This window comes from Desulfoconvexum algidum (genome assembly GCF_055382125.1).
The window spans coordinates 6,225,212-6,282,882 of record NZ_AP042394.1 but is presented as its reverse complement, the minus strand read 5'-3'; the positions used below and the strand labels follow the sequence as shown (position 1 = coordinate 6,282,882).

The following is a 57,671-nucleotide window of genomic DNA, read 5'->3' as shown; positions in this document are numbered from 1 at the left end:
CGTGTCGGTGGAGCAAAACCATGTCATTGTCACACCAGATGTTGACGATAAGAGGATTCAATGAAACTGTATATACTTCCCGTACTGCTTCAATTTCTGGGGATGCTGGTAATCCTGGCGGAAATATTTATTCCCTCCCTGGGCGTGTTAACGGCCATTGCACTGGGGCTGCTCGGCTATTCCCTGTACCTGGCCTTTACCACTATTTCCACATTCAGCGGTATGATCTTTGTCGGGTTTGATCTTCTGGCAATACCCCTTCTTTTGGTCCTGGGATTGAAACTTCTGGCGGCTTCTCCCCTGTCCTTGAAAAGCAAATTGGCCAGTAAGGACGGGGTGGTCTCCCAGGCACTGGGGTTTGAAGAATATGGGGGTAAACAGGGAATTTCAGTTACCGACCTTCGGCCTGCAGGGATTGCCCTTGTTGAGGAGAAACGCCTGGATGTTGTCACAGACGGTGACTATATTAATGCCAACACCCCCATCATTGTAACCGGGGTCACCGGCAATCAAATAATCGTTGAAAAACAAAGAATAGATCAGAATCAAGAAACCTAGGTAGATTAAAAATTAAGGAGAATCGTTTATGGATATCATGTATATTTTGTTGATCATTGCCGGTATCATCGGTCTGGTGCTATTTTATTTTATTTTTTCCTACGTTGGCCTTTGGCTCCAGGCCCTGGTGTCAGGTGCAAGCGTGGGCCTGCTCAATATTATTTTTATGCGGTTTCGAAAAGTTCCCGCCAAATTAATTGTTGAATCCAAGATTATGGCCATCAAGGCCGGGATTGACATTTCAACGGACAGCCTGGAGTCTCATTTCCTTGCTGGCGGAAATGTCTCCCGGGTGGTCCAGGCACTTATTGCAGCGGACAAGGCCAATATTGACCTCGGGTTTAACCGGGCGGTTGCCATTGACCTGGCAGGTCGGGATGTCCTGGAAGCCGTTCAGATGTCGGTGAACCCCAAGGTGATTGAAACCCCTTTGGTGGCAGCCATGGCAAAGGACGGGATCCAGCTCAAGGCCCTTTCCCGGGTTACGGTTCGGGCCAATATTGACCGGTTGGTGGGCGGGGCCGGAGAAGAGACCATCCTGGCCCGGGTGGGGGAAGGAATTGTCACCACCATCGGGTCTGCCGTTACCCACAAGGAAGTGCTTGAAAATCCAGATATGATATCCAAGACCGTTCTTGCCAAGGGGTTGGACTCCGGGACGGCCTATGAAATTTTATCCATTGATATTGCCGATGTAGACGTGGGCAAGAATATCGGTGCCGAGCTTGAAACCGACCGGGCCGAGGCGGACAAGAAAATCGCCCAGGCCAAGGCCGAGGAAAAACGGGCTATGGCATTTGCCCAGGAACAGGAAATGAGAGCCCGGGTCCAGGAAATGCGAGCCAAGGTCGTGGAGGCAGAGGCCCAGGTGCCCCTTGCCATGGCAGAGGCATTTAGAAGCGGGAACTTAGGCATCATGGATTATTATAAAATGAAGAATATTTCCGCAGACACCAAAATGAGAGACAAGATTGCCACTCCGGAACCGGATCAACAACCATAACCGGGCTAAATAGATCGATCCAGGGTCCCTGATCTTTTTCTATCAGGGATTCTGGATTACATCGGATCACATCGAATAACCTAAGGATCTGCCATGGATTTTGATTCAATCATATCATTTTTACTGATCATTTTATTTTTTATCACGCCGGCTGTTTTAAAGCGGCTCAAGAAAAAAACACCGGCATCAGCCCCGGCAGGAAAGGTCAAAAATTTGTCCTTGTTTGAGAAACTGGGGGAACAGATCCGGCAATATGCCGAAAACCTTGAGCAGGATGCCGCAAAGGGAAAGCAGCCCCGGGAAACCCAGGAAAATATCTGGGACCAATTGGCCGGGGAGGAGGACTTTCAGGACACTTATGAGGAGTCCCCTGAAGAAGCGTTTGCGCCGGTGGCTCAACCACGTGTATCTGCCGCAGATCGGGTAATGCCGGTAAAGGAGAAGGTGGGCCCTGCCCCAACGCCAAAAAAACATGTTTTTGTTCAACCGCCTTCTTTGACAAGCGTCTTTGGACAGCCAAAGTTCTCGGCGAATCAGCTTCAGCAGGCCGTTATCTGGTCGGAAATCCTTTCAAAACCCATTGCCCTGCGCAGGGATTAGAACCAAACTGCCTAGGGCAGGATCAGCAATCTTTCACTGCGCCAAACTCTGACAATTCGAATTCTGTCGATATCCCTGCGATAAACAATCCTGAAAGGAGGACGTATTAATTCTCTTAAATATGCCAAATCAAATTCCGGTACCCTTCTTCCCATATCAGGCTGTTCTGAGAGCAGTTCAATATCTGCAAAAACCTTTTTAACAAGTCTTTCTCCAGCATGGGGGATCTTCTGTTCATTGTAGTATTCAAGGATCTCTTCCAGATCAGAGAGTGCAGAATGTGCAAATGTAATCTTTAATTGAGAAAACATATTATTTAATATTCAGGTGTTTTTTTGCATCATCAAGACTTACTTCTCTTCCCTCTTCGAGATCAACCATTCCTTTAAGAACCCCTTTCATAAACCTACGTTCCTCAGCGTCCGATTCAAAGTCACTGAGTGCCTGAAGTACTGCAACTCCCCGGCCTCGATTTGTCAGAAGAACCGGTCTATGCGCTTCCTGGACTTGTCTGATTATTTTTCCAGGATTGATTTTTAGATCGCCTATGGGAACAATATCCTCTGAAAATTTTGTATTCATCATACCCCTCTATTTGAAATTAGTCTATTAACAGGTCTATTAATAGTACCTTTTAACAGTACTTTCAATATTATAAATTAAATATTGTATATCCCAAATCATCCTCAGATAAAATTTTGGAACTTGCATTTTATCGACACAGGCACAGGCAGTTCTCTGGGTTGAAACTTTTTCAAAACTGCTCTGCATAGGTATTTGAAAGATACGTTCACCTTTTTGATTTATGGAAAGGGGATTCCGGTGGTTACGTTAAACTTTTCCACCTCAGAAAAGCTGACCGCTTTAAGTTCTGGAAATATTTTTTCAGGGACACCGCAATCTCGAAAAACGTTTTCCCAGTTATCTTTTACAGTAGAAGCCATATCGTTTACAATATGTAAGGCATCCTCTGACTTTAATCCAAATGATCCTGGTCGAGTTAACGCATTCTCAATAGTTGCTCTATGCCCCTGGTCCCCGATATTTAAGTATAATTGTTTTTCCTTTATACCCTCGGGTTGGGTAACTATATCGTATGCCGGAGATAACCTCCAGCCGGAATCTTGATGTAAGAAACCATGATTCTTTAAATGATCATCAAAATTATTACACAAAACATTAAAGACCATTCTACGGTACAATTCCTCAAGGTCTTCAAACAAATGGGTGGGATTTCCATGGGTTCTATATTGTTCAGCAATATTCTGGTAGCTTTTACTTTGATCTTCTGTGGACCCGGAACCGACAGTTTCCCCTTGTATCCCTAAAAGAGTCCTTGCTGAAATAAAAGGGATCCTTAAATTTTCTTTCCTGTCGAATCGTTCAATTAAAAACAGATCTCGATTTAAGACCTGTATAACCTTGGTTTCCGGAACATTGATGCCGCACATACCTGCAAGCTTCATCGTCGCATTTTCAACACGACAGGTTGACCAGGAATCAAATTTCTTGCTGAACTTAACAATCCATTGTTTTCCTTCATAGGATGTGGAACATTTAGGTTGAGCACCACCTAAACTTGACCCTCTAACAAGGAACCTTTTCTGTTCAAGGGGAAGGTCTTCTTCGTTTTCAATTGAATCAGAAAAATGGATCATCTGCTCAAGGTTTAATGTTTCTCCATGGAGATCTTGCGGAGAAACATTAAAAGGGAAAACTCTTTTAGGGCCAGAGAGATCCGGGCCAAAGGCTAAGGCACCGACTCTATCATCATTGGAAGCTGTCAAATAATCATATTCGGTCAAACTTTTATCTTCTTTTAGGGAGTCTAAGATATGTCGGCCCCAGTCATCAGGGGACGCATCTCGGATTCCCCCAAACAGCATCTTCCATCCAACCCGAGTGAAAAACCGACCTTTTTGCAAAGGTAACAAAACTGGATCTATTGAAATAGCATTGGATCGTTGAAGATATTTACTGCCATATTCAAAAACGGCTGAACTTTCCCGGCCTTGTCCACGCATCCCTAAAAGTCCTGCCGGTACAAACTCTCCGTTCAATTGAATATATACGTAGGTTCCTTTGGGGTCAGCCATTTTTTAAAACTCCATATTTTTGTTATGTTCAGTCGGCCTTTTAATTTTTTTTGGAATCCTTTGTAAATCTTCTTGTAGCCCAGCAGAGTCCCTTTCAGGAGAAGCCAAATCTGATAATTGATCTTCTATACCTAAAACCCATAGAACTTGACATAAAATATTTAAGCTTACACCACCATCGCCTTTTTCAAGTCGGTTAATAGTGGCAATAGAACAAAAAACTCTGGTTGCCAATTCTTTTTGGGTCATTCTCCGCCGCTTCCGTGCTACTTGAATATTCGAACCGATCTTCTCAATCAATGCTATTAATTGAGAAGGTATCGCATTCTTTGAAAGGCTTTTCTTAGTCATATCGGCTCCCTTGTATATCATATATATTATATTAAGCTTGTATAAAACAATATATATGATAGATATATGTTTGGCAACCGTTTCTTTTCTGGTCTAAAGATCATCTTAACAGGGCTTTAAATATTAAATATAAATATTGTATATCTCAAATTGCCCTCAACATTAGAACCCATGTCTTCATCATCCAAATTTATCTGCGGTCCCAAAATAGTTTGCATTCTGTGCCCCTTTAATATACACGCTTGAGGTGAATATTCTGTAATAGGCGGATCAATATTGAACCGATAAAAATGACAATGGCCATGAACCAAACCACACTCAAATACTACCAAAAAAATGGAAAAAATATAGCACAGCGGTATGAATCTGCAGATGTATCGGATTTGCACAGGGTTTTAAACGCTTCTTTTAAATTGCCTGGTACTCTTCTGGAATTAGGATGCGGTTCAGGACGGGATGCTGCGTTTATGGCGAAACAAGGATTTAATGTCACAGCTGTTGACGGCTCGGCCGTGATGATTGAATCTGCAGTGTACTACCACCCTGAATTGTCCGGCTGCCTCCATACCCTTCAACTTCCTGAAGAACTATCCGGCAGATTTGGTAAATTTGACGGGGTGTTTTCCATTGCCGCGTTGATGCACTTTTCCCGACCCCAGATTGAAACGATCCTAAAACAAGTTAACGCCCTGCTGGTTTCAAAAGGGAATTTTTTCTTTTCTGTCCCCATTCAACGAGATGATATCCGGAACGATGAATTTGATGCAAAAGGCCGGCGGTTTACCACCATGACCGAGGCTCAATGGTTAGATATTTGCAGAAAATACGGGTTTGAACTCATCCGGTCCAACACCACAAAGGACGGGCTCGGAAGAAAGGGGATTGCCTGGCTGAACTGCCTGACGAAAAAATCCGAATAAATATATGACATTTCACCCACGAGTGTATCCCGGATTTGATAAAGACCTTCTCCGGTCGGTTGAAAGCAGACTCTTAAAACTCGGGTTCAGTCCGTTGGGCTCAAGCTTGAGGGGATGGCTTTTTGTTAACGAAAAAACCCATGCTGCTGTTCTTTTAGACCATGGGATATGTGATGGCCGTTACCCCTATAAATACACGGAATATACCAAAGAACAGAATTCACTGATGCATCAATACAGCAGACTCTTTCGTTTTACAGTGGATAACAGCCAGGAACTTGATGAGGCTGAAATTTTATTAGAAACTCTCCTTTTGGGTGAATTTAATGAAGACAAAATAAGCGTTAGCGGTGTCAACAGAGAACTGCAGGAGATTGATCCAACAATGCCTGAGGCCTATTTTGAACAGGCCTTTATTGATTGTTTCGGCCGTGAGAAACTCGATCGTGTCCAGCGGGAAATCCCTGTTATTGATATCAATGGGATGACAAGATGGGTCGATTACTATCTTCGCCGGGAGGATTTTGATATTGCGATCGAAAAAAACGGAGAAAGCTTTCATCACCCTCTGATTATTGGGCCAAGCCGATATAAAAAGCAATTGATCAAGCAAAATTCTCTGGTGGCATATGGGGCAAAAGTATTCCGCTGGTCCCTGCAGGCCATGAAATTCACAGACAATTTTTCCGATGAGATGCAATTGTTTTTTGGCCCTTCACATAATTTTCTGCTCTCCCAGAAAGTTTCAGTCTCAAGAAAATTCAAACTATTTGGCCACCAGGAAAATGTTCTTGAAGGGATACAAAAAGAAAGGAGTAACGGACTCACTTCTTTTTTGGTGGTTTTACCGACAGGGACCGGGAAAACAGAAGTTTTAATTGCAGATTATTCAAAAGAATTTAAAGCGGGGCGTGCAGAGAAAACATTGGTGATGGTGCCGTCCAGGCAATTGAGAATAGATCATATTGAAAAATTGAAGCTTCGATTAAAAGATTATAACCTTTCAGATCAAATATCCGTCGGCCAGGACCCTGTTTCAGATTCCGTCGTCATACAAACTTATTCCTGGCTGAGTCGGCACTATCAGAAAATACCCTTTGATGCCTTTGATTATATTGCGGTTGATGAGGCACACCATTCAGTGGCACCAACCGTTCAAAAAGTGATCCAGCACTTCATTCCGAACACCTTGATCGGTTTTACAGCAACAGACCAGCGCCTGGATGAAAAAAAATTAGAAATGGTTTTTGGAAAATATGAGACAAATTTAAGCCTTCAAAGTGCCATAGAAAAAGGAATGCTGGCACCAATCAAGGCCTTCCGGATTAAAAGTAATATCGACCTGAGCCAGGTCCGGTTCAATGGTAAGGATTACATAGCAAGCGACCTGCAAAAAAGGGTGATTGTACCGTCTCGAGACCAGCTGATTATAGATGTTCTCCTGAAATATTTTATAGGTTCAGGCCTGCGCGGAAAACAGGGCATTATTTTCTGTGTATCGGTAACTCACGCTGAGACCATGGCAAAGTTAATGAAAAGCCAAGGGATCTCCGCCATGGCCGTGAGCGGTAAAGAGACACGGTCTGCCGATTATATCAAAGAGTACCAGGATGGGAAAATTCAATTTCTTACAACCTGCTCCCTTTTAAATGAAGGCTGGGACTCCCCCCGAACAGCCGTAATTGTCATGGCCCGCCCAACCATGTCAAAGGTGCTTTACACCCAGCAACTGGGGCGGGGGACGAGGAAATATCCGGGAAAAGAGGCGCTTTACGTGATTGATGTTGTTGACAACTACGGCGGTGTCGGCGGGTTCAGCAACCGCCCATGGTCGGTAAATGCATTATTGGGAATTCAACGATATTTGCCCTGGGGAAACGTGTTGAATAAAAACCGGAAATCATTTTCAAAAGAAGAAGTTATCTTAGCCGGGCTGTATGAACAGGAAAGATCGATTGAGCATATCAATATTTTTACCTTTGAGAATAAATATCCGGATCATATAAACGATGAACAACTGGCCAGGGAATTGTTTGTTTCCACAGGAACTGTGAAAAGCTGGGTCAGGAAAGGTAAAATTACGCCTGCGGTGACAGTACCCGTGGGCCGCCAGAAAATAAACTATTTTGCACCCGGCCAAATCGATTATATTATTTTAAACCTTAAATTAAAACGCCATGATGAGACCACCCAATACGATGATTTTTTTGAATTCATTGATCAAGGTGATTTTTCAATGTCCTATAAAATGGTGATGCTCCTTTCCATGATTAAAGTTGCCGATCACAACGGGGAGTGTAACCTAGGTCCATTGCTTGAGGAATATGTCAGTTTTTACAGGCTCAGGCTTGAGGCGGGATTGAAAGTAGACAGGCAGAACTGCCCCTACAGCAATGAAATGGTATTTAATGACCCGGTTGCCATGAAAAGAAGTCTGCTGCAGAACCCATTTGAAAAATTTGAGCGCAAGCGGTTTATGTACCATTGTAAAGACCTGAATCATATTTCTTTTTCAAATAATTTATGGACACAGATCAATAATTCCAAAGATCTGAACAGATTGAAAGCCACCTATTTCAAGAGCTTGATAGATTATTATGAAAATTTGGACGAACTGCCTGACGAATCAGAACTAAGAAAAAAATGGAAGATTCCAGAAGAAGGTGTTGTAACTGAACCGGAAATTTTGGAAGAAGAACAGATCAAAATTATTGATTTTGAAGATATTAAAACCGCAAGATTTAAAACTGCCTTGCCACTGGTGGGGGATATAGCTGCAGGAGAGCCGTTCAGGGGGTTTGATATTGACGATCTGCAGAATGCCGATGACGATCTGCAATGGATAGAGGTTCCAGATAAATATTGTAATGACCGCAGTTTTATCGTACGCACCGCCGGAGATTCCATGGAACCGACCCTGATGAAGGGTGATTATCTTGTCTGCGAATACCACCGTCATCGTCAGGAAAATCACTCCCTGGTCATCATGGGAGATTTTTCGGTCCTAAGTGCCGGAGAAGTTGCCGTCAAACGAATTTCAGAGTCTGAAAACCACTGGGTTTTTAAATCAGATAATCCATCATACGATGATATTCTTCTTGAAAAAGAATATGATGACCAATATCCGATTTTAGGCACCGTTATTTATAATCTCACAAAGTCAGAACCCTGTCGATGAATGACAAGTTCCGACCGGGTATTTAATCCGGACAATTTCGGATACGGTCCACTGCCTTGCGGACCTTTGAAAAATTGATGCGTTCCTGCTCCAGTCGCAGGTTTGGGGCATGAAGATTTTGCCGCAACGCATCGTAGACCCTGGCTTCATCTGTTGTCAGCAGGGAAAGCTCTCGGTTTGCAGGAGAGGATTCATGGCCCCAGAGGGGCTTGTGGGACAAAAGTGTGGCCTCATCCATGAGAAAGGACCGGGTCTGGGGGAAATAATGCCGGATTTGATCCAGCATGGCAAACCCGTGGGTGTCGATATCTCCCCAGTACCAGACGGGCTTGCCAGCCATCCACCGGGCCTGGGAAAGGGTGGACAGGCCGTATCCGAGCCCGAATATCACCAGGGCCTTTGAAAAAGGCGGAAAAGCCAGGCCGTTGATATCATTTTCCACAATAAATACAGTATCAGGCGTTATGGGCAGGTGACAAAAGTCGTTTTCCGGTATTTCCAGATCTGACAGGCCCATGAGGGTAAAATTTGGATCAAGGGTGCGGAACCTGATGCGGGCAGGTTTGGATCGAAACCCGAATCGGTTTTCAAATGCGGCTGCTCCTCTGGCCTGTTCCTTAACAGCATCCCCGGGAAGAACGCAGGTGAGCAGTTTTACAAGCCAGGATTTATGGGTTTCAATGAATTTGGTGTCTACTTCGGAAATTTCAAGCTGGCGAAGATAAATCCCGGGGCAGGGATTTTTTTTCATATACGAGACAATGGCCAGAAGTTTTTCCCAGACAATGCCATACTTCAACACCTCATGGGGTTTCTGGATTAACAGTCCGGCAAGTTCCGGGTATGGGATTGTGATTTTTTTAAAAAGAGTTTGATACTGCTCTGCCTGTTTTGTTTCCCGGCCTGGGCCTTTATCTGCGCCACCCAGGTACGGGCTTTATCAAACTGGTGGGTAAGTTCACGGGCTGTGGGGTGTTTTAAAGGGATGCGCAGGGGTTCAAAGGGCTGATCGCTGACACAGAGCGTCAGGATTTCTCCTGTGGCCCACTTTCGTTCAAGCCGTTTTCGGATATCCTGGTTCCGGGTCCAAGAGGTCATTTCTCTTTTTCCTTGCGCTTGCTGCGGTATTCCTCAACGCTCATGTTCCGAAGTTGTGAAATCCGGCCGTCCTGGCAGTATACCAGGCCCACAGCATTCACATAGGGTTCAATGATATGGATTTTCTGCAGTGGGGTAACAATGAGCAGTTGGAGGTTTAGTTTTTTAAACAATTCCAGGCTGTAGCGGGTGGATTCGTCTGATCCTCTGCCAAATGCTTCATCTATGGCCACAAACCGGAAGGTCCGGGATCGTATGGCGCCCCATTCCAGACCGAATTGATAGGCCAGGCTGGCTGCCAGGACCGTATAGGCCAGTTTTTCCTTTTGGCCTCCGGATTTTCCACCCGAATCCGTATAATGCTCGTATTCGCTCTGGTCTTCCCGCCAACGTTCAGATGCGGCAAACACGAACCAATTCCGGACATCGGTGACCTTTTTGCTCCATCTTTTGTCAATATCGCTCATACCTTCCCTTCCCCTGAATCGTTGGATCAAGTCCCGCACCTGGAGAAACTTGCTTTCAGAATAATGGTCCTCCTCCGATCCGGTCAGGGAGCCTTCGGTGCAGGCTCGAAGTTGCTGCTGAAGATCCCGGATATCCACATCCGGGTTCCTCTGGGCCTCAAGAACAATGAAGCGCCCGGGGTTGTATTCAATATCAGACAGGGACTGGTTGATTCGTTCGATGCGTTCCCGGATGGTTTCCCGCTCCCGGAGGAATTGGGATTGGAAGTTGGCAACCTCACGGATGGTGTTTTCATTGAGCAATTGTTTGAAACGGGTTTCAAACCGGGGCAGATTGTCGGTCTGAAGCGTTTCAAGCATGGACTTGTATTCCGGCCCGGAAGAGACGGAATCATCCACCTCACGGGTTTCCAGTGGAAAATCCCGGCGAAATCCGTGCATGGTTTTTACAATCCGTTCTTCCAGGGTGCTGATCCGTTTGCCCAGGCTGTCCATGCGGTCCTGGATGATTTTACGCAGCTCTTCTTCCCGCCCCTTGCAGGATTCAATGGTCAGGGTATGCTGGGTGAGTTCTTTTTGCCGCATGGATTCCAGTTTTTCAAAAAGAGATTCAAGTCGCTTGGCCTCATCTCCCCGGGCTTGCAGGTCCGCTTCACAGTTTTGTATTTCCAGGCGGGTGTGGTTTTGTCTTTCTTCATTTTTAGACCGGGTGTCCCGGACTTTTTTCAGGTCCTGTTCCGTGGTATCAATTTTCTTTTCAAGGGTTTCAAGCTGATGTCCCAGTGCCTTGAGTACATCGGAATCTGCCTCCAGTTGATTTTTTTCTGCTTCCAGGCGGGTGATATCCCGGGTGACTTTTTTCCAGTCCAGATCACAAAAGTCTCTGAATTCACCCAGGCGGATCAGGTTGGTGATTTTTTCCTGGACGGTTTTTTTATCTGTTTCCAGGCTTGAAAGCGTTGCCGCAAAAGCCTGCATCTTTTTTTCAAGGTCCTGGCATTGTAACGTGAGGGCTTTGATTTTGGCTTCATTGGTCCAGCCCAGAATATAATGGGACCTGTCTCGTATATCCCTGCGGTCATCTTTTTCATGGCGTTTGCCGCTGGATTTTGTCTGCCCGGATGTTGTCACAGCCATGGGTTCCCTTTGAAACTGACGGATATCTGTACAGCAGGCATAATCAAATCGGGTTGCCAGCTCTCTTTCAATCCAGGAATAAAAGGGGGATTTCGGTTTTATTGACAGCTTTTTTGCCAGGGATGTGGGGTGAAGATCAATCTCTATTGGTTTGTTGGTAAGCCGCACCAGATAATAGACCAGCCGGCCTCTCAGGTGGGTGGCATCCACCCAGCGGGCAACCTGCTTGTAATTGTTTTCATATACCAGCAAAGAGAGACCGAAATTGTGAAGCAAGCGCTCAGCCGGGCCTTCCCAGTCCTCTTCCTCTTTTTTTACCTGTATCAGTTCTCCGGCAAACGGCAGCTCTCGTTCATCCAGGTCAAGATGGGCACACAGATCCTTGCGAATACGGATCTGGCGGGCATGGATATTGCTTTTTCGCCCGGACAGGGAGGTCAATTCGAGTTCGAGCTCATCATACACGGATTTGAGCTTTCTGAATTCAACCTCGGTGTCGGTGCGCCTGTTCTGTATGTCCGCCTCTCGCTTGCTTAAAATATTCTGCTGAGCGTGTATCTGACCGGCATTGTGATCAAAATCATCCTGTGTATTCACGATCCCTAAGGATAAATTCTGGGCCAGGTCGGCATATCGTTCTGCCTGGTTCCGGCGTTTGTCCCTTTCGCGACAATTCCGGTTTATATCCGCCCGGATACGCTCAAGACGGTCCCCGCCGTTTTCTGCAATGGCCTGTTTTAATTCATCCCGTTCCCCCATGAGTTCCCGGCCTTTGATATCCAGGGTATTGATTTTTCGGTCTAACCGTTCCCGCTCGCCTGCCAGGAGGTTCATCCGTTTTTTGAGCAAGCTTCTTTTAAGAAAGGAGAAAAAGGGGGTCAGGGCATTTCGGCATTCCCTCAGCTCTTCTTTTTCTGCTGTTAACAGTGCCTGTTTTTTGCAATCCCCGACCAGGGGGGTCAGCCGGTTGATCTGATTTTTGGCCTTGAGAACGGCATCATGGGCCCGGTTCAGGTCGTCAAAATGGTGAATGAGCGCTTCTATGCGGGGGGCCACATCAAAGGCTTCGAGCATGTGTTCTCTGACAAAATCTGTGAGATTGCCCACGGATTTCATGGAAACGGTCTGGTGGAACAGGGCCATGGCCTGTTCATTTTCAATGCCGAACCGTCTTCTGAAGGCAGCCCCGTATTTGGGGAAGGTTTCAAAGATCTCGACTTTGGACAGTTTCTTCAGTCGTTTTTTGAGCCGACTGATATCCGGACCGAAATCACTGAAATGATCTGTGATGGACAGAACCCTGTCCGCAGTCAGGTAAAACCGTTCGGGCTGGCCCTGAATTTCCCTAGTCCAGAAAACCTGGGCCAGGGTCACATCCTGGACAAACCCTTTGTTCTTAAATACCCCAAGGATCACTGAGAAACTATTGTGGTCTCTCAGGGCAACGGATTTGGAGGCATGGCCGATATCACTTCTCTCGGACTTGTAATATCCTTGCACATAGGATCGCAGGTTGCGTTCCCGTGTGTCAGCCCCGGCCGCTTTGTTATAGGACACCCGATGAGCCGGGACCAGCAGGGTTGTCACCGCATCCACAAGGGTGGACTTTCCCGAACCGATATCTCCGGTCAGCAGACCGTTCCGGCTCTGGAGATCCAGTCGCCATACTTGTTTATGGAAGGTCCCCCAGTTGTATACCTCCAGGGTGTGGAGACGAAACCCGGCCAGGGCATCGTCTGGTGAGAAATCAAGGAGTGGTTCTTCCATCAGCTGTCCTCTTCTGGATTGTCTGAGTCGGTTACCATTTTTTCATGGTATTCCCTGAGCCGGTCATCAAATTCACGGAGCCACTGGGCATCCACAAAGGCTTTTAGAATACGGACCACTTCAATCTTGTTCGTTTGACCTTTCAGGCGGCGGATAAATCCCAGATCCGCAATTTTATTCAGGTGGGTCTGTATTCGGTCCAGCAGAAGGGCTTCATTGCCATGGGACGGGAAAAACACCTTGACCATATCTGCGATATCTTCAATAGATAAAATCAGTCGGGTATCACTTCCTGATGAATCACTTTCAGCCAGTTTTTTTCTCAAAAGGGCAATGATCAGGCTTACGGGATAGGACAATTGTCTGCGCCCCACCAGCCGGGGCAAAGGGTCTTCGCCTTCATCCGGTTCGCAGGTTTTCAGCCAGGCATACCCTTCGGCAGGGTCAAGCACCAGCTCAAGTCCCAGGACCTTCACATAATCTTGCACGGGAATCTGCTGGTTTTCAAGCTGTTGCCATAGTCGTTCATCCTTTTCCCGGAATACCACCCCTTTCATCAGTGAGATCAAAGGCTTTGATAGGGAGTCTGTGTGATGGTCTGTTGTATCCATTATTCACCTGCTGAAAATTATTGCTGAAAATTTTGCCTGGCGGGTTATTCCGTCGTCATCGGTCCAGGATGTCGTGTGCTGTTGTGCGTCATCAAACTGGGCCTTGTCATCATCTCCGGCCAGGCTCAGGTAGGTAACCAACTCGGCCAACCCTTTTTCCAGGGGATGGTCTTTGAGAATCTGGGCAAGCGTCACATGATCCTTTGTCTGAAGGGCATTCCGGATAATTGTTTTTAATTTGATCCGGTCGACAAAAACGGCCCCATAAAGCATGTCCGATGGGATATTGGACCCGTCTCCTAAAAATACGGTTTCTTTGATGACAGGTTTAATCGGTATTTTATAAAGCGGCCGTTCCATGGGCAGGAAAATCCCCGGGGCGGATTCATCAATGGCCATGAAATTAGCCTTCGGCATGTTCTCTTTAACCTGGACAGAACGGCTTTCAATACTTTGAATCACCTGCATGATCCGTTTGTTCTCAAGAAATGCCTGGTCGTCCAGGTAACGCCGCAACTGTCCGGACAGTTTGGCCACAGTGCGCTGGGTATGTTCCCCCGCTTCCAGCCAGTCGTAATGAATCCGTTTGAGGCGCATGTCCGGAGACAGGGCTTTGACCGCCCCCAGCTCAAACACTTTGTACAGTAGATCGGACAGTTCTTCCTGTCTGGCCGGGGACATTAAAAGATCCCAGAAAGCATTGAAACTTTTTCCTTGATCAGAATCCGAAATCATGTCCCGCTCACCGAAAAAATCCTCAAGGAGTTCACCTTTGCTGCCTTCCCAAAGGGCAATCTGCTCCCGGACCTTTTGATCCAGGTCCCTGAAATTGTATTCCACCTCACGGAAATCGCTCAGCAGTTCCCGTGCTGTTTTGTTGATTTGTAAAAAACGGTCTTTGATGGCAGTGTCATCCAGGACACTCAGACGTCCCTCCCGGACACGTGTAAGTTCGGTTTCAATATCTTCTTTCTGTTGTTCAAGTGCCTGTATTCTTACGGCGGCATCAATCTCTGTGCCCGAGACCATCTGGCGCAGCAGCTCAAAAATGGTCATCAACCTTGATTCAGTGCCGATGAATGGCCTTTGAACCAGACTTTCAAGCCAGTTTACGGCCTTTTCCACAGAAGGCATGAGATCGTAATACACCTCGTCCGATCCCGGGGGATAAAATTTTCGAAGCCATCCCTTTTCTTCTCCAGCCCAGTCATCCAGATAGGCTTCTGCCTGCCGGGGAAATGCATCTTCACCTTCTGTTTCTCGAAGAACAAACAGGTAATCCTCCAATGCCGAGGCAAGATCAGCCCGGCTCATATGCCGCCGGTTGGGCTGAATAAAGCTCGCTTGGATAAAAGCGGCGATGAAGGGACTATGATCCGCCGCCAGAAGTTTCCAGGCTGGGTGGTTCTTTCTCAATGCCTTCAATGTGGCGTAGTCAAAATCCATATGATTTTTTACCGTTTAATCCGTTCCTATCAATGTGCAAGGACATTCGCATGTTTAAACTTTGGTATTATTAGAACAATTTGAAATATCTTTCAAATACATATTTTTTTCATAGTGGCATAATCTATAGAATATACAGGATTTTTTAAAATGTTTGGCCGAATCCTGCCTGGGTGATCCATAGACGTTTTAAATGAAATTGGTAATAATACATCCTAAATGCGAAGGTCAGGAATTCGTTTTTTTACAAGTTTTTTACAACTTCTTTACGCCTGTGTGACAACTCCAAAAAATTAAGCCTGTATAGTTGATGCAGATGTAAAACAGATCTTTATATTGCAGTTTTACAGGAAATTGATTAATTCACTAAACAGAGGAGAAGGATCATGGCACATTTTATGGGGTTTTATAAAAGAATCGGTTTGTATTTTATAGCAGTGGTTTTTGTTACCCTAATAACCGGGGTTGTATGGGCAGGTGTTGAACCCTTCAAAGTGACCTGCAGGGTGGAAATGGACAGGGCAGTCCTTCCGGCAGGCGATTCGCAGAATGTGGTGCTTAAAATTACCCTGGATGCACCGCCGGCGCCTTCCCACATCACAAGGCCCCCTGTGAATATTGCCCTGGTTCTGGATCAGTCTGGCTCCATGAACGGCATCAAGATTGAACAGGCAAAGGCGGCCGCTATTGAAGCCCTGAAACGGCTTGGGATTCAGGATGTTTTTTCCGTGGTGGTCTATGATACCAATGTTAGCACAATTGTCCCGGCCCAGAATGCCAGGGATATCCAGGCAATCGTCCGGACCCTTCAACAGATCCGTGCCGGCGGCAATACGGCGCTTTTCGGCGGCGTCAGCCAGGGGGCATCCGAGATCAGGAAAAATATTGAAAATGATTATATTCATCGCATTGTTCTTTTGTCTGACGGTCTTGCCAATGTTGGACCCAGGATGCCGGAAGACTTAGGGCGGCTTGGGGCGGCCTTGATCAAAGAAAACATATCCGTCACAACCGTGGGGGTGGGCACTGACTATAATGAGGATCTTATGGCCAGACTTGCCCAGAAAAGTGACGGGAACACCTATTTTGTTGAGTCAGGCGTTGACCTGTCCCGGATTTTTGCAGCAGAACTGGGGGATGTATTAAATGTGGTGGCGAAAAAGGTAACGGTTATGATCACGCTGCCGGACGGTGTAAGGGCTGTAAATATTATCGGCAGGGAAGGCAGGATCCGGGGAAACAAGATTGAACTTTCCATGAATCAGCTTTACGGGGATCAGGAAAAATATGCCCTGGTTGAAGTCAACCTTCCAAAATCAAGCCCTGGATCAAGAATGAAGATTGCCCGGGCTGAGGTAAGTTATGAGAACCCGTTCAGCCAAAAACTGGAAAAATCAGTTGGCACCTCATATGCCAGGTTTAGCAGTGATCCGGAAAAAGTTGCCAAATCCACCAACATTAGCGTGGTCAGGGAGTATCAGTTAAACCTCAATGCCCTGGCCCAGGAAAAAGCCATTGAGCTGTCTGACAAGGGAAAGAAAGACGCAGCTGTAAAAGAACTTAAACAGTCTGCTTTCAGGTTGAAACAGGTCGGTTCTCTTTACAATGACAGGCAGTTGCTGGAACAAGCGTCTGAGCTGGAAGTCCAGGCTGAAAAAATTGAAGACCAGGGCATGACCAAGAAGAGCCGGAAATTATTGAGAACCGACTCTTTTCAAAAGAAAAACCAACAGCTTTCACAATAAGAGAAAAACGGGTATGGCTTAGGACATGACAAGTAAACGATCCATCATCCTCTTCTGGGCACTTTTTTTAGTGCCCACCCTTATTATGGCAGTGGTTGCCTTCCGGCTCCTGTCCCACGAGCAGGAGCGGATCAGCCAGTCGGCCATCCGAACCTTGTCGGAAAGGGCAAATACGATCTGTGAAACCATTCATCTGACAGTAGAGGCGGTTCAGGAAAATCTGGAACAATCTTTACTGGCGCTGGATCAAACCCAGCTTGAAAAGAATCTGGTTGAATGGGAAAAAATAAATCCTCTGGTGCGAAATGTTTTTATCTATAAAAAGAGTCAGGGCCTTGAATATCCGGCTGGAGGGATGGCATCCACGCTTGAGGAAAGACACTTTATTGCCCGGTATGATGCGTTGTTTTCAGGGAGAATTAATTTTGATTTTAATGGGGGCGTATCCCGGGAGGACACAGGCGCAAAAGGGGTGGCAACATCTGATTTCGGACCAGAAAAATATGCTGTTTCCCCTCAAAAAAAGACAGAATCATCCCGGCAAAAGCTGGTTGCTCTGTCACGGGTTGCACAAAAAGCACCGGCCAATGAACAAGCAGATGTTTTTTTTGAAAAAACAGAACAAAAATCAGCCCAAAGGTCAGGATGGATTCCCTGGTTCAGTGAGAACCGGCTCTGTATTTTGGGGTGGGTGCAAAAATATGAAGAGGGTCCCATATACGGAATTGAACTGGAATTGATGACCCTGCTGTCAAGACTGGTGGTTGATTTCCCAATATTATCTGAAAAAGGGGCTGCCCTGGTGTTGATGGATGGAAACGGCAAGTTCATGCATCAGTCCGGAAGTTTGGTAAAAAGCCCTGAAGACAAACCGGCAGCAGTGAGTACCGTTTCAGATTTGCTGCCCCATTGGCGGATAGCTGTTTTTGTCGATGACACGGCTGGGACAGCCCCGGGTTTTTTATTTGTCTCTGTGATGCTTTTGGGTATTTTTATCGTCGCCATTGTTTCCGGTGGAATGCTTTTGACCCGCATGACCCTTCAGAACATGAAAGATGCAAGGCAGAAAACCTCATTTGTCTCGTCCGTATCCCATGAACTGAAAACCCCCCTGACCAGTATTAGGATGTATGCGGAGCTTTTATTGTCCAAAAGAATAAAAGATGAGAACAAAACCCAGACCTATCTGTCGGTCATTGTCAATGAGAGCGGTCGTTTGACACGCTTGATTAATAATGTGCTTGACTTTGGCAAGCTTGAACAGGGTAAAAAAACATACCATTGCACATCTTTTGAAATGGATCGGTTCTTATACCAAATGATAAAAGCCCACAGCATCAGGATAAAAGCCGAAGGGGTCGAGATTATCACACAGGTCGAACAAGGCAATTACGAGGTAACGACAGACCGGGATGCCATGGAGCAGGTGGTCCTGAATCTTTTGGATAATGCATTAAAATATGCGGGCAATGGAAAGTTTATCAAATTTGTTTTAGATAAAGAAGATGCCTTTATTCGCTTGAAAATTTGTGATGACGGGCCGGGAATTCCCAAGGCGCAGCAGGAAAAGATTTTTGAAAAATTTCACAGGGTGGATAATTCTTTAACATCAAAACAGCCGGGTTCCGGACTGGGATTGAGTATCGCAAAACAGATTCTAAGGGATCTTAAGGGTGACCTCTTGTTCGAACCCATGCCGGGAAATGGCAGTTGTTTTACAGCAAGGATAAAACATCATGACACTTAAAATTCTGGTGGCAGAAGATGATATCAACATCAGGACGGGGCTCGTGGATACGCTTGAAAGTGAAGATTATCAGGTAATTGAAGCCAAAGACGGCAGGCAGGCCATGGCCATGTTTAAAACCGGTTTTTTTGACTTGGTGCTTTTGGATGTCATGATGCCGGAAAAAAGCGGGTATGATGTCTGCCGGGATATCCGGGCGAGCAATAAAGATGTTCCCATCATCATGCTCACGGCCAAGGGGGAGGAAATCGACAAGGTGGTCGGCCTTCAGCTCGGGGCAGATGATTATATTACAAAACCGTTTGGGGTGCATGAACTCCTGGCACGGATCGCGGCTGTGCTTCGCCGATCAAAGAGACAAAAGAGCGGCGATAAGGACAGGCCTCAAGGTATCTTCATGTTTGGTGAATTTGAAGTAAACCCGAAAACGTTTAAACTGGCAGGCGCCGGCAGAACCATTGATCTTTCGGAAAGAGAACTCAAGCTGATCCAATATTTTTATGCCCACAAAGGAGAGGTCTTAAGCCGGGATAACATGTTGAATGCTGTCTGGGGAATTGATTATCTTGGCACCACCCGAACCCTTGACCAGCATATTGCACAGCTTCGGAAAAAATTAGAATCCGCTCCTGCCACTCCTGTTTTAATCAAAACAGTTCATGGTGTGGGATATCGATATGCCGTCTCATAAAGATCCGGTTAAATCACCAAGACGATGCAAAGCAAATATATTCCCGATTTCAGGTTTTGTAATGATCACAAGTATTCCCTGATTTTTGAAGGGACAGGTCGAAAACCCTTTCAACCCAGTGGCTTTGAGACAGAATACAAGGATAAGATAATAAAACAGATCCTGGTTTTTTATCGGGCATAATGATAGAATCTATGAAAATTTCTAATTCAATATTTTGTAAGGGGAAGATGAATGATGTGTGTGAATAAACGAAGCGTGTGTGTGGGGGCGATACTGGGTGTTTTGATCCTGGCGATGATGGGGTGTGCCTCAACAAAATTGGTTCAATCCTGGCAGGAACCGGCCTTTAATGACAAACCCCTGGAAAAGGTTCTGGTTCTCGGCGTTTTTGAGAATGACCTGAATCGTCGACTATACGAGGATGCTGTTTTAAAGGCTCTTGAAAAGGAAAATCGGGTGGGTATCACCGGTTATTCTCTCATGCCCAATACTTCGGACTATGATGAAAAAGAGGAAATCCGGGCCGCCGTGGGTAAAGCCGGAGCTGATGCGGTTATGCTTGCCACCCTGGTGGGGGTTAAAAAAGAGGAAAAGTATATGCCGCCAACGGTTACCTATCAACCCTCCATGGGCTTTAACCATGGTATGTATAATTATTATGCCGTTTCCTATGACAGGGTGGTTGACCCCGGGTATACGGTTACCAATACCATTGTCAAGCTTGAGATCACGGTTTTCTCCGTTAAAACAGAGAAGATGATCTGGGCAGGGGCTACCCGGAGTTTCAACCCGAAATCCGAAGAAAAGCTGGTGAAAGAGACGGCGGAACTCATTACCAAGGATATGAAAAAGGCCGGGCTTTTATAAGGAGGCTGCGCTTGAAAAAAATCCACCTTTTTGTTTTCATGGCCATCTGCAGTTTGGTTTGGCAATGGCCTGTTTCTTTGATCCTAATGGTCCATGCAGAGGACTATATCGGGGACAGTATCGATTGTACGGATATAAGAGTTGACTATGTGGACGATCCTAGCTTGACCCATGAAGAGCGGCTGCGTCTTATGGACAAAGCTTTTTTAGAATCACTTAATAAATTTGAATTGTGCCGGTCTGCAAAGGAGGCGGCAGCCGCTTCGGAAGGGGCTGCCAGCGATGGGGTAACGGCAGTTGGAGATTCCCCCGGGGGGGTCTCAGGAGATTCCTCTGAAAATTCGAGTGGAGATTCGAGTGGCAAGGCAGGCGGCACCTCGGCGGGTGCGTCTGCGGCAAGTTCAGCAATGTCAGGAACGGAAGCGCCTGAAAACGATTCTTTTGCAGATGGAATTGAGACGGCTGCCCAGGGCGGTTTGCAGGGTTCACAGAACCCAAAAGAAGTGGATAGCAACATCGGTGGAAACAACACCAGTGGAAATATGAAACAAGCAAACGGGAAGCTTCCGGAGGATATTCCAACAGCTCAAAATGATGATGCCCTTGCCGCACAGATTAGATATGCGGCCCAAAACGAAACAGATCCTGTCAAACGCGAGCAGTTGTGGAACGAGTACCGAAAATACAAGGGCCTTCCCACCCAATAACAACCAGAGAGGCACCATGGTTTTTAAAAAAATAATTACTGTCTTTGTTATCCTTACATTTTTTCTTTCAGGATGTGCCACCCATAATCGAACCACATCAACGGTGGGGCCTGTTCCCTCTTCGTCCTATTCAAAAGCGGTAAAAAACCAAGTGACATCCGCCCCCCTGCTCGAAGTAATCATTCCTGTCTTTGATCCGGGTCTGCCGGAAGATATGTCCGAGGAGGAGGCCAAAGAGGTCTGGCCGGAATTGCGCAGGGCAGAGGCCAACCGGTTTGCCCTTAAGATGAAGGACGCTTTGGAAGCCACCGGTAAATTTGGTGCGGTGCGGGTAACACCCGATGGAAGCGCCACAGGTGATTTGTATATTCTTGGCCGAATTGAAGCATCAAATGGGCGAGAGGTTGCCATGGAAATAGAGGTGGTGGATATAAGCGGTAAGAGATGGATGGAAAAATCTTTTGAACATGAAGTCTCCCCGGACTTTCACAGGGATCAAAGAAATAAGGGCCTAGATCCCTACGACCCTTTGTTTGAAAAAGCTGCTGCAAAAATTGTTGAAGAGCTCGGTGATCATTCTTTGCAGGCGCTTTCAGACCTTCAATACATTGCAGACTTAAGATTTGGCACCAATTTTTCTGAAGAGACCTTTATGCAGTACATGGAAACCCGGGGAAATATATTCTCTCTGGTGAGCAAGCCCAGTGACGATGACCCCATGTTGGCGCGTGTAAAGGCGATTCGGGTGAGAGATCAGCTGTTTATTGACAGCCTCCAGGACAACTATGTTTCTTTTTCCGACCAGATGAATGAAAGTTATTTGATGTGGCAGGAGCAGAGTCTTTTTGAGACCCAAGCGGCCTGGGAAGCCAAGAAAAAAAGTATGGGCCTGGCCCTGGGGGGGGTGCTGCTAATTGGCCTGGCGGTTCTTGCCGGGGTATCGGGATCAAATTCCAATAGTACCGGCGCCAGTGCAGCCGGTGCTACAGGGGCGATTCTTGGGGGACTTGCGGGTGCTTCTTTGCTTTCAAAAAGTTTTAAGACCAGTGAGGAGGCAAAGGTGCATCGGGACGCCCTTAATGAGCTGGGTCAATCCATTGATATGGAACTGTCTCCCCGGGTCATTGCCTTTGAAAAACAAAGTGTGGAACTGACCGGTGATGCAAGGGAACAATTTGCCCAGTGGCGGGAATTTCTGCAAAAAATCTATGCGGAAGAACAGACACCGGATGTGCAGCTATAACCCCGGGAGATATTGTGATTGAAGATAAACTTAGGCGGGCGCGTCTGCGCACTGCCAAGGGCAGAATGAAAATAGGGATCGGTTTGCTTGTCACCATTTGTCTCTGTGCTTTATTGGTGGCAGGTCTTTCTTTCTTTGATTTTTCCCCGAAGAATCTTACGGTTGTTGATCCGCAAAAACAGAAGCCGGCTGAAAATGACATAGAAAAAATTCGTGGAGAATTAATTGAAAGATTAAAGGAATATGAAAACGGGTTGGAACCCCGTCTGGAGGGGGCCAACCTCCACGCCTGGAATCCAGAGGGCCTTGTTGAGATAACCGCGCTTAAAAATGAATTGATGTCAACCTTTGCCAATGGAGAGTATGGGATCGCCATGGACCATCTCCTGCTGCTTGAAAACTTAACCCTGGAGATGGTCAACCAGGCAGATCAAATTTTTAAAGAAAATCTGGAGAAGGCAGCCTTGCTGCTGGCAGAAGAAAACTATGAAGGGGCAAAGCGTCATATTGAAAAGGCCTTGTCAGTCCACCAATCCCCTGGGGCATTGGAGATAGCCCGGAAAATTGAAAAACTTCCCCAGACCCTTGTGCTCTTAAATGGGGCAAGGGCTGCCCGGGCCGAAAATAATCTTGAAAAAGAATATGATTTTTTACGCCAGCTTTTAGGGGTTGCCCCGGAACGCGAAGCGGCTGAGAATCGGTTGGAGGTGCTGGCCGGGCTCATTCGATCTCGAAATTTTGACCGGCACATCTCTTCGGGCTTTGCCGGTATTGACAAGCGCCAGGCAAACGAGGCCAGAACCCATTACCAGGAGGCCAAAAAAATTGACCCCCAACGGCCGGAGCTTTCAATGCTCATGGCTCAATTGCTGGACTTGGAAAAATCGGTTCGTGTCGAACAGGCTGTGAACCAGGCGGAACAGGCAATCCGACAAGATGATTGGCAGAAGGCCAGAATGTACTTTGCCAGGGCCGCAAATGATGCACCGGAAAATAAAACAGTGGCCGAGGGGCTGCAGCGGGCCGAGCATTTTATTGAACTTTTGGCAAGTCTGGACCGTTATTTAAAGAACCCCTACCGGTTATCCAATCCTGATGTTCGCAAACGAGCAAACTTGACGCTGGTCCAAGCTGAAACAGCGTCAAGTTACAGTTTTGCCATAAAAACACAGGCCCGCCAATTAAGTGAGCTGATGACCCGGGTCAACCGGTCCATTCTCGTCACCGTCATTTCTGATAACAAAACCTATGTATTGGTTCGCAGTGTTGGAAAGGTGGGGATTGTTTTTCAAAAAAACATACAGCTTAAACCCGGAAATTATACCTTTGAAGGGGCCCGAAAGGGGTTTAAATCAAAATTTGTCCAGGCCTTTATTCCCTATGATCAGGACAGCTTTAGTGTGCGGGTAATCTGCGATGAACTTATTTAATAAAACCCTGGATCAGGCAAAGCGTCGGCAAAAAAGAGTCTATTTTATTGCGGGAGTGACTCTTGTTTCAGCTTTCCTGCTGATGACGGTGCTCTTTGTTGTCCTGAGGGGAACCCGTATTGATATTAACCCCAAGGATGCCCGGGAAAATGCCGTGTACGGGGTTGACCGGGGACTGGGGTTTTGCCTGGGAGATACGGTCTATTCCTTTGCCGGAGATCTGGTTGTTTCGGTTTCTTCACCCGGTTTTAAGGCGGAAAGTGCCGTCATTGATGCTGCAGATCTGGGCAAGGTGTTCCCCCTGGAATTATCTGAATTACCCGGGCATCTGGCCGTTGCGCTTTCAGGGTTTGACACCCTTGGGGCTGGAACATCATGGCGGATCAACAATCGTGTTATGGGTCCCTCGGACAGGCTTGATATAGAACTAGATGCTGGCAGTTACACGCTTGTTATCGACAATCCCTTTTACCAGTTAAAACAAGTGGAAGTTGAAATTATCCGGGGGGAACAAACAGCCTTAAATGAGACCCTATCGGCTGTTAGCGGACTGTTGAATATTGTGTCCAAGCCTTTGGGGGCCACGGTTTTTCTTGACAATGAAAAGGTCGGGCAAACCCCCTTACAGATTGCGAGGACCGGGGGAAACCATGGGGTACGCCTGGTGTTGGAAAACCATGTCGAAATCCTTGAACAACTGTCAATTACCCGGAGTAGCCCCAGGGTGACCCGCAATTATCAGCTTGAACTTAAAAAAGGGCGGGTAAGGCTCAGTCTTGTGCCCAAGGGCGGGACCCTACTGGTGAATGGCGTCCAGAGATCAGAACCCCTTGTTCTGGATGCAACCCTGAAACATGGTCTGACCTATATGAAGCCGGGGTTTTATCCTGAGACCCGGACCATCATGCTGGCCCCTGGCCAGGAAAAGCAGATTTTTTTCCAACTGAAACCTGAAATGGGAAGGGTTGAGATCGTTTCATATCCTTCGGCAACTGTCTTCATTGACAACAAAGATTTTGGAACAAGTCCTGTCAGCACGGACCTAACAGCTGTGGCCCATGAAATTACCCTTAAAAAAGACGGGTATCGTTCTGTTGTTAAAAGGGTTGTGCCCAAAGGGGGCAGGGTTCAAAGGTTATCGGTATCCCTTTTCACCGAATACCAGGCCAGGTTAAGGCAAGCGCCTCGGGAATTTACCAATAGTGCAGGGATCAAACTCAAATTGTTTGTTGTTTCAGACCACCTTACCATGGGGGCACCCCGATCCCAAAAAGGTCAGCGGGCCAATGAGTTTGAGAAAAAAATCCGTCTGACCGAGACTTTTTATGCAAGTGTTTTTGAAATCACCAATGGTCAGTTTGCAGCATTTGATCCGAAAAAAACGTCGGGCCCTGCCAATATGCCGGTTACTTCGGTCAGCTGGCAAGCGGCGGCAGCCTTTTGTAACTGGCTGAGTGCAAAGGAAAAAATTCGCCCCTTCTACAGAAATGGAAAGGGGACGGTGACAGGATTTGATCCTAGTGCCGAAGGCTATCGGCTGCTCAGCGAAGGGGAGTGGGAGTGGCTGGCCCGCAAGGCTGGCAAGACAGAAGTTACCCTTTTTACCTGGGGCGATGTCAGGGTCATACCGTCTAAAACGGCCAATGTGGCAGACGAAAGCGCCAAGGGCCAGGTGAGATTTTTTGTTCCTAATTACAAGGATGGGTATTCAGGTGCTGCCCCTGTGGGCAGTTTTGACCGAGAACCCTCGGGTCTTTATGATATGGCAGGCAATGTCAGTGAATGGGTTCACGACGTCTATTCCATCCTGCCGCCAAAGGGGGAGAACATAGCGGACAACCCTTTGGGGGAACAGCAAGGCGTTGCCCATGTGGTGAAGGGTGCTAATTGGCGCTCGGGTACCATTACCACGCTGCGGCCGGCATTCCGGGAGGGACTTACCGCCGGCCGCGATGATCTGGGCTTTCGAATCGGACGTTATTTATATGGAGGAAAAAATGAATAAAGTGAGCAGGATGATCCATACAAGACCTGTGGTGTTTCTTTTGGTACTGGTTGTTCTCCTTGTCACCGTTGCAACCGTCTATGGGGTGCTGCCAACCATCAGCCTGAATTCTCCAACCTCTTTTCCCGTGGATATTTGATATGTCGGAAATAGTGAAAAATTTTATTGCCCTGATCCTTTCCATTCTCCTGGTCCACCTTGTTTACATCGGCTATGTTCGTCCACAGGCCGATATTCTGCTGGAGGCGGCAAGGCTTGCAGGCCAATCCGCTCCCCGGGATCTGGTGATTGTCCTCAAGGATTATGAACAGGAAATCTGTTTTATTCTGATGCTATGGGGCAGTTTTCTCATTTTGAGTAAATGTCTGGCGATATTGCGAAATAATTACCTTTTTACCGTTGATCTGATTGGAGAAACATTTGACGAAACAGCCGACGAAACAGGGGACAAAACAGGGGACAAAAAGATTGTGCCCGAAGCGATTATTAAAAAACTTGACACAGCGCTTTCAGCGGACCGCAATTTGGCACCCCTTGTTCAGACCCTGCGGGCAGCTTTGTGGCGGTATGCCGGGACAGGGAATGTACAAAATCTGTCCGACGCCATTGAAAGCCGTGTTGAGGCGCTTGCCCTTCGCCAGGATGCCGAAAATTCAATGATCCGTTATCTTATCTGGGCCATTCCCTCCATTGGTTTCATTGGGACTGTTCGGGGGATCGGTCAAGCGCTTTCCCTTGCAGACAAAGCCCTTGCCGGGGATATTTCCGGCATGACCAACAGCCTGGGAGTTGCCTTTAACTCAACGCTTGTGGCCCTGCTGATCAGTCTTTTTCTGATGTTTATTTTTCATCAGCTCCAGCGCCTTCAGGATGGTCAGCTCGTGGATATTCAGGCCTATTGTGATCAGTATCTTATTGCCCGGATCAAATAATGGGGTGACGGTATGAGACGGCACCGCAACTCAGAAGGGTTCAACCTTGCATTTCTTGACATCATGTCCTGCGGCCTTGGGGCGGTGGTGCTGGTGTTTATGCTGGTAAAGCATGATGTTGTCAGGTCAACCAGTGAAACTGAGATCCTGGCAAAAGAGGTGCAGCAGCTGGAACTTACCCAGGAGGAACTTGGCCAGACCCTCGCACAACTGCAGGTTATCGCACACTCCCGGGCAGATACAACGGCGAAGCTTCAAGCCCGTCTTGCACAGCTTGAGCAGTCTCTCCTGGAAAAAAAAATGAGCCTTGCCCAACAAAAAGCCCAGGTGGCGGCTTTGAAAAATGATATTTCCAAAAGACCTGTTGCCCATCGAGAAGATCTTGTGGAAGAGGATATGGGGGGAGAAGAAAATTATCTCATGGGCCTGAAAGTTCAAGGGCCTCGTATTGCGATTCTTATGGACACCAGCGCTTCCATGACAGATGAGAAGCTTATCGATATTATCAAAAGAAAAAACGGCTCCGCTGCCGACAAGCAACAGGGCCCTAAATGGCTTCGAACCAAAAAAATTTTGCACTGGATCCTTGCCCGTGTCCCTAAAACCAGTCAGGTAGCAGTTATCACTTACAATTCTTCTGTAAAATTTATTGGCAAGGCCAATTGGATGAAACTTGACACCGCAGCCCTTGGGGCTGTCTATAAAGAGCTGGATGTGATTATCCCCCAGGGCGCCACCAATTTGCAAAAAGGGCTGCAGGCCATTTCCGGGCAAGGGGTCACAGATCTCTATGTGATTACCGACGGGCTGCCCACGGTGGGTGAATCCCGCTACGCAAACCTTAATCCTTTCTCCGGTTGTAGCTCTCTTCTGGGAAAATCCTCCACAATTTCAGGAGAATGCCGGGTAAAGCTGTTTCGCCAGACCCTTAAGGAGTCTGGTCTCGGCACTGTAAAAGTCAATGTGATTTTATTGCCCATTGAAGGGGATCCCGATGCGGTAAATGAATATTGGGGGTGGGCCGCTCGATCGGGAGGCCTGGTCATAAGCCCTGCGGTGAACTGGCCATGAGAATCAAGCGAAAGGAGTTTCATATATTCAACCTTTCTTTTTTGGATATCATCTCCTGCGGGTTTGGAGCGGTGGTGCTGTTGGTACTCATCTCCAACACCGTTGAAAACACCTCTCTGTCAAGTGGTATGGAGGTGGAGAAACTTTTGGGGCAGGTGATGACCCTGGAAAACAGCATCGATACCCTGGCCCGAAAAATCGATCAGCAAAAGAAAAATAACGATACCCAGTTTGCAGCGAGCAATCAATTGGAAAGTGCCGCCCAGACCCTTTCAAAAAATCTTTCCATCCGAGAACGAGAGGAAAATGAACTGGCGGGTGATCTGCAGGGGCTCTCCCTGGTGCAATCCACCCTGGACAGGGTCTCTATTTCACCCTCAACCGCCAACACCCTTCGGGATGAGGAGGTGGGCGGCATCCCCGTGGACAGTGATTATGTCATTTTTATTGTTGATACCTCCGGCAGTATGCAATCTAACTGGGGTCGTGTTTCACGAGAAATCCTCAATGCCTTGAGTATCCATCCCAAAGTTACGGGGTTTCAGATTTTAAACGACATGGGAAAATCGCTTATTTCAGGATATAGCGGCCGTTGGATTCCCGACACACCGCAGCGACGGAAAAGTGTGATGCGGGTGTTCGGCAGTTGGGCCGATGCCTCTAATTCAAGCCCCGTGGAAGGGATAGAAACGGCATTGAAACGTTATGCAAAACCGGGTCAGTCAATGGCGATCTATGTTTTTGGAGATGATTATTCCGGTTCCTCCTATGATCCGGTGATTGCCGGCATCACAAAAATGAACGAGGATCGGCAAACCGGGCAACCCCTGGCAAAGATTCACGGGGTTGGTTTTCTCTCAGAGCACACCACCAGCCGTTTTGGCATTTTGATGCGGGAGCTTACGCGAAAGAATGGGGGAACTTTTCTGGCCCTGCCATTGTGAGGGTACGCCTTTGGGTTCAGTCTAGGATATTCCAAGCCGGTTGATTTTACGGCGCAGGGTGTTCTTGTCAATGCCAAGTTCCCGGGCGGTTGCCATTTTTTTCCATTCGTTTTTTTCAAGCGCCTGCTCAATCGCATGTTTTTCAATTTCTTTGAGGGTCCGCCCTGTTGAGATAAGCAGGGAGTCACTTTTGGGAACCATCCTGTCCGGCAGGTTGTGAAGGCGGATCATATCACCCCGGCAGAGGACGAAGGCATGTTCTATGGCATTTTCAAGCTCGCGTACATTTCCCGGCCAGTCATGGAGCATGATCGCGGCCAAAGCATTCTGGGACAGGGCGACTATCTCTCTGTTGGTTAAATGGTTAAACTGGTCTATAAAATGATCCACCAGAACAGGGATATCTTCTTTTCTGTCCAAAAGAGGTGGAAGGGACAATTTTATGATATTAACACGAAAGTACAAGTCCTCTCGGAATTCGCCTTTCTCGACCAGCTTTTCAAGGTTTTGATGGGTTGCAGCAATCACCCTGGCGTTTGTTGTGATTGTTTTGGTAGATCCTAACGGCTCATAGACCTTATTCTCCAGAACACGGAGAAGGCGGACCTGCACGGCCTTTGAGATATCTCCGATTTCATCCAGGAAAATCGTTCCGTTTTGGGCCAGGGCGAATCGCCCGGGCTTGTCTTTTTTCGCATCAGTGAATGCGCCTGCCTTGTATCCGAAAAGTTCAGCTTCACAAAGGGTGTCGGGTAATGCACCGCAATTGATTGCGATAAAAGGCCCTTTCTTTTTCTGGCTGTTATTATGAATTGCCCTGGCAAAAAGTTCTTTTCCGGTTCCGCTTGCTCCTGTGATCAACACTGTGCTGTTGCTTTCGGCTATCTGCGGAAGAATCGAAAAAAGGTGGAGCATCTTGCCGCTTTTGCTTACAATATCATCAAAAGAGTGTTGTTTGCGAAGTGCTTTCCTGAGTTTATCCACGATGGTCAGATCCCTGAACGTCTCCACCCCGCCAATGATTTTACCCTTTGGATCTTTCAACAGAGCCGTTGTTACACTGATGGGAATGCGCTTTTTGTCAGGACGAAGAATATAGACAGGCATGTTTACAATCGGTTTTTGTTCTTTGATGGTCTGTTTGATGAGGCAGTTTTTTTTACACATACTGGTTTTTAAAATTTCAAAGCAGGGTTTTCCAATGGCCTCTTCCCTCGGGATTCCTGTGACCTTTTCCGATCCCTTGTTAAAGGAGGTAATGCGTAAATCCAGATCAACCGTAAACACCGCATCTGCAATGCTGTCCAGAATGGTCTGACAATGCTTTAGAATTTGTTTTTTAGGCAGTTTCATTTATCTATTCTTTAATTTAAAGAAAAACATTTGAAATCATTTAACAATAATATTGAATTGATGTCAAATCATCTATACGGGTTAGGCAAATTTTACAACTATGGAGGCCCTGCCCAGGCCGACCTCATAAAGGGATATATTGTTCCTTTCAACCGTTGTGATTGGGTTCAAATTGTTCCCATATTCTATGTCGCCATTCATTTTACCAAAGCATAAATAGTATTTCAATCTATAGTTATTTTTTGTTTATTCAGCAGGTTACATCTGAATAAACGATTGGATAATGTTCTGGCATATCTATTGCTATAGTAACCTATAGCTAAAAAGATACATGGGTTTAGCTTAAAAAGGAGGTGATAACTATCAAACTGATTTTTTAAGTGTAATTGTTGGTGCAAAAAGAATTGACGCATGAAATTTTAGGAGAAGACCATGAAGGCGATTAAATTCGAAATTTGTTTGGGATTGGTCTTTGCTGTTTTTTTTGTTTTATTTTATAGCAGCCCAGCTCAATCCTCACAAAGAGAAAATCATTGTTTTACCTGCCATACCAATGCTCAAAAGTTGATAAAAATTACAAGAACCATTGCGAAATCAAATGTAGGAAAACCGGGAGGTTCAGCTAAAACCCAAGGGGAGGGGTGAGGCGGAGCAGTCGAGCCGTTGGCTCCTCATGAAAAACTTTTTGTTGACAGTGAAATTGCTGAAGATGAAAACCATGGTGAACTCGGGTGTGAGGAATGTCACGGGGGCGATCCAGACGAAGAGGATTGGCAAAAGGCCCATATAGGCGTCATCAAAGACCCGTCTTACCCTGATCCTTCCAATGCCTGCGGGGCATGCCATGAAGATATTGCAGAACATTATAAAACCAGCCTGCACGTAAGTCTTTCACCTGAGAAAAAGATGATAGACAAAAGAGCGGATTCGGATCCATTTGTGCATGCAAAGGTTGATGCCGCCAGAGAGACCCATTGCAATTCGTGCCACTCCAGTTGCGGACAATGTCATATCAGCCGTCCGGAATCGGTAGAAGGGGGATTGATGGAAGGCCACCTGTTCCAGAAAAGACCCCCGATGCAGCAGGTTTGTACGGCTTGTCACGGGAGCCGGATCGGCAAAGAGTATCTGGGTAAAAATAAGGGGTATAAACCAGACATTCATAAAGAGAAATATTTTAAATGCAGTAAATGTCACACGGCTGATGAAATGCATGGCGACGGGAAGGATTATGCCAACCGCTATGAAGTGGAAAATGGTCCCAAGTGTTTGGACTGCCATGAAAAGGTCTATGATGCAGCATCTGAAAATACGAAGAATCACTGGATTCACAAGGATCAGGTGAGTTGTAATGTCTGCCATTCCCAGTCCTATAAAAATTGCTATTCGTGTCATGTTGGAAAAGATGAAAAAGGCCTTAAATATTATAAGACCCAAAAATCCGAAATGCAGTTTAAGATTGGCCTGAACCCCCTGAAATCCAAAAAAAGGCCTGAAACATTTGTTACGGTGCGTCATGTCCCCGTAACTCAGTCCTCATTTAAATTTTATGTTGAAAATGGATTGAAAAATTTTGACAGACTTCCCACCTGGAAAATGACGACCCCGCATAATATCAGGCGGAAGACGCCCCAGAACCAGACATGCAATGCCTGTCACGGAAATACAAAATTGTTTCTGATTTCCAGTGATGTTGATGAAAAAGAGTTAAATGCAAATAAAACCGTTATTGTGCCCATGGACAGGATACCCGAAAAAAGGAGGACTGACTAAAGGACAATAACGTTAACGCTAAAAGGAGGAAGTTTTATGAAAAAACGTAATCTGGTTGTCTTGGTACTCATTTCAATGTTGTTTCTCACGGCACAGATCGCCATTGCCAAGGACATGACAGTCACGGATTTGGTGAGCGATGCTAAAAAGGATATTTGTGAGGTATCTGTGTCCGAGGCCAAGGCCTTACTTGATGGAGGCGGATACCTATTTTTAGACTGCCGTACCAGCAAAGAATTTAAGATGGGGCATGTTCCAGGGGCAATGAATATTCCAAGGGGACTTTTGGAATTCAAGATTGATAAAAAGATACCGGACAAAGCTACTGAAATTGTCATGTACTGCAAGAAAGGTTCAAGAGGCTGTCTGGCCACCTGTACCCTTTGCAAGATGGGGTATAAAAACACAAAGAACATGGATGGCGGCTGGGCGGCATGGGAGAAGGCCGGTTACCCTGTTGAATAATCCGTTGTGATGTCATAAAAGGGAGTCGTCCATTTGAACGGCTCCCTTTAAAAATGAGGTTCAAAGACCCGCTAAGTTCTTTGGTGTCTCCCTAATCTTTCATATAGGTTTGGAAAATCTGTTCATGGGAAATATATTTTTCCCGGTCAGGGTCTAAAAGATACAGGTGGATGGCATTGACCCGGCGGAGGATTTCTTGTTCGGCCCGTTTTCTCATACGTTTTTTTGTCTGGATGATTTCTTCTTTCAGGGAGGGGGTTGTCTGGGTGGCATAGTATTTTTCGATTTTATAGGCGATTCGTTTTTCAATAAGTTCTTCGCGTAAGGTGTTGTGGGCATCATCCAGGAACAGCACCTCGGGCATAAGGTCTGCAAAATGGGTCACGGCAATAATATCCTTTTCCCGCTGCCAATACCCGATTAAAAACTCCGGTTCCAGGTCCTTATAGTTTTGAAGGGGCATATACATGCGCCTCAGGTAGAGCAACACTTTTTCTGTTTTTTTCCGATGGCCCCCGATGATGACGGACCCGCCCACCTCGTCTTTTCTCACCCCCTTGGTCCAGGGGGCGCCGGTGATGCCAAAATCAATGCACAAGGGGATTCTCAAGAGGGCTGACATGGTGTTCAGGGCCAGGGCAAATCCGGCCGAGGGCCCCCCCACATTATAGGAGGCGGATAGGAGCTGATGGTGGATGGTGTAGTGCTGCAGCAAGTCCCCGAACAGCCAGGGGATACTGATGTCCGGGGACAATTCCTGGATATAATTTTTGACCATGGTCAAGGCTTCCTGGGCCGATTGTTTGGTCATCTTTACGGCCATGTCCAGCTGGGCCGCATTGGGGGCCGAGGTGGAAACAGCCCCTGTGACAATGATGGAAGATCCGTCCACACGACCTGTGAGACTTGTGGCAATGGGCAACAGCATGCCGGTGACGTCATTGGCGCCCACCCCGATTATAAACCCCACCTGGGGCTCTTTGCTCAGCTCTGTTTCAAGAAATTCGTTGAGCTGGATGGATCCCTTGCGCACCGGGCTCCTGGAAATTTCCCTTCGGGCGGATTCTAAATGGGTTTCAACGATTGGGTATTGTTCTTCCGATGTGATATGTACCACGGATTCCATGATCTGATCATAGTGTTTTACAAAGTTTTTCAGATCATTTTTGATGTTGGCTTTTAACAGGGGGGGGGCTTTGACGGCATCCAGAATCCCCAGGATGGTTTTAAAGTTTAATTTGATGAATTCGTTTTTTTCCTGGTCGGTTGATTCTTTTAGATCCCGAAGTTTTAATAAGACTTTATATTCCGTGCTGCAAAGGGCGATGGCTTTTTCAGTAAATGAAGTGAAATCGGCAGGGGTATTACAGATTCCCTGGGCGGTTTCAATGATTTTCTCCACCTTAAATTGTCGTTTGTGGGGGATATTATCAAATTGTTTTTTAATGATATCAAAAATATCCTTTTGCCGCATATGACCCGAAATTTCCAGGGTTTTAAGCCGCTTGGATCGGATGAGGGCAGGATCCAGGATATCCAGGCGATTGGTGGTCAGCACGGTGAATACCTTGTTGAGGGGAATTTCGCCATCAATGATATTTAAAAATTTATTGGTCAGGGCGTCGGAGGGCTGGCCGCCGGTTCCGCTTCGTTTAGGGGCCAGGGCATCTCCCTCGTCAAAGAAAATTACAGTGGGGGCCACCATCTTTGCGATGTCATAGACTTTTTCAAGGTTGGCAACCGCCCCGTGGACAGGGCTTGCGGAATCCTGCAGGGCAGAAGGGCTTGTGGCAATGTCATGGACTTTCAGGTTAGAGGAGAGCCAGGTCCTGACCAGGAATGTTTTTCCGCTGCCCGGTGGGCCGGTCAGAACCACACCTTTTTCCTCGCTGACCCCGTAATTGAAACAATTGTTGGCCATTTCCGAGAATTTATCCTTGATGTCCCCCACATATTCTTCCCAGTTGACCTTCCTGTCCATGCGATCCACCACCTTGTTGTAGAGTTCTCCATAGACATTTTTGGCCACCAGCTGGAAAGCCGATCTCACAAGGATGCTGTTGTCTAAGAATTCAACGATAAAATCCCCCCGGATGTTAATGATGGATTCAATGAGTTTCCTGACATAGGCCGGGCTGATCTTGAGGCTGCGTTCCTTGAAAATGGCATAGATTTTGTCGGCGGCCTCGTCCAGCGGCTCAGAATCAGGGTGGTAGTGGGTGGGGATCTGGTGACGGTTAATTTCCAAAAGAATGATTTTTTTCAGATTCTCCCGGTTCATCCAGAACTTGGACATATCTATGATGCAGCCTTTTTCCACAAATCGCCGGTAAATGGCCGAGTCAAACCGATGGGCCTGGTCGGTGGTGGCAATGAGAAAACAATCCCGCCGGCCGTCAATGATCTCGTCCAGGACAATATTGCTGGTGTCGATGAGGGTTCGTTGCTGTTTTTCTGCTCCGCCGCCGCCGGGGCTGCTTTCTGATTTTCCAAATGCGGAATGGGCTTCTTCTATGTGGCGGATGGAGGTGACCTTGGGGTGGCCCATGGCCCGTTTGAAATAATTGCCCGGTTCTCCGGACAGGGCGGTCTGGTAATCATTGGGGGTGACGATGGAGGCGTCCACCTCAATGCCCTGCTCTTCAAAATCTGTCAGACTGCTCATGATCCGTTTTCTGAAGATTCGTCGCAGAACTGGAATAGTGGCCAGCCGCCGGTAAAAGGCCAGTTTTTTCTTTCTGGCAATTTTCATTGCAAAGTCAGGGTCCACATCCTCAAGGGCGGCAAAGAGGCTGTGGTTGGCCAGAAGTTCCTCTTTTTTGATTTTCCAGTCCACCGCAGGAATCACCTCACTTCTGAACACCACCTTTTCAAGTGCTTCCCTGACCGTGGCCGATTTGCCGCTGCCGGAGGTCCCTTCCACGAGCATGATGGGGGCCTTTGGCACATCCGGGTCCTCAAGATGTTCTTTCCGGATATGGGCCCGGTAGATTTTATCAAATATTTCTACCAATTCCATGGGCACGTGCAGATCAGTGAGTTCCCGGTCCAGCACGGCAATGAGATAGTGGTACTCTGGTTTTGTCAGTTCTTTTTCAATGACCCGGTTCCAGGAAGCTCCCGGGTTGGTTTCTCCTGAATAGAGAAATCGCTTTTTCCAATCTGTCAAAATTTCCGGGTTGTTGAGCACATTCATCTGTTTTCTTTTCCTGCGCAGGAAAAAAATCATATACAATAGCTCTTTAACGCTGGAAACAAAAGGATTTGGCGCCTTGTACTGGTTAAGGCGGCTTCTGACAAAGGCCTTTGTATCATAGGTCCATGCTGTGGCCATGGATTCTATTTTTTTGATGGTTTCTTCAGGAAGCGTGATATATATTTTTTCTTTTGTGATTCGTTTGGCCATTGGTTCCTCCCAGGCAACAACTTAAGGCGTTGTCTTTCCTATTCCGCTTTTTTCGCCATTTGTTTTTTAACAAAGGAAGGCAATGTCAAAGAAGGGGTTTGCCCACTGCCATGGAGCACAAATGTTGTTTGGTCCGACTGGTTTTTCTCATAGGCGGTTGCCCATTTTTGTTGGGAGAGAAATTCAAACAGGGCCGGGTTTACCTGCTGGTTTTGGTCGCCGCCAAGGGCGATGTGCAGGGATTGGATTCCTTCAAGATATGCTTTGTAGAGTTTCTTAATCCGGTCGGCCTCCTGGTCGGCTGCATAATTATCTGCTTCTGCAATGAGCTGGCGGCGTTTTTTCTCTTCCGTGGCCTCCACCAGTTTGTCCCCGAACCGGGTTTCATTGAGGACAAAACTGACCACCTCAATTCCGTATTTTTCTTCCATGGTTCGGCCGTTTTTGTTGATGGGCCTGTTTTTTAAAGCCTCAAATATCGCTTCTTTGATGGTTTCCCTTTTACTGATGAGGTTGTTGACCTCCTCCCCCTGAAGAATGTCCTTGGAAATACCGTCAAAATCTCCCTGGAGCAGAATTTCAGGGGAAAGATTTTCAATTCCCCATACCGTCAGATCGTTAATCTTAAAGGTCATCAGTGCCGAGGTCCACAAGGCAACGTTTTCCTTGGAAATGATTTTTATGGGGGCAGAAGAGCCTCCCAGATACATGTTCTGGTTCATCAAGGGGACTTCTTTTTCAAGTCGTGTAAAAAAGGGGAGGCGATAATGCCAGCCCACGTCGGTGACGGCCTGTCTTGTCCCTCCGAATTGCTCAAGGATGACCGCATAATTAAGTTTTACCTTGTAAATGACATGGGTGGAATAGACAATGGCTGCCAATGAGTAAAACAAGGCAATGATAACTAAAATAAATGCGGCCCTTCTGGCCATGGTGATGACACGAGCCCGCTGGAGAAAAACGTCTGAAGCCTGATCCTTCATAGCTGCTCCTTTCACTTGAATAAATGATAGGTTTTAGGTGAAACGATTTGTATACCCTAGGAAAAACTTGTAAAAATTATATGAATTCAGCAGGAACCTTCAGACAAAATGGGACGAATTGTAGGTGGATTTCAATATTAGCTATTACTATACATGAAGAAGATGAGCTCGTCAAAAATTATTTATTTATTTTGTTAATTTTGCCATGCCAAGATTTTTTTAAATCTATTACAGCCTTGACAGAAAGCAGATAATTTAATAGAAAATATTAACACTTCTGCCTGAAGGCAGAAAAAAACGACTAAAACGACTAAAATATATACTTACAAAGCCACGAAGGCCCATTATTTTCCTTTTTTTAAGGAAATGGTTCTTTTGTGGTTTTTTTATTTTTGGAGGGGAAATGAACACTGTATTCAAGCTGTGCCTCGGTTTGATTTGCTTGGTTTTTGCGGCAACCGCTGGCGCCGGGACAACAAAACAGATTACAGATGCAGCAGGCAGAGTTGTTGTTATTCCGGAAAAAGTGGATCATATCATCTGCTCAGGTTCCGGTTGTCTCAGGCTTGTGTCCTACCTGGGGGCCCAAAATCTTGTGGTGGGGGTTGATAATATTGAACGACGCAATAATAAATTTGATGCACGTCCCTATTCTTTTGCCAATCCTCAATTTAAGCATCTTCCGGTTTTCGGCGAGTTTCGGGGGCGGGACATTCCTGAAAAAATTATCAGCCTTCCCATCCTGCCCCAGGTGATTTTTAAAACCTATGCCGGATCGGGATATGATCCCATAAAGCTTTCAAAAAAGACAAATATTCCCGTGATTACACTTGAATATGGAGACCTCGTCCATAACAGAAAATCCTTTTACGCGGCGCTTACCATTATGGGCCAGGCCCTGGACAGGCAAGCCCGGGCTAAGGAAGTGATTCGGTTTTTTGACAGCCAGATCAGGCAATTGGAAACTCGGACACAAGATATTGTCCATGCCCAAAAAAAGAGTTGTTTTGTGGGGGGGATTGCCTTTAAAGGACCCCATGGTTTTTCGTCCACAGAACCCCATTATCCACCGTTTCAATTTGTCCATGCAAAAAATATAGCCGACACTCCCGACACGGCAACAACCCTTCGCCAGAGTAATTTTTCCAAGGAAAAAATTCTGGCAATGAACCCTGATGTGCTTTTTTTAGATCTGTCCACCCTTCAAATGGGTGAGGACCAGGGAGGGCTGTACGAACTCAAACATGATCCTGTCTATGGTGGGCTGACAGCCGTTGAAAACCGAGAAGTTTTTGGCATTCTGCCCTATAATTGGTATGCACAAAACTTTGGTTCCATCCTGGCCGATGCCTGGTATATCGGCAAAATTTTGTATCCAGAACAATTTTTAGATATTGTCCCGGAAAAAAAGGCGGATCAGATCTATACCTTTCTTCTGTCAAAACCCATGTTTGAGCAGATGAACACATCCTTTAAACAGATGGTGTTTGAACGGATAGATTTAAATTAGGAGCTTAACATATGCATTTTGACGATGGTCAGCTTCCTGAGGAATACACCCGCTATACCTTGGGAAAATTATTGTTTATCGTGTCGATTCTGATACTGCTGCTCTTTGCCATTGTGGCAAGTGTTTCATTGGGGGCCGTGCACATCAAATTTACAGATGTGTTCAAAACCCTCGTGAAGGCAGATGTGATACAACAATTTGATCTTATCATCTGGAATATCCGTTTACCCCAGACCCTGACGGCAGTTGTGGCAGGTGCTGGCCTTGCCGGTGCCGGAACCGTGATGCAGTCCGTGCTGAGGAATCCTCTGGCATCCCCCTTTACCCTTGGCATTGCCCATGCCGCTGCATTTGGGGCAGCCTTTTCTGTTATGATTCTTGGGTCCGGTGTCATGGCCAGCACCCTGGGGGATGCCGTCAGTATATCCAATCCGCTGCTGACGCTTTTATCTGCCTTTGTTTTTTCCATGGGAACCGCCTGTTTGATCACCTATATTGCAAAGATAAGGGGATCATCACCTGAAGTCATGGTTCTCACAGGCGTGGCCCTGGGCGCATTGTTCACCGCTGGCACAATGATGCTCCAGTTTTTTGCCGATGATGTCCAGCTGGCTGCCATGGTTTTTTGGACCTTTGGGGATGTTGCCAGAACAGACTGGGCGGATCTTGCCTTTTTGTCTGTGATCACTGGTGTTGCCCTGGTTTATTTTCTGACCAATTCATGGAATTATAATGCCATGGATATTGGGGATGAGACGGCTAAAGGTCTGGGGGTGAGGGTGGAAATGGTAAGACTGTCCGGCATGATGATCTCCTCCCTTGTCACTGCGGTCATTATTTCCTTTTGCGGGATTATCGGATTCATAGGGCTTGTGGCCCCCCATATCGTCAGAAGAATCATTGGAGACGATCACCGTTTTCTTATGCCGGCTTCCATCCTGGCCGGGGGGGTGATCCTGCTGGTATCGGATATTGCCGCCAGATTGGTTCTGTTGCCCCATGTTTTGCCGGTATCCATTTTTACCTCTTTTCTGGGGGCGCCTGTGTTTATTTACCTGATTATACGAGGAAATAAAAAATGAGTTTCACTGTAAACGGTCTTGCCTTTCGCTATAAAAACCATGACACCCTGAAAGACATTTGTTTTGACATTCAACAAGGAGAACTCACCGTTATCCTCGGCCCAAACGGAGTGGGGAAAACCACGTTGCTCAAATGCCTGAATAAAATTTTGATACCCCAACACGGTGATATCTTTGTTGGTAAAAAAAATGTCAGAACCATGAATATCAAAGAGGTTGCCAGACATATCGCCTATGTGGCCCAGACGAGCGAAGCTGCAAGAATGACGGTTTTTGATGCCATTCTCATGGGGCGAGGACCCCATATCCGGTACCGGGTCAGCAAGGAAGACCTGATAAAGGTGGATGCGGTTATCCGTCACCTGAACCTTTCTAAATTAAGCCTTAAATACCTTAATCAGATGAGTGGGGGTGAACTTCAAAAGGTCTGCATTGCAAGAGCTCTGGTACAGCAGACCGATCTTTTATTGCTTGATGAACCCACAGCCAGCCTAGATTTGAAAAATCAGACCCATATCCTGGGGCTGATTCGCCATATTATTAAAGACCATAATATGGCAGCGGTCATGACCATGCATGATCTGAACACTGCCATGCGATATGCGGATAAATATATTTTTTTAAAGAATGGCGCTATTTATTCCACGGGAAATATATGTGATATCACCCCCCAAATGGTGGAAGATGTATACGATGTAAAAGTAGATATAATGCGCCACAAAGGTCTTCCCATTGTTATCCCCCGGGAAGACCCGGAAGTTTTAGTGGGCGGTTTAGTGGAAGAGATGGCCCTTCCTGTAACAGATGAACGGGCTGCCTGATTTTTTTATCAAAAAGGAGAAATGATGAATACTCAACAAACCAATTTGCCTGAAATGACCCTTGTCCCTGTGGGCCTTGTCCAAAGTTCCCTTAAAGTTCCTAGTCTCAAGGTCACACGAGAGAACCTTGAGCTTAAGCCTTCAATGGAAGAACTCAAACAGCAGCAACGAGAGATAGCGAACACCCTGAGCGAAATTGTGATATTTAAACAATGGGAACCCTTACTCAAAGGGATAGAGGCGTTTTCCCATATTCTGGTATTGTACTGGCCCCACCTAATAGATCCTGAAAAACGAAATCTTGAACAGGTCCACCCCATGGGGAGAAAAGAAATCCCTTTGCAGGGAATTTATGCGACCTGCAGCCCTGCCAGGCCTAACCCGGTGCTGGTATCGGCGGTTCAATTGGTTGGACGGGAAGAAAATAAATTGATTGTCAAAGGGTTTGAGGCACTTGACCAGAGCCCGGTCATTGATATTAAACCCTATAGTGCCCATTATATGAAAAAGGAAAATCTTGTGTTCCCTGAATGGATGAGGAAAATCAACGAGGAGCTTGGCATTTAAACGACCAGATTTAAACGACCAGATTTAAACGAATTGGTATCAGCCGTTTGTTCTTTGATTCTATCCCAGGTACCCGGTCAAAATTCCCGATTGGGTGGGACCGGTAAAATCAAGGCGAACAATATTTTTTATTCCCTGTCGTGTGAGCATGTCAACAAGCTGTTGTTCACTATAAGACTGTCCCTGTTTGGTTCTTAAAAACATGTTCAGGGAAAACAGGGCCGGGAACAGGGGGCCGTCCATGGTGTTGTTCAGGATAAAGTCATGGATGAATATCTTTCCTCCGGGGTTGAGAGCGGCCACGGCCCTGGCAATTATTTTTTCTGCCATGGCAGGCCCCTCTCCATGGAGGATGTGGGAAAGCCAGGCTGCATCAAATTTTTGGTCAAGACAAAAGGTGTCGTTTGTATAATCATCGGGGATAAAAGAGATGCGATCCGCCACCTTGAAGCGTTCAATGGTTTTTAAGGCAAAGGGTCGGGTGGTGGGAAGATCGCAGACAGCAGCCACAAGATCGGGGTTTTCAAGGCAAAAATGGATGGCAAAGGTGCCGGGGCCGCCGCCAAGGTCCAGGAGGTGCTTACAACCGGTAAGGTCTAATTTTTTTGCCAGACCAGGGGCAATGGCCATGGCCATATTGAACATGCCCATGAGGAAACTTTCCCGCCATTGATCATCGGAAACAGATGTCTCCTGACGGACGGGGCCCCCTTCTATAAGCGCTTTGTCCATATCCACCCAGGAAGGGGCCAGATGGTGGTGGTGAAGGATCATATACCCGATATATTGATGGGATTCCTTTGACAAAAAAGCGGCCGATTCCGGGGTGTTGGCATAGGTTTCCTTGTTCTTGACAAGCAGGCCAAGGGCGGTAAGACCGTTTAAAAGCAGGGTCAGACCCCGCTGTTCTATACCCATTTTTTTTGCCATTGTTTCTCCGGAAAGAGCATCGGTTCCCAGAAGGGTAAAAATATCTAATTTTACACCGGCATGGAGGGTACAGGTCTTCCAATAGTATCCCGACATTTCAAGCAGGGTTCCCGGGTTCCAATCCATTGAGTCTCTCCTTTTTTATTCCTTTCCGATTAAAAAAATACCATGGCCGGCAAAAAGGTTGGGAAGAACCGTGACCTTTTTGCCCTGGCCGTCATTGGTGTTAATGGCGGCTTTTTTCAAAATTTTAAATTCGGCCTGGTCGGCAAAATGCTTAAAATCCTCCAGGCTCAATACCCGGATATTGGGGGTGTTATGCCAGGAATAGGGCAGTTCTTTTGTCACAGGGGCACAGCCCGAGGTCATCAGTTTTAACCGGATTTTTACATGACCGAAATTGGGGAAACTGACCACCCCCATTTTTGCCACCCTGAGCATGGAGCGGATCAGGGCTACGGGCTCATATACCTGCTGCAGGGTCTGGGAGCAGATGGCATAATCAAAGGCATTGTCCGGGTAATCTTGGATTTCTTCATTGATATCTCCCTGGAGAACCGAGAGTCCCCGTTCAATGCATTTTACCACCTTGGACTCTTTGATTTCAATCCCCCGCTCAATGACCTGCTTTTCTCGTTTAAGCCAGTAGAGCAGGTCTCCTTCCCCACATCCTAATCCGAGAATTTTTGATCCCGGGGCAATCCAGGAGGCAATGATTTTCAGATCATATCGTAACGGATTCATGGGCGGCACTCCTTAAAAAACCTTTGACAAGATTGTCCAGCCGGGGGTCCGGCAATAAAAAGGCATCATGCCCCCACTGGGCGTCAATCTCGCAAAAGCTGACATCCAGGTTATTTTTTTTCATGGCCTTGACCATCTCCTTTGACTGGTAGGTGGGATAGAGCCAGTCCGAGGAATAGGAAACTACTAGAAATTTTGCCTTGCACCTGGAAAAGGCCTTAACAAGGGAACCGTTTCCATATTCCCTTGCCAGGTCAAAATAATCGGCGGCCTTGGTGATATACAAAAAGGAATTGGCATCAAACCGTTCGATGAATTTATTGCCCTGGTATTGGAGATAGGATTCCACCTGGAATTCCGCACCGAATTCAAAGCTCAAGGAACTTTTATTCTGGAGTTTTCTCCCGAATTTGAGCCGCATGGATTCATCGGACAGGTAGGTGATGTGGCCGATCATCCTGGCAATGGCAAGTCCCATGTCCGGTTTTTTTTTGCCATAGTAGGCGCCATTGTTCCAATTGGGATCTGCCATGATGGATTGCCGGGCGACTTCATTAAAGGCAATGGCCAGGGCGGAATGACGGCAGGTGGTTGCCAGGGGAACAGCGGAAACCACCATGTCAGGGTATTGGACACACCATTCGAGCACCTGCATCCCCCCGACGGATCCGCCGATGACAGACAATATCTTTTTAATCCCCAAATGATCCACCAGTGCCTTCTGGGCCTTGACCATATCCGTGATGGTGATCATGGGAAAACTAGCGGCATATTCCTTGCCTGTTCCAGGATCAATGGAAGCAGGTCCCGTGGACCCCATGCAGGATCCCAGGATGTTGGAGCAAATGACAAAGTAGCGGTCCGTGTCAATTCCCTTACCCGGTCCCACCATGGTGTCCCACCAACCGGGTTTGGCATCTTCGGGGTTGCCTTTTTTCGATTTGTAGAGGCCTGCCATGTGGGCGTCCCCGGACAGGGCATGGAGAACCAAAACAGCATTGGTTTTCTCTCGGTTAAGGGTTCCGCAGGTTTCATAGGCAATGGTGACAGGACCCAAAGTGGCACCGCTTTCAAGGGCTAACTTGTCTGGGAATCGAGCAAAGGTGAAGGTTTGTTTTTCGACAAGTCCCACTGTGGTGCCGCTTGGTGTATGTCTCAGATATTCACCCATGTTCAGATCTTTTCAAGGGCCTGTTCTAGGTCGGCGCAGATATCATCAATGTGTTCAATTCCTACGGAGAATCTCAGTAGGCAGGGATCTGCCAGTTTGTTTTTTATTTCTTCGGGAAAGGAAATATATTGGGAGGAATAGGGGTGGATGATCAGGGTCTTGCAATCTCCCAAATTGGCAATATTTAAGATCATGGAAAGGCTGTCAATCAGTTTAAAACAGGCCTCCTGGTCCTTTAAACCAAAGGTGAGCATGGTGCCAAATCCCTTGTTGTTAAATTGTTGCTTTGCCATGGCATGGCAGGGGTGATCCTCAAATCCGGGGAAATTTACCCAGCTTACTTTGGGGTGTTTTTGCAGGAAATTGGCGGTTTTAACCGCATTTTCCATGTGGCGTTCCATGCGGACCCCAATGGTGGTGAGACCGATGGCCGTGAGAAAGGAATGAAAGGGGGCCGGGGTGGTGCCAAAGTTGACATGGTATTCCTTCCACATGCGGTGGAGGAATGCCAAATTTCCTCGCTGGGCAATAAAGGGGGCAAAATCCTTGAAGCGCTCTGTTTCCCAGTCAAAATTGCCCGCATCCACCACCACGCCGCCAAGGGCAGCCCCGTGGCCGGAAAAATATTTGGTGGTGGAGTGAAGGATAATATCGGCCCCTAGTTCAATGGGTCGGCAGAGCCAGGGAGATGCCAGGGTGTTGTCCACCAGAAGGGGCACTCCGTTCTGGTGGGCGATATCGGCAATGCGTTGAATATCGGCAATTTCCATTCCCGGGTTGGTAATGGTTTCAATATAGACAAACCGGGTTTTGTCATTGATGGCCGCTTCGATTTTTCCCGGATCAAGGGGATCTGCCAGTTTGACCTGGATATTGTAACGGCTGTAGATATTGGTGAACAGACCATAGGTGGACATGAACAGGGAGGAACTTGCAACAAATTCATCCCCGGCACGCAGCAGCGTCATGCAGGCGTTGTTGATGGCTGCCATCCCTGAGGAGGTCACCACGGCAGCTTTCCCGGATTCAAGGGAGGCCAGTTTTTCTTCCAGAAACCGGTTGGTGGGGTTGCTCAGGCGCATGTAAATATGCTCCTGGCTCTGGCCGGCAAAGGTCTGGCTCAAACTTTCCGCACTCTCGTGGAAATGGGCAGCAGATTGGAAAATGGGCGGCAGGGTAGACCCTTCCCAGTCCTTATTTTTTATTCCGTCGTGGATGGCTTTTGTTTCAAATCGGTATTCAGTTGGTTTCATCTTAGGAGTTATCCTCAAATAATTACAAAAAAATAGGGGTTGAATATCATATTGCGGTGTTTTTTTTCAATATGAATTTATATATAATATGCCAATTTTAATACCAGAAATTTATGGGTTTCCCAAACAAAATATTTCCTTTTCCCATACCGGCTTGACAATTTCCATTCTGAAATACTAAATTGCCTGAAACAAGTTGTGGATAAGGAGGTGTTGTGAAAATTTCCATACGCTGGGCCGTGATTATTGGGTGTATTGTTCTTGTCTGGGGAACCCAGCTGATCATTACCCCCTTTTCTTTTTTTTCAAACAGGCGCGTCATGCTGGGACATACCAAGGATATTATGCAAAATATTCTGGACCTGACTCTGGAGGAAACCCAAAATTTTTTTTCAGTTGCCAGGGGGGCTGCCCATTTGACCAAACGGCTCATTTCATCCCAGGTTGTGAATGCGGACAAGGATCAGATTGAAAAACTGGAATTGTATTTTATAGATCAGCTTGAGCTTTATTCCCAGTTTGCCGGCATCTATTTTGCGACTCCCGGGGGAGATTTTTACTATGTCAACCGGGATTCATCAAGACCAGGGCAAGGCTATCGGTCCAAATTCATAGAGGTTAATGAAGCAGGCCGGCATATCCGGTTTATATGGCGGGACAGACAGATGAACCAGGTGGATGAACGAGAGGATCCCACAGATACCTTTGACCCCAGGAAGCGTCCCTGGTACCAGAAAGCAATCAAAGAAAAAAATATTATCTGGACAGATCCCTATGTATTTTTTTCATCCCAGAAACCCGGAATTACCACTGCCGGGCCGATCTTTGGGGCAGATGGTTCTTTAATCGGTGTGGTGGGGGTTGATATAGAACTGGATGTGCTGTCCCGATTTGTTGGGAAGCTGCGGGTGGGGAAAACTGGCCTGGCCTTTATCATCAACCAGGACAAGGATGTGATTGCCTTTCCCGATGTGGAGCAGGTTAAATACCAGGGGGAGAACAAGGAGGGGAAGATCCGGCTGTCCAAGCTTCATGAACTGGACAATCCCCTTTGTAACCTGGCCTACAACGCCATAAAGACGGCTGCCATAAAAACGGAAACGGAAGAAACCTCCCATGCCCCGGCCTTTGCCGTGTTTGAGTCGGACCAAAAAAAATATTATACCATGTTTACCGGGGTGGCGGCATCCACCATCTCCTGGATGATCGGTGTCTATATTCCAGAAGCCGATTATTTCGGGGAGATCAATGCCAATCGAAATTTGACACTGCTGGTAACCCTTGTGGTTTCGCTGCTGGCCACCATTGGCGGTCTGATGCTGGCCGGTCTGCTTATCCGGCCCATTTCAGAATTGGACCAAGAGGCCCGGCATATTAAAAATCATGATTATTCCTCCCTTCCAAGGATAAAAACGGTTTTTAATCAAATCCAGCGGACGGCAGATACCTTCTATGATATGAAAAATGCGGTGGTGGACTATAAAAAAGAATTGGAAAAAACAGAAAAAATTCATCGTGCTATCTGGAAGCAATTGCAGGCGGCTCGTAAAATGGAGGCCATCGGTACCCTTGCCGGGGGGATTGCCCATGATTTTAACAACATCCTATCGGGTATTTTCGGATATGCGGAACTGCTCCGGGTATCATTGAAACCAGAGGATGAACTTCAGACCCATGTGGATTCGATTACCATGGCCGGAGACCGGGCCAGGGATCTGGTCCGGCAGATCCTGGCATTCAGCTTCCAGGATGTTCATGAACTCAAACCATTGGAAGTACATGCCATTATAAACGAGGCCTGTAATCTTCTGGCCTCTTCCCTGCCGGTTTCCGTAAAAATCATCCGCAATATTGATGAGAATTGTCGCCTTATTCTAGGAGATGCCACCCAGATTCACCAGGTGGCCCTGAACCTGATGACCAATGCATTCCATGCCATGGAAGAAAAGGGGGGGACGCTTTCCATTGGTCTTGAAGAAATCGAGCTGACAGGGGGGCCGCTTCTTGAGGAGATGGAACTGGGGCCGGGGCATTATCTGTGCTACTCGGTTGTTGATACAGGGGTGGGTATTACAAGTCAGGACATGGATAAGATATTTGATCCCTATTTTACCACCAAAGCCCAGGGCAAAGGAACAGGGCTTGGGCTTGCCGTGATTAAAGGCATTGTTCAAAGCCATAGGGGGGGGATTCATGTGGAGAGCAAGCCGGGTAAGGGCAGCCGGTTCGAGATTTTTCTGCCCTTAATTGAGGCAGACCAGAAACCCGTTGACATGGTGGGTCATACCCGGATTCAAAAGGGCAGCGAACACATTCTTTTAGTAGACGATCAAAAAGAGGTGATCCGCATTGAACGTCTGATCCTGGAGGTTTTGGGATATCGGGTGACAACTCGGCTGTCCGGCAGGGAAGCCCTTGAAACTTTTGTTGCATCCCCTTCAACCTATGACATGGTCATCACAGATATGAATATGTCTCAAATGTCCGGGGAAACCCTGGCCCGTGAGCTTATGGCTGTCCAACCCGATATCCCGGTGATTCTCTTGACCGGTTACCATGAAGGCATGACCCGGGATAAAGCCAGGGCCATGGGGATTAAAGATTTTTTGATGAAGCCGGTAAAACTTAAGGAGTTTTCCGCCACCATCCGGGAGATTCTGGACCACCAGACCTGATTTGTTTGTTGACTTTTTTTTTGCTTCCTCGTATCTGTTGGACCGCGGGTTAAATCTGGATTGGAATAAAGAAAAGACAAGGGGAACCCTATGAGAGTATTGAAATCGCTTCGCATGAAACTGATGATTGGCTTTTTGATTATTGCATCCATCACTGCCATTGTCAGCCTGGTCAGTTACAACGGTATGAAAAACCTTGAGAATAAATTTAAAATTGTCATTGAATCCGCTCCTTTGATAGAATCTGCTGTAAATATGAAGCTTTTTGTGGGCCAGGATATCATTGCCGTGATGAAATTAATGGCTGCCCTTGATACGGAAGAACTGGACACCATCTGGAAAGAACATGAGGCCAATATTACCCGGTTTGACCTGTATAAAAAGGGTATTCTTGATGGGGCGACATTGAAATCCAAGACCATTTTTCCGGCAAAAGATGAAACCTTACGCAAGATTGTTCAGGAGACAGGGCTTTTTCACGAACAAGAGTTCAGGCCCAGTTTTAAAATCGCCTATGAACAGATGACCCGGCAATTGTCTGCAGAATCCTATGACTATGAACTCCTGGACACCATTGACGAAAAAATTATTGAAATTGGGTTGGCGCTTACCCAACGGCTGGATCAGGTTATTGGAATTTCAGAAGGATTGATTTCCCAGGCGCAAAAGGATGTCCAGACAGAAAAGGCCCGGGCCAATACCCTGTTGTTGGCCGCGACATTGATTGGTATTGGTGCTGCCGTATTCCTAGGTATTATCATCTCCGGAAAGGTGACAGGTCCGGTGAAAAAAGCCGCCGACTTTACCCAGACCATTGCCGAGGGTGACTTTACCCATTCCCTTGAAACGGATCAGAAAGATGAAGTCGGTTCCATGGTTATTGCCATGAATCAGATGGTAAAAGGGATTGCCCGGGTGTTTAAGGATATATTATCCGGTGTCACCACTCTCAATGAAACCTCTTCGGACCTGTCCAATATTTCCGAAGAACTCAAGGCCGGTGCAGAGGATATGTCCCAACGATCCGAGTCTGTGGCAAAGGGCGCCCAGATCATGCGGGATGGGATTACGGCGGTGGCAGCCAGTGCGGAACAATCTTCCTCCAATCTGGATACGGTATCCGCTGCCATGGAGGAGATGACAGCCACGGTAAATGAAATTGCAAAAAATACCAGCGAGGCAAGAACCATTGCTCAGACAGCCGTGAGCAGTGCTGAACATGCTTCTGTGACCGTGAACGAACTGGGGGAAGATGCCCGGGAAATCGGTCAGGTAACCGAAGTGATTTCAACCATATCTGGACAGACCAACCTTTTGGCCCTGAATGCTACCATTGAAGCCGCCCGGGCAGGAGAAGCCGGCAAAGGATTTGCCGTGGTGGCCAATGAAATCAAGGACCTGGCCCAGCAGACAGCAGCGGCAGCCAGCAGCATTGCGGAAAAGATCAGCAGGATCCAGCACTCTTCCCAGGGGACCGTTGATGAAATCAAACAGATTTCTTGTGTGATCAATGAGGTTGAGACCATTGTCTCTTCTATTGCAGGCTCTGTTGAAGAGCAATCCATCACTTCAAGGGAAATTGCCCAAAATATAGCCCAGGCAGTCGAGGGTATCCATGAAACCAATAAAAATATTGCAGAATCTTCCGAAGCTTCTGGCAAAATTGTCCAGGATATTACCAGTGTAAATAAGACCTCAAAAAAGGTGACAGGCTCCAGCCAGGAGGTCAGTGACAATGTACAAAAACTTAACGATTTTGCTGCCAGTCTTCAGCAGATGTTAAGCCGGTTTAAGCTGTCTTAAATTGGAGAACAACACAAGGTAAATAATGATAGATATTTTAGAATTCACATTGGAGCGGCTGATCCAGACCTTTGACAAGGAGTATGGGAAGGGCCGATTCCATGCCCATGCCCTTTTTCGGGATATCTTTAAACAGGGAAATACAGCTTTTCTTTTCAGCCCGGAATTTTTAGATTCCCCCCGGTTTGCCCGGGCTCTGGAAGGAAAGATATCTGTTAATCCGGGGGAGGTGGTGAAAACCTTTGAGGAAGGAGAGCTGACCAAGTTTATCACAAGATTGGGGGATGGCCTTGAAATCGAATCGGTTATCATCCCCATGACCCGGCATAATACCCTTTGTGTCTCCAGCCAGGTGGGATGCAAAATGGGGTGTAAATTTTGTGAAACCGGCCGCATGGGGTTTAAACGAGATTTAAGTATTTCCGAGATTACCGGCCAGGTTTACAATGCCCGGCACACCCTGAAAAAAGACATTAAAAATATTGTGTTCATGGGCATGGGTGAGCCCCTGGATAATTTTGATAATCTTATGGGCGCGATCCAGATCATGAATGAGCAGCAGGGCTTTGACATTGCCCTGCGCCATATGACCGTGTCCACAGTGGGGCTGGTTCCGGGCATTGAACGATTGGGCAAACTTACCATGCCGGGTCTTCGTCTGGCCATTTCCATCAATGCACCCAATGACGCGATTCGTTCGCAGCTCATGCCCCTGAACAAAACCTTTCCCCTGGCGCGGTTAAAAAAGAGTCTGACGGATTTTCCCCTGGCTAAAAGGGGGATTTTTTTGTTTGAATATATTTTAATCAAAGGGCTTAACGATTCCCCTGTTCATGCAGAGCTCCTGGCTGATTTTATTCACCCTTTGCCGGTTCGGCTTAACCTCATTGCCTATAACCCTATCAAGGGACTTGACTATGCGAGTCCCAGTGACGGTCAGATGCATGAATTTGCCGATCTTTTGTCGGCAAGGGGAATAATGGTCATTAAGCGCTGGAGCCGGGGCCGATCCGTTGCTGCCGGCTGCGGTCAGTTGGGGCGTAATGTCTGATATAAAAGAACTCAACCAGATTGTGCGTAATATCATCACTGCAAATTCCTATGGGGCCCAGATGGAAACCGGTCAAAAATTGTTTGCATACACGGTCCGCCGGGATATTGATCAAGAACTCAGGGCGTTTGCTGAGAATATTGCCATGCTGATGATCCAGAAAGAGGGACGGGAGCTCCATCTGGAGTTTATGAACGATGACCTTCAAAAAACAAGCCGTCAGCTTCATGTTGCAAAACATGATCCATTGACCCACTTGCCCAATCGTGGGCTTTTCTATGAAAAACTTGCGGCCTTTTTTGAGATTTCTCAAAAAAAGGGGGACAAGTTGGCATTGATTCTGCTGGATCTGGATAATTTCAAGCCTGTTAACGACACCCATGGCCATGATGCAGGAGATGCCCTTTTAGGCCAGGTTGCATTGCGCATAAAGGAGGTTGTCAAAGATTCTGGTATTGCGGCTCGTCTTGGCGGTGATGAGTTTGTTGTCCTTTTACCGGATCTACAGAACAAAAAAGAGGCATACGTCATTGCTCAAAAAATACTGCTCAGTATTAAAAAACCGTTTAAGTTAACCTCTGCCATGGTTTTTATTGATTCCTCCATCGGGATCTGTTTTCTGGACCAGACAACAAAAGGCCCCCGCACCCTGTTAAAAAATGCGGATCTTGCCATGTATGAGGCCAAAAAAGCGGGGCGAGGGCGATATGTGGCACATATCAACGAGGAATAGCCATCAATTGAACGGTATCAAATCGTTGGACATTATATTATCAATATGGCCGTTCCTGAAAGGAAAATATGTTCATACAATTTGTTGTATAGTTCCTTGCAGAAAGAATGGTTCTGCAAGGGTCTCATCCGAAAGTGATTTTCAAAAAATAAAAAAAATCTTTATTTTTTAGATGCTATCCATTGCCCAACGAAAATAATTATCGCCACCCCAATAATAACAATGGTACCGCCTATAAGGGTCGTTAAATTTGGGCGTTCCCCTAAAAATAGAACAGCACCAGTTATTGAAGATACCGGTAACAGGAGCAAGAAAGGCATCACCTGATTGACATCATATTTTTTTAAAATATGATACCATATACCGTACCCGAGCATGGTCATTATAACGCCAAGATAAATAACAGTCCCCCAGCCTATTATTGTAGCATTCTTGATAGATTCGAGTTGGCCGCGTTCAATTAATAGAGACGCAATAAACATCTGTGGACCCGCAAAACATGAAAGCCATGCGATGAGTTGAAATCCTGTGATCGAAACCATCATTTTAATCATGACTTGGCCGAGAGACCAGGTGAATGCACCACAGACGACCAAAAAGGTTGAAAACAATTGATTGCGTATACTTGGTGCACCGGCAATCAATCCAACTCCAAAAAATACCACAACCATTCCTAAAGCACGCATCCATCCCAGATTGTCTTTTAAAATAATGGAGGCAAGCAATGCGCCAAACGGAACTTCTAATTGAACTAAAAGGACAGCCGTCGATGCATCCAATCCTTTAAGACCGGTAAATGTAAGACCATACTGGATTGTTGCACTGACCAGTGCCAATAAGAAAATAATCCTCAATTGTCCCATGGGGGGCGGGTAAAACCAGCAGAGGATTAATGCCGACAAGGAAAACCGCAAGCTCATTAAAAAAAGGGGCGGGAATTCATTTAACCCGGCTTTTGCAAAAGTGAACCCCATGCCCCAAATGAAAGGCACAGACAATGCCAGCCCAAAATCTTTTACAGTAAGGCGCAGCATATATATCTTCCTATTTCACTCAATGTTTCAGACCTTGTCCCCTCCCTTTTCAATATTTTGCATCTAATTCTGCTTCTGTCGAGGTCACAAGTTGGCTATCTTTTTAACCCCTACTGAATTCCTGCTATCACCTCAATCTCAACATCGAGATTATCATCTATTCCAGCAACAGCAACTGCATTTCTTGCAGGTCTATTTTCTGGGAAAAATTTAACATACACTTCATTCATCTCGTCCTTATCTTCAATGGAAGAAAGAAATACATCAACCCTTAACACCATGTCCATGGAAGAACCGGCAGCTTCAAGAATAGCGCTGATGTTTTTGAGTATTCTTTCTGTCTGCTGTGCAACACTGTCATGTACGCTTTTGGATGTTTCGGGGTCTTCTGATGTCTGGCCTGAAACAAATACTAAATTACCAAATTTAACTGCCTGGGAATAAGGTCCGGGCTCGGGAGCATTGGATGTATAAATTATCTCTTTTTTCATTTTATTTTTCCTTTTTTATAAAATTATAAATTAACACTGTCTATTTCTTGCAAATAAGCTCTTGGGGGAATTCAATGAATTTTTCACACCCGTTTTCGGTGATAAGGATGGGTTCACTACATTCAAATCCATATTTTTCAAGCCATATTCCGGGCATGAAATGCAATGTCATTCCAGGCTTTAAAATGGTTTTATCGCCGGGTCTCAGGCTGACGGTATGCTCTCCCCAATCCGGGACATAATTAAGGCCATAGGAATATCCCACCCGGGACGGTTTCACAAGACCGGTATGTGAGATTGCCAGTCTCCATTTTTCTTCAACTTCTTCGGCCGTCACCCCGGGCTTGATGAACGAGAGTGTTTCCCTAAGCCCGGTTATTACACTGTCGGCTGTCTTTTTGAGATCATCCGGTGGATCACCCAGATAAACCGTACGGGCCAGGGGAGCGTGGTATCTGTGCCGTGCCCCGGCCAGTTCAAGAAGTACGACGTCATTTTTTTGATATTTTCTGTCTGGATGGAATGTAAGATGGGCCGTGGATGTTCTCTGTCCCGATGGCATAATGGGAAAAAGTGCTGTGGAAGAACCGCCAAATTCATCTGTGCCTGCAATCTGACCCGCCGCTACCATGGCGGCGACATCTTTTTCCCAGACACCTACATTGATCTGCTTTACAGCCGTATCCATTACGTTTTCACAGATCTGTGCCGCTTGTCTCATATATGCTATTTCTGCCGGAGATTTTATGGATTTTACCCAATTGACAAGATTTGTTCCGTCCATGGGGGTTGCCTGGGGCAATTTTTCTAAAAGAGTGAGATACATTCTGGCGTTAAACCAGTATCCATCCATTTCCATTCCCAAGGTTTTTTTATCAAGTCCCATTTTGCCCAGCAGATCAGCCAACCAGATCATTGTATGGGTATACCTGGATTGTACATATTCATCCGGGTATCCGTGGAGCTGATCATCGGTCAGCCATGAGGTTATTCTTGCACCATTTCTATCCTGTTCCCTGCCGAACCAGAACGGTTTTTCCTGATCAAGGGAGAGTATGACACCCTGGTGTACATAAAATGACCATCCGTCATATCCTGTCAGATAGTTCATGTTCCCAGGATCCATGACAAGGAGCATCTCCATGCCTGCCTTGTCCATCATCTCTTTGGTTTTTCGGATTCTTAGTTGATATTCTTCTTTGGAGAAGATCAGTTCTTTTTTCATTTATCGACCCTTTCTATCAGTCCTAGGATTTTTCTAATTTGTTTTGAATAATAGAAATATATTCATCAGAGTTGATGCTGCTTCCCGTGAGTACGGTTACGACGTTTTTTCCTTTTACATCGATTTTATTGGCAAGAATAGCGCTGACGCCGACAACCCCGGCACCCTCCACGATCAAACGGTGTTTTTCAAACAAATAACAAATCCCGTCTTTTATCTCATCCTCGGAAATAACCAGATGCTTATCCACAAATTTTTTCACCATTTGCAGGGTATATTGGTTGTCAACACCAATACCCCCCAGAAGTGAACCCGCAATGGTGTCTTTTTCTTCAATTTCAACGGGAACACCTGCTTTTACACTTTCCAGCAGTGCCGGAGATTCTTTGATGGAAAGCCCTATGATCTGTATGTCGGGATTGATGGCTTTTGCCACCATGGCAATTCCTGCCATTAACCCCCCTCCGGACAGCTGGACCATTAAAACATCGGTGGAGGGCAGTTTTTCTAATATTTCCAGGGCAATGGTGCCCTGTCCGGCAATAATCAAGGGATCATCAAAAGGAACAACGGGGATCATGCCTTTTGAGGCCATGATCTGGTAATAATTTTTTTCTGCTTCGTCCTGGGATTTCCCCTTTATGGAAACTTGGGCGCCAAGATTTTCAATGATCTTGGCTCTATAGGAAGGAACATGTTCGGAAAGGCAGACAACCGCTTTGACACCCTGGTGGGCTGCAACATAGGCAACGGCTTTTCCATGGTTACCCGTGGAAAAGGTGATAACGCCTTTGAGTTTTTCTTGGGAACTCAGGCTTAAAATTTTATTGGCAGCCCCCCTGACCTTAAAGGCGCCTGTTTCCTGGAGGCATTCAAGTTTATAGTGAATGCTTTTGGCACCCGTGATCTTTGCCAGATCAGAATCCATCAAAAGAGGCGTGTTTTTGATAATATGCTTGATGCGGTCATGGGCGCAATAGGCATCATGCAATGTAGGTATTTGGTTCATCAATACGCTCATGTTTACGATCCTTTAAACATAGATTTTTTACATATATCCGCGATATTTTTTTTTCACAACGGCACTAAACACAAAATCGATCATGGTCATATAATCAAATACAGGCAGCCCGGTCTTATCCGCCACACCCTTTGCATAGGGGGGCAGCAGGGAGCACTCCAACAAAATGGCCCCCATATCTTTATGCTTTTTAAGCAGGGTCCCTGCTTTTTCAAGCACCTCGGCCTCAATTTTCGCTGAATCAAGGCTGCCTTTTTCATCCAGCACAGCTGATTTAAATTCCGGACTATTCTCTAGGCCGGCCACTACCAGTCCGTTTTTTCCCTTAATACCGATCGTTTCCAAAAATGGTTCGGTCAGATTCCTTTGACTGGCTGTGATAATTCCGATTTTCTGGTTTTCCGGGATAAGCTGCCGGATAAATGGAATCTGTAAAAGGCTGGATAAAAATACCGGCATATTCAAATCTTTTTTCAGCTGGTTCTGGTGCAGTGCCATAAACCCGCAATCCCCTGTAATGGCCCGAACACCATTGTCTTTTAAATCCCTTGCAGCGCAAAGCAGGGCCGGGTATATGCCTTTGTCGCCTCCTATTGCCTTTTTAACGGAAAACCCCACTACTTTTTTAAACCGGACCGGGAACGCATAGGAGGTGGCATTGGCCACATCCCCCGGGATAAAAGGAACCGGAGAATCCAGCAAAAGGACGCCAATGGCTTCCCCGTAGGAAACCTGGTTGTTTTTTCGTTGGTAAATCATGCTTTCTCACTTTTATTATCTAAAGGCCACATCTCTCAAAAAAAGCGCAATCTCCGGAAAGAAGGCCAAAGCAACTGCCACACTCAAAAGAATTAATATAAATGGCGGTGTCCCTTTTACAACTTCAATATACGGCCGTTTAAATATAGCAATTGCCGTGAAAATATCACAACCGAACGGCGGTGTTGCGGATCCAATGGCGCACTGAAGCGTAATGATGGTTCCCACCAGCACAGGATCTAATCCCACATTATTCACCACAGGTGCAAAAATGGGAACCAGAATCAATATCACTACAATGGGATCAACAAACATACATCCGACGAAAAAGGCAATGGAGATAACAAAAAGGACGCCATGTTGGCCCATCTGCGCAATACCGATCATCCCTAAAATATGTTGGGGGACCTGTGCATAGGATAACACCCAGGCAAAGGCAGCTCCGGCGCCGACCAGTATAAAGACAACGGCTGTCACCAATCCGGTTGATAAAGCGGTTGCATAAAAATCGGAAAGTTTCATTGTTCTAAAAAGAAAGCCCTCCAGTATGATTGCATATGCCACACTTACCGCGGCGGCTTCTGTGGGGCTGAAGATACCGCCAAAGATACCGCCAATAATAATGACCGGGAACCCCAGAGGCCACAGTGCATGATACACTGCCATTCCCCGCTTTTTCCATGATGTCTTGGGTTGGGTGGGGATGTCGTTTACAATCGCATAGATCACACTGTAGATTGAAAACAAAAGCAGGATCAGCAGCCCCGGGCCGATGCCGGCGATAAAAAGTTCAGGAATGGAGGCTTTAGCGACAATTCCATAGATAATCATCCCGATACTGGGGGGAATCAAAAACGCAATATCACTGGAGTTGACAATGAGGGCCAGAATAAACGAATCTTTATAGCCCCCTTCTAGGAGTCTTGGACGCAAGGGGGCTCCAATGGCCACAACAGTCGCCTGAGTCGAACCGGAAACAGCGCCAAACACTGCACATGCACCGGCCGTACTCACGGCAAGCCCTCCTTTGATATGTCCGACAAATGCCATCACCAGATCGATCAGTTTCTCAGCTGATTTGCCCCGGGTCATGATATCGGCCGAGAGGATAAACATGGGCACGGCAATGAGAGCTGCAGGACGAATCCCTGCCATCATCTGCTGGATCATGAACTGGGTTTGGGACAGGTCTCCGTCGTACAGCAGGTAGATCCCTAACGTTGCCCCGGCAATCAATGGGATTTTCATTGGAAATCCCAACAGCAGTAAAACAATCATCAGCAAGAAGATGGAGAGCGCAAAATGCTGGTTCAAAAAACCTATCAAACTGAAATTTGTATCCAGGATAGTATTTGAATCGGTTTGCGCCACTATATGTCCCCGGTCATTTTTTACCACTGCCGTAATGGCGATGCTGCCGTCTGCAAAGCCGCTGATGTCGAGTGCTTCAACCGCCCAGTTGCCGAGTTTATTGATCATAGGCGTCTGCTCAATAATGGCTTCCTTCTCATCGGTTAGGGTGATGCTGAGCGTTTGCCATGGCTCCACCCCTTCTGCAAAGCCGTATACAAAAAGCAGTGTGTCTTGGTCAATGACCGTCTCTTCAATCACTACCCTGACAGTATCTGAAGCGAAAAGAGATGTGGCCCAAAAGCAGCTGATAGCAAGTAACAATAATATTTTTTTAATCTGGTAGTGTTTCATGGTCTCTTAAATCTCACTATCATTTTTAGGTGTCGGTATATCCGTCTTTAATATGGGTAGAAAGATAGACATCGTTTTGTGTCAGGTTTCTAACCGCCGTAAACGCATACTGCAGTCCTGTCATAATAAAACCGAAAGGCACCCATAAATAGATATAGAATACAGGCAGTCCCAAGGCCGGCAGAATTCGGCCGCTCTCATACACCTCGGCAATATAGCGGTAGGAATAAAAGGCAAGAAAAAACATGAACGCAGACGTCACCGAGGTCATCACAATCATCAAAACCTTGCGTATCTTTTTCGGCAGGGCATCATAAATGGCAGACATCCTTATATGACGGCCATTTCGGGCGGCATAACTTAATCCGGCATAGGTCACCAAAACGATGAATATGACGTTCAGTTCATCTGTGACGGTAATGGCATTATTAAACACAAACCGGCTGACCACTGCGGCAATGGTATTGATCGTCATTGCGATCACTCCGACAGCCAGCATG

At 46.6% G+C, this 57,671-nt stretch carries 51 protein-coding genes and 1 pseudogene (2 of these 52 running past the window's edge); 29 read left to right on the top strand and 23 right to left on the bottom strand.

Translation table 11 applies throughout. The annotated features are described in order from the left end of the window. From ACZ45G_RS28275 to ACZ45G_RS28260, 4 genes are all read left to right on the top strand, one after another. Positions 1–64 carry the 3' end of an NfeD family protein gene (locus ACZ45G_RS28275; RefSeq protein ID WP_464173930.1) on the top strand. Its footprint begins 1,439 nt before the window's first position, so 64 of the gene's 1,503 nt are visible here — the last part of the coding sequence; its start codon lies off the left edge, out of view; its stop codon occupies positions 62–64. Beyond that, a complete protein-coding gene (locus tag ACZ45G_RS28270) occupies positions 61–558 on the top strand; it encodes an NfeD family protein (protein WP_464173929.1) in 498 nt (165 codons plus the stop codon). Before ACZ45G_RS28275 ends, ACZ45G_RS28270 begins: the two co-directional genes overlap by 4 nt. A gap of 28 nt (positions 559–586) precedes the next feature. Continuing rightward, entirely contained in the window at positions 587–1,561 is a 975-nt protein-coding gene (gene floA, locus ACZ45G_RS28265; RefSeq protein ID WP_464173928.1) for a flotillin-like protein FloA, read from the top strand. Between the two features lie 93 nt (positions 1,562–1,654). After that, positions 1,655–2,161, top strand: coding sequence for a hypothetical protein (locus ACZ45G_RS28260; RefSeq protein WP_464173927.1), 507 nt, complete (start codon positions 1,655–1,657; stop codon positions 2,159–2,161). A gap of 11 nt (positions 2,162–2,172) precedes the next feature. Here ACZ45G_RS28260 and ACZ45G_RS28255 read toward each other — a convergent pair whose 3' ends face one another. From ACZ45G_RS28255 to ACZ45G_RS28240, 4 genes are all read right to left on the bottom strand, one after another. Next, positions 2,173–2,472 carry a type II toxin-antitoxin system RelE/ParE family toxin gene (locus ACZ45G_RS28255; protein ID WP_464173926.1) on the bottom strand — a complete coding sequence of 100 codons (300 nt, stop codon included), beginning with the start codon at positions 2,470–2,472 and terminating at the stop codon, positions 2,173–2,175. 1 nt (position 2,473) lies between these two features. After that, the gene (locus ACZ45G_RS28250; RefSeq protein WP_464173925.1) at positions 2,474–2,746 is read right to left on the bottom strand and encodes a type II toxin-antitoxin system Phd/YefM family antitoxin; all 273 of its coding nucleotides are present in this window, start codon (positions 2,744–2,746) and stop codon (positions 2,474–2,476) included. Between the two features lie 218 nt (positions 2,747–2,964). Continuing rightward, on the bottom strand, positions 2,965–4,185 hold the full coding sequence (locus ACZ45G_RS28245) for a type II toxin-antitoxin system HipA family toxin (RefSeq protein WP_464180043.1): 1,221 nt from the start codon (positions 4,183–4,185) through the stop codon (positions 2,965–2,967). Between the two features lie 75 nt (positions 4,186–4,260). Beyond that, complete coding sequence (locus ACZ45G_RS28240; RefSeq protein ID WP_464173924.1) at positions 4,261–4,608, bottom strand: helix-turn-helix domain-containing protein; 348 nt, start codon at positions 4,606–4,608, stop codon at positions 4,261–4,263. Between the two features lie 302 nt (positions 4,609–4,910). On the opposite strand from ACZ45G_RS28240, the gene ACZ45G_RS28235 reads away from it, so the two are divergent. After that, on the top strand, positions 4,911–5,528 hold the full coding sequence (locus ACZ45G_RS28235; protein ID WP_464173923.1) for a class I SAM-dependent methyltransferase: 618 nt from the start codon (positions 4,911–4,913) through the stop codon (positions 5,526–5,528). Between the two features lie 4 nt (positions 5,529–5,532). Further along, positions 5,533–8,706, top strand: coding sequence for a DEAD/DEAH box helicase family protein (locus ACZ45G_RS28230; protein WP_464173922.1), 3,174 nt, complete (start codon positions 5,533–5,535; stop codon positions 8,704–8,706). A 22-nt stretch (positions 8,707–8,728) separates the two neighbouring features. Here the strand turns inward: ACZ45G_RS28230 and ACZ45G_RS28225 are convergent, their stop codons facing one another. From ACZ45G_RS28225 to ACZ45G_RS28205, 5 genes and pseudogenes are all read right to left on the bottom strand, one after another. Then, the gene (locus tag ACZ45G_RS28225; protein WP_464180041.1) at positions 8,729–9,223 is read right to left on the bottom strand and encodes a Wadjet anti-phage system protein JetD domain-containing protein; all 495 of its coding nucleotides are present in this window, start codon (positions 9,221–9,223) and stop codon (positions 8,729–8,731) included. A gap of 189 nt (positions 9,224–9,412) precedes the next feature. Continuing rightward, positions 9,413–9,804, bottom strand: a pseudogene (locus ACZ45G_RS28220) (DUF3322 domain-containing protein); the annotation flags it as partial. Continuing rightward, on the bottom strand, positions 9,801–13,175 hold the full coding sequence (locus ACZ45G_RS28215; RefSeq protein ID WP_464173921.1) for an ATP-binding protein: 3,375 nt from the start codon (positions 13,173–13,175) through the stop codon (positions 9,801–9,803). The pseudogene ACZ45G_RS28220 and the gene ACZ45G_RS28215, both read right to left, overlap by 4 nt. Next, complete coding sequence (locus ACZ45G_RS28210; RefSeq protein WP_464173920.1) at positions 13,175–13,786, bottom strand: DUF4194 domain-containing protein; 612 nt, start codon at positions 13,784–13,786, stop codon at positions 13,175–13,177. The genes ACZ45G_RS28215 and ACZ45G_RS28210 overlap by 1 nt, the downstream gene beginning before the upstream one ends. 3 nt (positions 13,787–13,789) lie before the next feature. Continuing rightward, positions 13,790–15,232 carry a DUF3375 domain-containing protein gene (locus ACZ45G_RS28205; protein WP_464173919.1) on the bottom strand — a complete coding sequence of 481 codons (1,443 nt, stop codon included), beginning with the start codon at positions 15,230–15,232 and terminating at the stop codon, positions 13,790–13,792. A 386-nt stretch (positions 15,233–15,618) separates the two neighbouring features. On the opposite strand from ACZ45G_RS28205, the gene ACZ45G_RS28200 reads away from it, so the two are divergent. The 12 genes from ACZ45G_RS28200 (at position 15,619) to ACZ45G_RS28145 (ending at position 28,617) form a co-directional block, all read left to right on the top strand. Next, positions 15,619–16,977: a vWA domain-containing protein gene (locus ACZ45G_RS28200; RefSeq protein ID WP_464173918.1), complete on the top strand. Its 1,359-nt coding sequence runs from the start codon at positions 15,619–15,621 to the stop codon at positions 16,975–16,977. A gap of 25 nt (positions 16,978–17,002) precedes the next feature. After that, the gene (locus ACZ45G_RS28195; protein WP_464173917.1) at positions 17,003–18,724 is read left to right on the top strand and encodes a sensor histidine kinase; all 1,722 of its coding nucleotides are present in this window, start codon (positions 17,003–17,005) and stop codon (positions 18,722–18,724) included. Then, positions 18,714–19,415, top strand: coding sequence for a response regulator transcription factor (locus ACZ45G_RS28190; RefSeq protein ID WP_464173916.1), 702 nt, complete (start codon positions 18,714–18,716; stop codon positions 19,413–19,415). The genes ACZ45G_RS28195 and ACZ45G_RS28190 overlap by 11 nt, the downstream gene beginning before the upstream one ends. Positions 19,416–19,649: 234 nt before the next feature. After that, a complete protein-coding gene (locus ACZ45G_RS28185) occupies positions 19,650–20,285 on the top strand; it encodes a transposase (RefSeq protein WP_464173915.1) in 636 nt (211 codons plus the stop codon). 11 nt (positions 20,286–20,296) lie between these two features. Then, positions 20,297–20,992 (top strand): hypothetical protein, encoded by a 696-nt coding sequence (locus tag ACZ45G_RS28180; RefSeq protein WP_464173914.1) that lies wholly within the window; start codon positions 20,297–20,299, stop codon positions 20,990–20,992. Positions 20,993–21,008: 16 nt separating this feature from the next. After that, complete coding sequence (locus ACZ45G_RS28175; RefSeq protein ID WP_464173913.1) at positions 21,009–22,235, top strand: hypothetical protein; 1,227 nt, start codon at positions 21,009–21,011, stop codon at positions 22,233–22,235. A 14-nt stretch (positions 22,236–22,249) separates the two neighbouring features. Next, positions 22,250–23,665, top strand: a complete 1,416-nt coding sequence (locus ACZ45G_RS28170) for a tetratricopeptide repeat protein (protein ID WP_464173912.1) — start codon at positions 22,250–22,252, stop codon at positions 23,663–23,665. Beyond that, on the top strand, positions 23,652–25,670 hold the full coding sequence (locus tag ACZ45G_RS28165; protein WP_464173911.1) for an SUMF1/EgtB/PvdO family nonheme iron enzyme: 2,019 nt from the start codon (positions 23,652–23,654) through the stop codon (positions 25,668–25,670). The genes ACZ45G_RS28170 and ACZ45G_RS28165 overlap by 14 nt, the downstream gene beginning before the upstream one ends. Beyond that, the gene (locus ACZ45G_RS28160; RefSeq protein WP_464173910.1) at positions 25,663–25,809 is read left to right on the top strand and encodes a hypothetical protein; all 147 of its coding nucleotides are present in this window, start codon (positions 25,663–25,665) and stop codon (positions 25,807–25,809) included. Before ACZ45G_RS28165 ends, ACZ45G_RS28160 begins: the two co-directional genes overlap by 8 nt. Position 25,810: 1 nt before the next feature. Further along, positions 25,811–26,602 carry a MotA/TolQ/ExbB proton channel family protein gene (locus ACZ45G_RS28155; protein ID WP_464173909.1) on the top strand — a complete coding sequence of 264 codons (792 nt, stop codon included), beginning with the start codon at positions 25,811–25,813 and terminating at the stop codon, positions 26,600–26,602. A gap of 12 nt (positions 26,603–26,614) precedes the next feature. Next, entirely contained in the window at positions 26,615–27,673 is a 1,059-nt protein-coding gene (locus ACZ45G_RS28150; RefSeq protein ID WP_464173908.1) for a vWA domain-containing protein, read from the top strand. Then, positions 27,670–28,617, top strand: a complete 948-nt coding sequence (locus ACZ45G_RS28145) for a hypothetical protein (protein ID WP_464173907.1) — start codon at positions 27,670–27,672, stop codon at positions 28,615–28,617. Before ACZ45G_RS28150 ends, ACZ45G_RS28145 begins: the two co-directional genes overlap by 4 nt. Before the next feature lie 21 nt (positions 28,618–28,638). Here the strand turns inward: ACZ45G_RS28145 and ACZ45G_RS28140 are convergent, their stop codons facing one another. Beyond that, entirely contained in the window at positions 28,639–29,970 is a 1,332-nt protein-coding gene (locus tag ACZ45G_RS28140) for a sigma-54 interaction domain-containing protein (RefSeq protein ID WP_464173906.1), read from the bottom strand. 432 nt (positions 29,971–30,402) lie between these two features. Here ACZ45G_RS28140 and ACZ45G_RS28135 point away from each other — a divergent pair, with 432 nt between their 5' ends. From ACZ45G_RS28135 to ACZ45G_RS28125, 3 genes are read left to right on the top strand one after another with little or no spacing between them, the layout of a single operon-like run. Next, positions 30,403–30,615 carry a hypothetical protein gene (locus ACZ45G_RS28135; protein ID WP_464173905.1) on the top strand — a complete coding sequence of 71 codons (213 nt, stop codon included), beginning with the start codon at positions 30,403–30,405 and terminating at the stop codon, positions 30,613–30,615. A gap of 18 nt (positions 30,616–30,633) precedes the next feature. After that, positions 30,634–31,743, top strand: a complete 1,110-nt coding sequence (locus tag ACZ45G_RS28130) for a hypothetical protein (RefSeq protein WP_464173904.1) — start codon at positions 30,634–30,636, stop codon at positions 31,741–31,743. A gap of 36 nt (positions 31,744–31,779) precedes the next feature. After that, positions 31,780–32,208 carry a rhodanese-like domain-containing protein gene (locus ACZ45G_RS28125; protein WP_464173903.1) on the top strand — a complete coding sequence of 143 codons (429 nt, stop codon included), beginning with the start codon at positions 31,780–31,782 and terminating at the stop codon, positions 32,206–32,208. A gap of 91 nt (positions 32,209–32,299) precedes the next feature. On the opposite strand, the gene ACZ45G_RS28120 is transcribed toward ACZ45G_RS28125, so the two are convergent. Then, positions 32,300–35,614, bottom strand: coding sequence for an AAA family ATPase (locus ACZ45G_RS28120; RefSeq protein WP_464173902.1), 3,315 nt, complete (start codon positions 35,612–35,614; stop codon positions 32,300–32,302). A 38-nt stretch (positions 35,615–35,652) separates the two neighbouring features. Continuing rightward, the gene (locus tag ACZ45G_RS28115) at positions 35,653–36,597 is read right to left on the bottom strand and encodes an SPFH domain-containing protein (protein ID WP_464173900.1); all 945 of its coding nucleotides are present in this window, start codon (positions 36,595–36,597) and stop codon (positions 35,653–35,655) included. A gap of 403 nt (positions 36,598–37,000) precedes the next feature. Here ACZ45G_RS28115 and ACZ45G_RS28110 point away from each other — a divergent pair, with 403 nt between their 5' ends. The 4 genes from ACZ45G_RS28110 to tsaA are packed head-to-tail and all read left to right on the top strand — an operon-like array spanning position 37,001 to position 40,577. Continuing rightward, on the top strand, positions 37,001–38,107 hold the full coding sequence (locus ACZ45G_RS28110) for an iron ABC transporter substrate-binding protein (RefSeq protein WP_464173899.1): 1,107 nt from the start codon (positions 37,001–37,003) through the stop codon (positions 38,105–38,107). Between the two features lie 11 nt (positions 38,108–38,118). Beyond that, the gene (locus ACZ45G_RS28105; protein WP_464173898.1) at positions 38,119–39,189 is read left to right on the top strand and encodes a FecCD family ABC transporter permease; all 1,071 of its coding nucleotides are present in this window, start codon (positions 38,119–38,121) and stop codon (positions 39,187–39,189) included. Next, positions 39,186–40,010, top strand: coding sequence for an ABC transporter ATP-binding protein (locus ACZ45G_RS28100; RefSeq protein WP_464173897.1), 825 nt, complete (start codon positions 39,186–39,188; stop codon positions 40,008–40,010). The genes ACZ45G_RS28105 and ACZ45G_RS28100 overlap by 4 nt, the downstream gene beginning before the upstream one ends. Before the next feature lie 24 nt (positions 40,011–40,034). Next, on the top strand, positions 40,035–40,577 hold the full coding sequence (gene tsaA / locus ACZ45G_RS28095; protein WP_464173896.1) for a tRNA (N6-threonylcarbamoyladenosine(37)-N6)-methyltransferase TrmO: 543 nt from the start codon (positions 40,035–40,037) through the stop codon (positions 40,575–40,577). Between the two features lie 60 nt (positions 40,578–40,637). Here tsaA and ACZ45G_RS28090 read toward each other — a convergent pair whose 3' ends face one another. From ACZ45G_RS28090 to ACZ45G_RS28075, 4 genes are read right to left on the bottom strand one after another with little or no spacing between them, the layout of a single operon-like run. After that, positions 40,638–41,633 carry an SAM-dependent methyltransferase gene (locus ACZ45G_RS28090; RefSeq protein ID WP_464173895.1) on the bottom strand — a complete coding sequence of 332 codons (996 nt, stop codon included), beginning with the start codon at positions 41,631–41,633 and terminating at the stop codon, positions 40,638–40,640. 15 nt (positions 41,634–41,648) lie between these two features. Beyond that, the gene (gene metW / locus ACZ45G_RS28085) at positions 41,649–42,251 is read right to left on the bottom strand and encodes a methionine biosynthesis protein MetW (protein WP_464173894.1); all 603 of its coding nucleotides are present in this window, start codon (positions 42,249–42,251) and stop codon (positions 41,649–41,651) included. After that, positions 42,232–43,422: a homoserine O-acetyltransferase MetX gene (gene metX, locus ACZ45G_RS28080; protein WP_464173893.1), complete on the bottom strand. Its 1,191-nt coding sequence runs from the start codon at positions 43,420–43,422 to the stop codon at positions 42,232–42,234. Before metX ends, metW begins: the two co-directional genes overlap by 20 nt. A gap of 2 nt (positions 43,423–43,424) precedes the next feature. Further along, positions 43,425–44,675 carry an O-acetylhomoserine aminocarboxypropyltransferase/cysteine synthase family protein gene (locus ACZ45G_RS28075; RefSeq protein ID WP_464173892.1) on the bottom strand — a complete coding sequence of 417 codons (1,251 nt, stop codon included), beginning with the start codon at positions 44,673–44,675 and terminating at the stop codon, positions 43,425–43,427. 215 nt (positions 44,676–44,890) lie between these two features. On the opposite strand from ACZ45G_RS28075, the gene ACZ45G_RS28070 reads away from it, so the two are divergent. From ACZ45G_RS28070 to ACZ45G_RS28055, 4 genes are all read left to right on the top strand, one after another. Beyond that, a complete protein-coding gene (locus tag ACZ45G_RS28070) occupies positions 44,891–47,350 on the top strand; it encodes an ATP-binding protein (RefSeq protein WP_464173891.1) in 2,460 nt (819 codons plus the stop codon). 90 nt (positions 47,351–47,440) lie between these two features. Further along, positions 47,441–49,153, top strand: a complete 1,713-nt coding sequence (locus ACZ45G_RS28065; protein WP_464173890.1) for a methyl-accepting chemotaxis protein — start codon at positions 47,441–47,443, stop codon at positions 49,151–49,153. 25 nt (positions 49,154–49,178) lie between these two features. Next, positions 49,179–50,204 (top strand): dual-specificity RNA methyltransferase RlmN, encoded by a 1,026-nt coding sequence (gene rlmN / locus ACZ45G_RS28060; RefSeq protein WP_464173889.1) that lies wholly within the window; start codon positions 49,179–49,181, stop codon positions 50,202–50,204. Then, the gene (locus ACZ45G_RS28055; protein WP_464173888.1) at positions 50,197–50,937 is read left to right on the top strand and encodes a diguanylate cyclase domain-containing protein; all 741 of its coding nucleotides are present in this window, start codon (positions 50,197–50,199) and stop codon (positions 50,935–50,937) included. Before rlmN ends, ACZ45G_RS28055 begins: the two co-directional genes overlap by 8 nt. 161 nt (positions 50,938–51,098) lie before the next feature. Here ACZ45G_RS28055 and ACZ45G_RS28050 read toward each other — a convergent pair whose 3' ends face one another. The 7 genes from ACZ45G_RS28050 to ACZ45G_RS28020 form a co-directional block, all read right to left on the bottom strand. Beyond that, the gene (locus tag ACZ45G_RS28050; protein ID WP_464173887.1) at positions 51,099–51,971 is read right to left on the bottom strand and encodes a DMT family transporter; all 873 of its coding nucleotides are present in this window, start codon (positions 51,969–51,971) and stop codon (positions 51,099–51,101) included. Between the two features lie 110 nt (positions 51,972–52,081). Next, positions 52,082–52,462 carry a RidA family protein gene (locus tag ACZ45G_RS28045; RefSeq protein WP_464173886.1) on the bottom strand — a complete coding sequence of 127 codons (381 nt, stop codon included), beginning with the start codon at positions 52,460–52,462 and terminating at the stop codon, positions 52,082–52,084. Between the two features lie 40 nt (positions 52,463–52,502). Beyond that, on the bottom strand, positions 52,503–53,687 hold the full coding sequence (locus ACZ45G_RS28040; protein ID WP_464173885.1) for a M24 family metallopeptidase: 1,185 nt from the start codon (positions 53,685–53,687) through the stop codon (positions 52,503–52,505). A gap of 22 nt (positions 53,688–53,709) precedes the next feature. Further along, positions 53,710–54,708, bottom strand: coding sequence for a pyridoxal-phosphate dependent enzyme (locus tag ACZ45G_RS28035; RefSeq protein WP_464173884.1), 999 nt, complete (start codon positions 54,706–54,708; stop codon positions 53,710–53,712). A gap of 27 nt (positions 54,709–54,735) precedes the next feature. Next, complete coding sequence (locus tag ACZ45G_RS28030; protein ID WP_464173883.1) at positions 54,736–55,467, bottom strand: aspartate/glutamate racemase family protein; 732 nt, start codon at positions 55,465–55,467, stop codon at positions 54,736–54,738. Between the two features lie 15 nt (positions 55,468–55,482). After that, complete coding sequence (locus ACZ45G_RS28025) at positions 55,483–57,171, bottom strand: TRAP transporter large permease subunit (RefSeq protein ID WP_464173882.1); 1,689 nt, start codon at positions 57,169–57,171, stop codon at positions 55,483–55,485. Positions 57,172–57,196: 25 nt separating this feature from the next. Then, positions 57,197–57,671: the 3' portion of a TRAP transporter small permease gene (locus tag ACZ45G_RS28020; protein WP_464173881.1), read on the bottom strand. The gene runs 86 nt beyond the window's last position; 475 of the gene's 561 nt are visible here — the last part of the coding sequence; its start codon lies beyond the right edge, outside the window; its stop codon occupies positions 57,197–57,199.

Excerpts from the sequence above, each read along its gene's own strand:
- ACZ45G_RS28270 (WP_464173929.1), top strand. The coding sequence starts at position 61 with ATGAAACTGTATATACTTCCCGTACTGCTTCAATTTCTGGGGATGCTG.
- floA (WP_464173928.1), top strand. The coding sequence starts at position 587 with ATGGATATCATGTATATTTTGTTGATCATTGCCGGTATCATCGGTCTG.
- ACZ45G_RS28260 (WP_464173927.1), top strand. The coding sequence starts at position 1,655 with ATGGATTTTGATTCAATCATATCATTTTTACTGATCATTTTATTTTTT.
- ACZ45G_RS28255 (WP_464173926.1), bottom strand. The coding sequence starts at position 2,472 with ATGTTTTCTCAATTAAAGATTACATTTGCACATTCTGCACTCTCTGAT.
- ACZ45G_RS28250 (WP_464173925.1), bottom strand. The coding sequence starts at position 2,746 with ATGATGAATACAAAATTTTCAGAGGATATTGTTCCCATAGGCGATCTA.
- ACZ45G_RS28245 (WP_464180043.1), bottom strand. The coding sequence starts at position 4,185 with ATGCGTGGACAAGGCCGGGAAAGTTCAGCCGTTTTTGAATATGGCAGT.
- ACZ45G_RS28240 (WP_464173924.1), bottom strand. The coding sequence starts at position 4,608 with ATGACTAAGAAAAGCCTTTCAAAGAATGCGATACCTTCTCAATTAATA.
- ACZ45G_RS28235 (WP_464173923.1), top strand. The coding sequence starts at position 4,911 with ATGAACCAAACCACACTCAAATACTACCAAAAAAATGGAAAAAATATA.
- ACZ45G_RS28230 (WP_464173922.1), top strand. The coding sequence starts at position 5,533 with ATGACATTTCACCCACGAGTGTATCCCGGATTTGATAAAGACCTTCTC.
- ACZ45G_RS28225 (WP_464180041.1), bottom strand. The coding sequence starts at position 9,223 with ATGGGCCTGTCAGATCTGGAAATACCGGAAAACGACTTTTGTCACCTG.
- ACZ45G_RS28215 (WP_464173921.1), bottom strand. The coding sequence starts at position 13,175 with ATGGAAGAACCACTCCTTGATTTCTCACCAGACGATGCCCTGGCCGGG.
- ACZ45G_RS28210 (WP_464173920.1), bottom strand. The coding sequence starts at position 13,786 with ATGGATACAACAGACCATCACACAGACTCCCTATCAAAGCCTTTGATC.
- ACZ45G_RS28205 (WP_464173919.1), bottom strand. The coding sequence starts at position 15,232 with ATGGATTTTGACTACGCCACATTGAAGGCATTGAGAAAGAACCACCCA.
- ACZ45G_RS28200 (WP_464173918.1), top strand. The coding sequence starts at position 15,619 with ATGGCACATTTTATGGGGTTTTATAAAAGAATCGGTTTGTATTTTATA.
- ACZ45G_RS28195 (WP_464173917.1), top strand. The coding sequence starts at position 17,003 with ATGACAAGTAAACGATCCATCATCCTCTTCTGGGCACTTTTTTTAGTG.
- ACZ45G_RS28190 (WP_464173916.1), top strand. The coding sequence starts at position 18,714 with ATGACACTTAAAATTCTGGTGGCAGAAGATGATATCAACATCAGGACG.
- ACZ45G_RS28185 (WP_464173915.1), top strand. The coding sequence starts at position 19,650 with ATGATGTGTGTGAATAAACGAAGCGTGTGTGTGGGGGCGATACTGGGT.
- ACZ45G_RS28175 (WP_464173913.1), top strand. The coding sequence starts at position 21,009 with ATGGTTTTTAAAAAAATAATTACTGTCTTTGTTATCCTTACATTTTTT.
- ACZ45G_RS28165 (WP_464173911.1), top strand. The coding sequence starts at position 23,652 with ATGAACTTATTTAATAAAACCCTGGATCAGGCAAAGCGTCGGCAAAAA.
- ACZ45G_RS28160 (WP_464173910.1), top strand. The coding sequence starts at position 25,663 with ATGAATAAAGTGAGCAGGATGATCCATACAAGACCTGTGGTGTTTCTT.
- ACZ45G_RS28155 (WP_464173909.1), top strand. The coding sequence starts at position 25,811 with ATGTCGGAAATAGTGAAAAATTTTATTGCCCTGATCCTTTCCATTCTC.
- ACZ45G_RS28150 (WP_464173908.1), top strand. The coding sequence starts at position 26,615 with ATGAGACGGCACCGCAACTCAGAAGGGTTCAACCTTGCATTTCTTGAC.
- ACZ45G_RS28145 (WP_464173907.1), top strand. The coding sequence starts at position 27,670 with ATGAGAATCAAGCGAAAGGAGTTTCATATATTCAACCTTTCTTTTTTG.
- ACZ45G_RS28140 (WP_464173906.1), bottom strand. The coding sequence starts at position 29,970 with ATGAAACTGCCTAAAAAACAAATTCTAAAGCATTGTCAGACCATTCTG.
- ACZ45G_RS28135 (WP_464173905.1), top strand. The coding sequence starts at position 30,403 with ATGAAGGCGATTAAATTCGAAATTTGTTTGGGATTGGTCTTTGCTGTT.
- ACZ45G_RS28125 (WP_464173903.1), top strand. The coding sequence starts at position 31,780 with ATGAAAAAACGTAATCTGGTTGTCTTGGTACTCATTTCAATGTTGTTT.
- ACZ45G_RS28120 (WP_464173902.1), bottom strand. The coding sequence starts at position 35,614 with ATGGCCAAACGAATCACAAAAGAAAAAATATATATCACGCTTCCTGAA.
- ACZ45G_RS28115 (WP_464173900.1), bottom strand. The coding sequence starts at position 36,597 with ATGAAGGATCAGGCTTCAGACGTTTTTCTCCAGCGGGCTCGTGTCATC.
- ACZ45G_RS28110 (WP_464173899.1), top strand. The coding sequence starts at position 37,001 with ATGAACACTGTATTCAAGCTGTGCCTCGGTTTGATTTGCTTGGTTTTT.
- ACZ45G_RS28105 (WP_464173898.1), top strand. The coding sequence starts at position 38,119 with ATGCATTTTGACGATGGTCAGCTTCCTGAGGAATACACCCGCTATACC.
- ACZ45G_RS28100 (WP_464173897.1), top strand. The coding sequence starts at position 39,186 with ATGAGTTTCACTGTAAACGGTCTTGCCTTTCGCTATAAAAACCATGAC.
- tsaA (WP_464173896.1), top strand. The coding sequence starts at position 40,035 with ATGAATACTCAACAAACCAATTTGCCTGAAATGACCCTTGTCCCTGTG.
- ACZ45G_RS28090 (WP_464173895.1), bottom strand. The coding sequence starts at position 41,633 with ATGGATTGGAACCCGGGAACCCTGCTTGAAATGTCGGGATACTATTGG.
- metW (WP_464173894.1), bottom strand. The coding sequence starts at position 42,251 with ATGAATCCGTTACGATATGATCTGAAAATCATTGCCTCCTGGATTGCC.
- metX (WP_464173893.1), bottom strand. The coding sequence starts at position 43,422 with ATGGGTGAATATCTGAGACATACACCAAGCGGCACCACAGTGGGACTT.
- ACZ45G_RS28075 (WP_464173892.1), bottom strand. The coding sequence starts at position 44,675 with ATGAAACCAACTGAATACCGATTTGAAACAAAAGCCATCCACGACGGA.
- ACZ45G_RS28065 (WP_464173890.1), top strand. The coding sequence starts at position 47,441 with ATGAGAGTATTGAAATCGCTTCGCATGAAACTGATGATTGGCTTTTTG.
- rlmN (WP_464173889.1), top strand. The coding sequence starts at position 49,179 with ATGATAGATATTTTAGAATTCACATTGGAGCGGCTGATCCAGACCTTT.
- ACZ45G_RS28055 (WP_464173888.1), top strand. The coding sequence starts at position 50,197 with ATGTCTGATATAAAAGAACTCAACCAGATTGTGCGTAATATCATCACT.
- ACZ45G_RS28050 (WP_464173887.1), bottom strand. The coding sequence starts at position 51,971 with ATGCTGCGCCTTACTGTAAAAGATTTTGGGCTGGCATTGTCTGTGCCT.
- ACZ45G_RS28045 (WP_464173886.1), bottom strand. The coding sequence starts at position 52,462 with ATGAAAAAAGAGATAATTTATACATCCAATGCTCCCGAGCCCGGACCT.
- ACZ45G_RS28040 (WP_464173885.1), bottom strand. The coding sequence starts at position 53,687 with ATGAAAAAAGAACTGATCTTCTCCAAAGAAGAATATCAACTAAGAATC.
- ACZ45G_RS28035 (WP_464173884.1), bottom strand. The coding sequence starts at position 54,708 with ATGAGCGTATTGATGAACCAAATACCTACATTGCATGATGCCTATTGC.
- ACZ45G_RS28030 (WP_464173883.1), bottom strand. The coding sequence starts at position 55,467 with ATGATTTACCAACGAAAAAACAACCAGGTTTCCTACGGGGAAGCCATT.
- ACZ45G_RS28025 (WP_464173882.1), bottom strand. The coding sequence starts at position 57,171 with ATGAAACACTACCAGATTAAAAAAATATTATTGTTACTTGCTATCAGC.